The following is a 55,601-nucleotide window of genomic DNA, read 5'->3' on the forward strand; positions in this document are numbered from 1 at the left end:
CCTCTCCCGCGCGCAATCCTCGCACCAGACCAGGCCGGGCGGCTGATCGATGTCGACCGCCGCGCCCTCGGCCAGCGTATCGCGCCGGACCACGTCGAAGGCGAAACGCAGGGCGTCCGGATCGACACAGGCGAACCGTCCCACCGCCAACCGGATCCGCGTGACCCGATGGAAGGCGTGGCGGCGCGACTCCTCCTGCAGCAAGTCCAGCAGCCGTTCGCACAGTGAAAGCTCATGCATCGTCCTTCTCCGCCGCGCAAGGCCGGAAGCCCGTTCCGACAGAATGCCGGATCCGGTGGCCGTTGTCGGGAGCAGGGGTGAATCGGTCGATTCTTTGAAAAGTCGATACGTCAAGGAATAGCATTGGAAATGAGGAATGGCAATTCGTTACTTATTGGAAATCACGATATTTTATACGGAATCATATGGTTGATAAGAGATTTGCATGAGGCGATAACTCATTTTTATTTGAAAAATACCGATGAATATTCGAGGTGAGCCGGAATGTCGCATGTCGTTCCGTATCGGTGGCGTGCAGAATCCGGCCATGGGGGGCCGGGCGATCCCGTCCGTCGGGACCGATGCTCCAGGCTTGGCGTTATGGCGGTGCGCGGTGACGGACCGCTTGGCCGGCGCCCGTTCCTCACAGTTCGTCCTCCACAGCCCCAGGGTTCCGGCCACATCATGGATCACGCAACCGCCTTTACGGCCCCGGCAACCGCGGCGCTTTCCCTGGCGCATCCGCTTTCGCATCGCGGTGTCCGGCTGGTGCCGGCAACCGTCTGCGCCGGATCGGGCATCGACCGCCGGGTGGAGGCCATCGTCGACGAGATGCCGGTCGGGCTGGTCTATGCCGGCGATCTCTTCGCCGTCATGCTGGCGACGCCCACCGACCTGGAGGATTTCGCCATCGGCTTTTCCCTCAGCGAGGGGATCGCCGGCACTCCCGACGAGCTCGCCATCACCGGCGTCGACGAGTTGACGGATGGTGTCCGCATCCGCATGGAACTGCCGGTGGAGCGGCTCGCCGCCCTGCTGCGCCGCAAGCGCAACCTGATGGGTGGATCGGGCTGCGGACGCTGCGGCACCGACAGCTTCGCGGAAACCCTTCGGCCGCTCGATCCCGTCCGCTCGACCGCAAGCATCGCGCCGGAGGCGATCCGCCGTGCCATGGCGGCACTGCCGGCAGGCCAGAGCCTGAACCGGCAGACCGGCGCCGTCCACGCCGCCGGTTTCGCCCGGCCCGACGGGGATCTGGTCGCCGTCCGCGAGGATGTCGGCCGCCACAACGCGCTCGACAAGCTGATCGGCGCGCTCGCCCGCGCCGGCATCGACCCGGCCGACGGCTTCGTCGTGGTGTCGAGCCGCTGTTCCTTCGAGATGGTCCACAAGACGGCCGCCGCCGGCATCCCGCTGATCGCCGCCATCTCCGCCCCGACCTCGCTGTGCGTCGGATTCGCCGCGACGGTGGGGGTGGGGGTCGTCGCCTTCGTGCGCGAGGGCCGCTTCACTGTCTATGCCGTGCCGTCGCGCGTCGCGACGCCGGCTTGAGGCCCCGAGCCGAGCTCCCCGAAACACCAACGGGCCGGACAATGCCGGCCCGCGGAGGTCATGTCGGCACTTGCGTCAATGATTGGCCGCCGGCTGTCCCATCGCCGGCATCGCCTTGCGCGACGGAAGCGGGGTCAGGCCGCCCAGCCCCTTGCGGTAGATCAGCCAATAGATGCCGCCGACGAACACCGAGCCGCCGACGATGTTGCCCAGCGTGGCGAACAGCAGATTGTGCAGGATGCCGCCCGCCGTGATCATCGACACGTCCAGCCCGGTCGGCACATGCCCCGTCTCTTTCAGCACATAGGCCAGCGGCAGGAAATAGAGGTTGGCGATGCAGTGCTCGAAGCCGGCGGCGACGAAGGCCGCGACCGGCAGGGTCAGCGCCACGATCTTGTCGGTCACCGTGCGGCCGGCATAGGCCAGCCACACCGCCAGGCAGACCAGCAGGTTGCACAGGATGCCCTTGAAGAAGATGGTCACCGCGTCCGGTGCGATCTTGCCGATGGCGAGCTTCAGCACCGCGGCGCCGACGCCGCCGTTGTTCATCTCGGTATGGTGCGACATGACGATCAGGATGACGAGGCCGAGTGCGCCGACCGCGTTGCCGATCCAGATCGTCGCCCAGTTGCGCAGCACCTGCGCCGTCGAGATCTGGCCGTTGGCCCGTGCCATCACGATCAGGCAGTTGCCGGTGAACAGCTCCGCCCCGCCGACCATGACGATGGCGAGGCCGAGCGAGAAGACCAGCCCGCCCAGCACCCGCTGCACCGCGAAGCTGAGCGCCGGGTCGGCCAGCACGATGACGAAGAACATGCCGCCCAGCCCGATGCCGCCGCCGGCGACCACAGCCAGCATGAAGCTGGGCAGGAAGGGCATCGTCGCCTTCTTCACCCCCAGCTTTTCGACCTTGTCCTGGATCTCGGCCGGCGAATAGGCGTCCATGCCGAGTACCGGTGTGTCTTTCGATGCAGGATCCGCCATGGCGAATTTCCTCCGCTTGTCTTGAGTTGTCCCCGGATGTCGCGTCAGCCCACCGTCTCGTAAGCGTCGAAGCCCTCGCCGCGGACCAGCCGGTCGTGGACGGCCTCCACCGACAGGCGGACCGTGCTGGTGACCGGCGCGAAGAAGCTGGTGTCCTGCGGCTGGATGCCGAGGAACAGGATTTCCGGCACGGTTTCCCTCAGGCTGTCGATCAGGAAGTTCAGCGGGATGGCGTGGGTGGTCACCATGAACTGCTCGGCGACGCTGTCCTGCTCGATCAGGCGGACCTCGCCCGGCGCCAGTTCCATGTCGGCGGCGTCGACGATCAGCAGCCGCTGCGGCGCCAGCGTCCGGATGTAATGGGTGTGGTTCTCCGGAACATCCTCGCCGTCTACCACCGTCCAGCCGGGTGCCGGCAGTTCGTCGAGCAGCTGGGCCAGCAGCGGGCCGGCGCCGTCGTCGCCGCGCAGCACGTTCCCAACCGTGAATACGACATCGGTCATGTCAATCGTCTCCCCATCAGATAGATCGCGGGTTCGCGCCGGATGGCGTCCAGGGCGCTGCGCAGACGGTCGAGCCAGGCCGCCACGTCGGGCGGGGCGGTCGGCAGGACCGTCTCGATGGCCGCCATCAGCGGCCGGGCGTGGGTGATGTCCACGGTGATCTCGCCGAAGCGCAGCAGGCCGGACAGCTTGCGGTGCGCCTCCTCGTCGCCCTTCAGCGTCTCCAGCACGCGGTCGAAGACCGCGGTGGTGCAGCGGAAGGCCGGCTTAAAGCAATCGAACACGCCGATGTGATGCCCGATTGCCAGCGAATAATAGACCACCTGCCTGGCATCCTCCGGGATGTCCTCCGTCCGCTCCAGCATCTTGGCGTTCAGCTGGTAGAAGACCACCTCGGGTGCGACGCCGCCGGCCTTGCGCAGGCCGGGGACGGAGCCGGGATCGGCATGTGCAAGGGTACTCATGCCGCATCTCCCCCGATGGGCCGTCCATGCACCGCCTGTTGGACGATGTCGGCCAGCCGGCCGACGATCTCGGCGCGGCGCGGGTCGCGTTCCCCGGCGATGGCGGAGAGCAGCCGCTCGGACAGGGTGAAGGATCCCGGCATGTGGGCCTGCCCCTCCAGCAGGGCCAGGAACTCCTCGACGATGTCGCGGCCTTGGCGGTAGCCGGCCATGCGCCGCGCCTCGCGCTCCAGCCGGACGCGCAGCGCATAGGGGATGTCGGGGTGGGGCAGGGCTGCGGTCTCTCCCGCCGCCTCGACATGGGTCTCGGCCTTCAGCTTCTGGTCCAGCAGGCCGAGCGCAACGGCGAAGCCATGGATGGTCGCGGCCGGTGTCGGCGGGCAGCCGGGGATGTAGACGTCGACCGGGACGATCTCGTCGGTGCCGCCCCAGACGCAATAGAGGTCGTGGAAGATGCCGCCGGTGCAGCCGCAGGCGCCGTAGGACACCACGATCTTCGGATCGGGCGCCGCCTCGAACGCCCGCAGCGCCGGCATCCGCATGGCGCGCGTCACCGCCCCGGTGAACAGCAGGATGTCGGCATGGCGGGGCGAGGCCACCACCTTGATGCCGAAGCGCTCCGCGTCGAACACCGGAGTGATGGACGAGAAGATCTCGATCTCGCAGCCGTTGCAGCCGCCGCAATCCACCCGGTAGACGTAGGCCGAGCGCTGGATGTTCTTCAGCAGCGCCGTCTTCATCGTGGCGATCTGCTCGGAGATGGAAACCTGCGGCAATTCGGCCGTCAGGCTGCCGGGGTTCACCGGGAGGTTCATGGCGTGGTCTCCAGCTCGCGGTCCATCTGGCGATCGATCCCCATCAGGGCGATCTGGTGGACATCCTGTTTGCGCTTGCAGTCGGGGCAGGTGGAGACGGTCAGCCGCAGCCGGTCCGCCTCCTCGGTGCTGCGGGCCGACTGGCCCAGCAGCCGGGCGACATAATCGACCTCCTTGGCCGGGGCGAAGGGCTTGCCGCAGCAGGCGCATTCCTCCAGCGTGAACACGGCCTTACGCGTCAGGTCGGCCTTGCTGCCCACCGCCAGCTCGAAGTCTGGGGTCAGGCGGATGGCGCCGGTCGGGCAGGATTCCTCGCAGCGGCCGCAGAAGATGCAGCGGCCGTAATTGATCGACCATGTCCGGGTGCCGGCCGCCGTGTCCGTCTCCATCCGGATGGCGTTCGGCGGGCAGGCGACGGTGCAGGCGGCACAGGCGATGCACGCCTCCGCCCGGTGTTCCGGCTTGCCGCGGAAGTCCTTGCAGACCTCCAGCGGGGCGAAGGGGTACTTGACCGTCGCCTCGCCGGTGCGGAAGATTTCCTTGAGTAGCTTGAGCATCGGTCGCCTCCCGTCACTTCAGCGGTGAATCCGTGCGTTCGCGGCAGTAGCGCTCCATCTCCTTGTAGGCGATGGTCTTCGAGCGCTTCTTGCGAACGTCGACCACGGTCACGCGGTCGGTGCAGGAATAGCAGGGGTCGATGCTGCCGACGATCAGCGGGGCATCGGACACCGTGTTGCCGCGCAGCATGTAGCGCAGCACCGGCCAGTTGTTGTAGGTCGAGGCGCGGCAGCGCCAGCGGTAGAGCTTCTGGTTGTCGCCGGTCATCGACCAGTGGATGTCCTCGCCGCGCGGTGCCTCGGTGAAGCCCAGCGCGAACTTGTGCGGGACATAGGTGAAATCCTCGGTCAGCACAGGGCCGCCGGGTGCCTTGTCCAGCAGCTGCTCGATGATCCACAGGCTGTCGAAGAACTCGGCCACGCGGACCAGCGTGCGGGACAGAACGTCGCAGCCCTGCTCGATATGGACCGGCATGTCGAGCAGCTTGTAGCCGGCGAAGGCATGGTCGGCGCGGGTGTCGCGGCGGTGGCCGCTGCCGCGCACCACCGGCCCGACCGGGCTGTAGTCGCGGGCGATCTGCGGGTCGAGCCGGCCGACGCCCTTGACCCGGCCGCTGACGTTGGCGGTGGACAGCAGCACCTCGACCAGCCGGGTCACGTCGTCGCGCAGTTCGGCGACCAGTTCGCGGGTCCTCGCCTGCTGGTCGCCCAGGATGTCGCGGCGCACGCCGCCGATCAGGTTCAGCGCGTAGGTCTTGCGCGCGCCGGTCAGCAGTTCGGCCAGCGTCATCGCCTTCTCGCGCACGCGGAAGAACTGCATGAAGCCGGTGTCGAAGCCGATGAAATGGCAGACCAGCCCGAGGTTCAGCAGGTGGCTGTGCATCCGCTCGGTCTCCAGCAGGATGGACCGGATGGCCTGCGCCCGCGGCGGCACCGTGATGCCCAGCGCGTTCTCCACCGAACTGGCATAGGCGACGCTGTGGGCGTAGCCGCAGATGCCGCAGACGCGGTCGGCCAGGAAGGTGACCTCGTTGTAGCCCATCCGCGTCTCGGCCACCTTCTCCATGCCGCGGTGGACGTAGAACATGCGGTAATCGGCGTCGATGATGTCCTCGCCGTCGACGAACAGCCGGAAATGGCCGGGCTCGTCGGAGGTGATGTGCAGCGGCCCCAGCGGGACGACGCGGGTCTCCTGCTTGGCCTCGTTGATGAACTGGTAGGTCTCGTCGTCGGCGGTCGGTGCCGGCCGCAGCCGGTAGTCCATCGAATCCTTGCGCAGCGGATACAGCTCGTCGGGCCAGTCGTCGGGCAGGACGAGACGGCGCTCGTCGGGCAGGCCGACGGGGCGCAGGCCGAACATGTCGCGCACCTCGCGCTCGCCCCACACGCAGGCGGGAACCCGCGGCGTCACCGACGGGTATTCCAGCGTGTCGGCCGGCACCTCGCAGCGCACCACGACATGGCAGCGGGCGCCGGCCTCCATCGACAGCACATAATAGACGGCGTAGGCGCCGTTCAGCGGCCGTTCGTCGTTGCCGACGATCACCGACAGCCAGCCGCCGTGACCGTAATAGAGGCTGGCGACCACGTCGGGCAGCGAGGAGGGCTTGACCGTGATGGTCACCTGGGCCCCGGTCTGCCAGGATTCGTCGAGGATCGCATGGGGCAGGCTGTCGCGCAGGGAGGCGATGTAGCCGATCCCGACCCGTTCCGGAGTGATGAGGTTCATTTCGAAATCTCCGTCTGCGCGAGGCCGCCGGCCAGGGCGGTGCCGGCCTTATGGGCGGTGTTTATGGTTTGCCAGGGAGCCGCCACCACCGGCCGGCTGTCGCCGTTCAGGACCACGGCGGTCGCCTGCTGGACGAGGTTGGACAGCGGCTGCGGCACGGCGAAGCCCAGGCTCAGCACTAGGACGGCCAGCACCGCCAGCGGCGCCAGCGCCCGCCAGCCGACATCGCCCTTGGCCATCGTCTCCGGGCTCTTGCCCAGCACGCTGTCGGCGACGATCTTCACCAGCCCGGCGATGGTGATGCACAGGAACAGGGCGCACAGCATCATCAGCCAGACATAGCCCTCGTTCAGTCCGGCCATGAACACCATGAACTCGCTGACGAAGATGTTGAAGGGCGGGAAGCCGGCCAGCGCCAGGGCGCAGCCCATCATCAGCAGGCCGGTCGCCGGCGCCACCCGCAGCACGCCCTTGACCGCCCGCAGGTCGCGGGTGCCGTACTTCATCAGCACGTTGCCGGCGCTGCAGAAGAACAGCGCCTTGGTGACGCTGTGGTTGATGGAGTGCAGCAGCGCCGCCGCGATGCCGAGCGGCCCGCCGATGCCGAGCGCCACGACGATCAGCCCGACATTCTCGATGCTCGAATAGGCCAGCTTGCGCTTCAGATCCTGCTGCACGAAGAACAGCAGCGACGATACGCCGACCGACAGCACGCCCAGCCCCAGCAGCAGCATCTGCGGGAACTCGATCCCCACCGTGCCGACGGTGATGACGTAGAAGCGGATGACGATCAGCAGCGCGCATTTCAGCAGCACGCCCGACAGCAGCCCGGACACCGGGCTCGGCGCCTCGGAATGGGCGTCGGGCAGCCAGGCATGCATCGGGAAGATGCCGGCCTTGGTGCCGAAGCCGATCAGCGCGAAGACGAAGGCCAGCTTGACCAGCATCGGGTCCAGCTCGGCGGCATGGCCGACCAGCGCCGTCCACAGCACCGCCTGGTGCGGGTCGGCCAGCACGTCGGCGGCATTGGAGAACACCAGCACCGTGCCGTAGAGCCCGAAGGCGACGCCGACCGTGCAGATGACGACATATTTCCAGGCCGCCTCCAGCGAGGATTTCTGCCCGTACAGCCCGACCAGGAAGGCGGAGCCCAGCGTCGTCGCCTCGATCGCCGCCCACATCATGATGATGTTGTTGGCGGTGACGGCCAGCAGCATGGTGAACAGGAACAGGCTGAAGAAGCCGTAATAGATCCGCACCTTGCCGGCGTCGATCAGTCCGGCTTCCAGGTCGTGGCGGATGTAGCTGATCGAATAGAGCCCGGTCAGCAGCCCGACCACGCCGATCAGCATCATGAAGACGGCGCCCAGCGCGTCGACGAACAGCCAATCGCCGAAGGCGCCCAGCGTGCTGCCCGCCATCACCCGCACCAGCGCCGCCATGCTCAGCAGGAAGACGTAGCCGATCGAACCAAGATGGATGCGTTCCAGCAGCTTCAGGCTGCCTTGGTCGGACGCCATGGTCTCGGGCAGCGAGTCGCGGAACCAGGGCAGCGTCAGCAGGAACAGCGCGACGGCGAGCGGACCGAGCAGCAGCAGGGGGGGAAGTATGGACGGTACGATTGAGGGTACCATGGCGGTCATCCCTTCAAGGTCGTGAGCTGGCGCGCGTCGAGCGTGTGCAGCGTGTCGAAGATCCGCGACCCCAGCACCGCCATCACCACCACCGCGAAGATCGCGTCGGTGGCGATGCCGATCTCGACCAGCTCGGGCGCGTTGGGGGCCAGCAGGGCAAGGGTCAGGTGCGACCCGTTCTCCATCAGGCAGTAGCCGAACACCTGCTTCAGGATGTTGCGCTGGGCGACGATGCAGCCCAGCCCGACGAAGAACAGGGCGAGCGAGACGGCCAGCGCCGGCTTGATCGCGTCGGCCGCCGGCAGCGTCACCCGCGACACCACGCCGAAGCACAGGATGACCACGGCGGCGGCGGCGACGATGGACAGTGCCGTCGGCATCACCGCGCCCGAGCCGATGGCCGGATCGTCCAGCTTGCGGAAGGTGCGGTACATGATGGCCGGAACCAGGATCACCTTGGTCAGCAAGGCGGTGAAGGACCAGAGATACAGCTCGCCCGATCCGGTGGCGCCGGCCAGCGCCACGAACAGCATCACCAGGATGAAGCTCTGCAGCGCGTAGAAGCGGGCCGAGTTGGCCGGCTTGGCGGCCAGCGTGACCAGCAGGGAGCTGACGATCAGCAGGCCGGACAGGCCGTTGACGATGAGAAATCCGTTCATGTGCGTGTCCTCCCTCAGCCGAGCCACGAGGCGGCGATGGAGCTGGAGACGACGGTCATCGCCACCAGCGCCACCAGCACGAACTTCATGCCGGCCGGCAGCGGCGCCGCCGCGGCCATCGTGGCCGACGGCTTGCCGGGCACCGAATGGCCGAGCCATTTCAGGAACCAGGCGAAGGAGCCGACCGATTCCGCCAGCGCGATCACCACCAGAACCATCAGCGCCCAATGGTGCGCGCCGACCTCGAAACCGCCGGCGAAGATGGCGAATTTGCTGAAGAAGCCGTTGAAGGGCGGTACGCCGGTGATCGCCAGTGCGGCGCAGACGAAGGCGATGCCGAGCAGCGGCGACTTGGTGACGATGCCGCGCAGCGACGGCAGCAGGCGGGTGCCGGCGGTGTAGCTCAGTGCACCGGCGACCAGGAAGAACAGCGTCTTGGCGAAGGCATGGTTGAAGATGTGGGCGATGGCCCCCTTGAAGGCGAGGTCGGAGCCGAAGACCGACAGCGACAGCGCCAGCAGGATGTAGGCCAGCTGCGTGATCGTCGAATAGGCCAGCAGCCGCTTCAGGTCGACCTGCGGCAGATACATGAAGAAGCCGTAGACCAGCGTCAGCACCGCCATGATCGAGCCGACCCAGCCGACGATCTCCGGCGCGCCGCCGGCCGACATCAGCCCGCGGGCGAAGATGTAAACGCCGACCTTGACCATGGATGCCGCGTGCAGGTAAGCGCTGACCGGGGTCGGGGCCTCCATGGCGTCGGGCAGCCACATGTGGAAGGGCAGCTGCGCCGACTTGCCCCAGGCGGCGACCAGGATCGCCAGCAGCACCGCCGCCTTCATCCCCGGCGCCAGATCGGCGATGGCGGTCAGCGCGAAGGTGCCGGTCGACAGGAACAGCAGCGCCGCCGCGACATAGAGGCCGAGCGAGGCGACATGGGTGACCAGCAGCGCCTTGGCCGCCGAGCGCAGCGCCTTGGGCGATTCGTAATAGCCGATCAGAGCCCAGGAGCAGGCGCCCGTCAGCTCGAAGAAGGCGAGCTGGCCGATGACAGTGGAGCTGAACACCAGCCCGGTCATCGCGCCGATGAACACCAGCAGGAAGGCGTAGTAGCGCCGCCGGCCGATATCGGGATGCTCGCGGTTTCCGGCATTCAGGTATGCGGCGGAATAGATCGCGACCAGGAGGCCGATGGCGATCACCGCCAGCGCGATCAGCACGCTGACGCTGTCGACCACGAGGCCGAGGATCGAGACCGATCCCAGCGAGATCAGCTCGTAGGTGCCGCCGATCTTGCCGCCGCCGAGCAGCGACGCGGCAAGGATGCCGACCAGCGCGACGGTCGCCGCCGCGAAGCCCTGGCACAGCCATTTCGCCGATGCCCGCTCCGACGCCGCGATCAGCCCGGCGCCGGCCATGGGGACCAGGATGGTCGCCAGCGCCAGGACGCCGAGTGGTTCCGTGGGGAGTGTGATCATGATGCTGCCCCTCGCCGGCTCACAGGCCGACCAGATAGAAGACGAAGGCGAGCGAGGCGGCGCCGACCCCGATCCAGCTGTGCTGCGGGGTCAGGCAGAAGCGGACACGCGCGACGCTGTTCTCGACGATGCCGACGGCGACGAAGATCGCGGTCAGCTTGATGGCGAAGGCGACCAGCCCGAACAGCAGCCCGAAGAACGACATCTCGGGGGCGCTGCCGAAAGGCAGGAAGACGCCGATGAACCAGGCCACGACGACCGTCTGCTTCAGCGACATCGCCCATTTGATCAGGGCCAGCGACGGGCCGGAATATTCGGTCAGCGGGCCTTCCTGCAACTCCTGCTCGGCTTCCGCCATGTCGTAGGGCAGCTTGCCCAGCTCGATGTAGATGGCGTAGGCGAAGGACAGGGCGGCGATGATCGTCGCGGTGACCGACTGGACATGGCCGTCGGCGATGGCGGCGCCGATGGCGCCGAGGTTGGTCGAGCCGGCCAGCAGCGCCGCGACGAACAGCGACAGCAGCATCACCGGCTCCACCAGCACACCCATGGTCAGCTCGCGGCTGCCGCCGATGCCGGAGAAGGAGTTGCCGCTGTCGATGCCCGACAGCGAGAAGAAGAAGCGGGCGAGCGCGAACAGGTAGATGACGGTGATCAGGTCGCCGATGGGGGCCACCGGGGTGAAGCGGGTCAGCATCGGAATGCCGGTGGCGATGACCAGCACCGTCGTCAGCATCACCGCCGGCATGATCCGGAAGGCGAATCCGCTGTCCGGCGGGGTCAAATCCTGCCGGGTCAGCAGCTTGGCGATGTCGCGATAATCCTGCAGCAGCCCCGGCCCGTGCCGGGTGTGCAGCTTGGCCCGGACCATGCGCGACAGGCCGGAGACGAGCGGGGCCGCCGCCAGCAGAAGCAGCGCCTGGAACAGCCCCACCATGAGGTGTGAGAAGGTGAGCATGGCGTCCTCCCGTCAGACGGCCAGCGCCAGCAGCGCGATCAGCGCCGCGACGATGTAGAGGCAGTAGATCCGGAAATCCCCCGCCTGGATGACCTGCAGCCGCTTGCCGCCGGCATCGACCGCATCGGCGATGGGGCCGATCACGCTGCGGTCGGCGAAGGGCTCGGTCCGCCGCGCCAGCGTCACCACCCGTTCGAAGCCCAGCGCGATGCCGGTCCAGCGGCCGGAGATCGACCGGCGCATGGCATAGAGCGGAGCGAAGAACATGCGGATCGGCTGGGCGAAGCCGCCGGCCGAGGCCGGCATGTGATGGTCCGGCCGGTAGCCCGCCGCCCAGGGGGCCGCGGTCCTGCGGTCGCCGCCGCGCTTGGCCGCGAAGGCCGCCTTCAGCGCGATCGGCAGGAAGGCCATGGCGATCAGCAGGATGGCGATCAGCGGTGTCGACAGCGTGGCCTGCTGCGCGTCGCCCGGCAGCAGAGTCGTGCCGGTCGCCAGCACCACCGGCGCGCTGCCTGCGACGGCCGTGCCGATGGTGGCCGCGGCGATGCGGCCCATGACCGGCGCCACCAGCGGCGCCAGCAGGCCGAGCGCGACGCACGCGACGGCGAGCACCGCCATGCCGGCGACCATCGCGGCCGGCGCCTCGCGCGCCTCTTCCGCATGGTGGCTGCGCGGCGCCCCGGCGAACATGATGCCGTAGGCCTTGACGAAGCACATGACGGCGAGCGCACCGGTCAGCGCCAGCATCACCGCGGCGATGGGGGTGGCGAACTTGACCAGCGGCGTGCCGTCCAGCGCCGCCGCGAACAGCGCCTGGTAGGTGTACCATTCCGACACGAAGCCGTTCAGCGGCGGGATCGCCGAGATCGCCAGCGCGCCGACCAGGAAGGACAGGGCGGTCCAGGGCATGGTACGGGCCAGCCCGCCCATCTCCTCCATGTCCTTGGTGTGGGTGCGGAAGATGACCGAGCCGGCGCCCAGGAACAGCAGCCCCTTGAACACCGCATGGTTCAGCAGGTGGTACAGCCCGGCCATCAGCCCCAGCACCGCCAGCACCGGCTGGTGCAGCGCCATGCCGATCATGCCGGTGCCGACGCCCAGCAGGATGATCCCGATGTTCTCGACCGAGTGGTAGGCCAGCAGCCGCTTGATGTCGTGCTCGGCGAGCGCGTAGACCACGCCCAGCACCGACGACACCGCGCCGAAGGCCAGCACCAGCAGGCCCCAGCCCAGCATCGACGGGCCGGCGCTGGCGCCCAGCAGGTCGATGCCGACCTTGACGATGCCGAAGACGCCGATCTTGATCATCACGCCCGACATCAGGGCCGAGGCGTGCGACGGCGCCGCCGGATGGGCACGCGGCAGCCAGATGTGCAGCGGGATCATGCCGGCCTTGGCGCCGAAGCCGAGGAAGGCCAGCAGGAAGGCGACGCTGTCCAGCGGGGCCGGCAGCGGATGGGCGCGGAAGGCGGCGAAATCGAAGCTGCCGGCCTGGTTCGCCATCAGGAAGAAGGCGGCCATGATCAGCACCGAGCCGCCATGGGCGACCAGGAAATAGAGGAATCCGGCGCTGACCGCCTCGTCCTCCTGGTCGAAGATCACCAGGAAGTAGGAGGCGAGCGACATCATCTCGAAGAAGATGAGGAACCAGAAGCCGTTGTCGGCCGCCACCACCAGCATCATCGAGGCGATGAAGGCGTTCATGAAGAAGCCCATCGCCCCGACGCCGCGCCCGGCATATTCGCGCACATAGGCGAAGCCGTAGATCCAGGCGACCAGCGACAGCAGCGAGATGACCGCGATCATCAGGCCGGCCAGCGGGTCGAGCCGCAGGACGAAATGGGCGAAGGGGTAGGGGCCGGCGGCGTCGAGCACGGCCGGCTGGCCCCCCGCGATGGCGGTCAGGCCGGAGCCGAGCCCGGCCAGCGCCGCGGCGACGCCGACACCGCTGCCGGCAAGACGGACATCCCCCTCCCGGGACTTCAGGAAGAGGCAGAGGATGGCGCCGCCGCAGGACAGCAGCAGCGACATGATGAGAAGGGAGAGTGGAATCATGGGTCCAGCCCCTCCAGCGAGGCGAGCGGCATTTCAGGGCTGACCGGTGCCGCGGCGGCCAGCGTGCGCTTGACGGCGGCGGCCTGTCCGGCCGCGGCGGCGTCGACCGCATAGAGGGCGGCGGTCGGGCACACGCGCACGCAGGCCGGCCCGTCGCCGGAGAAGGCGCAGAGATCGCATTTCACCGCGACGCTCTTGACGCCGATGTCCCAGGCCAGCAGCGGATCGAGCGCTGCCGAATGGGTCGGCGTGGCGGTGCCGGTGCCGGCGACCCCGGTGACGGCGGTGCCGCTCGGGGTGATGGCGCCGAACGGGCAGGCCAGCGCGCACATCTTGCAGCCGATGCAGGCCTGTTCGTCGAGCAGGATGCTGTCGGCAGCGTGGGTGATGGCATTGACCGGGCAGACGCGGGCACAGGGCGCGTCCTCGCACTGGTGGCAGAGGACGGGACCGGTGTCGTCGGCGATCCGCATGACCGTCAGCCGGGGATGCGATTGCAGCCCCTGTTTCCTGTGTGCCTCGGTGCAGGCCGCCATGCAGGTGTTGCACCCGATGCACTTTCTCGGTTCCGCGATAACGAAGCGATTCATGTTCAGACCTCCGGCTTCCCGGGCGGGTGCGTCTAATCGGTCAAAGCAGGGCTGGTCGGTCAGGGTCTATCCCGATAAAAAAACCTGATCGGCCAATAAGAAGACAGTATTGACCCGCGCATTCCTCCAGCTTCGCCTGTCTTCACAGGCGGTTCGGCAGGATGAGAGTCATCTGTTGCGAATCATTGTCAAAATGGCGGCCTTAACCGGAAGCGCCATCGACTTCTCTACGCTATTCTCTTGAATGATATCATGTCAACTAGACACATAAAAAAAGTGGGTATAAGGTGACCGCCATAAAACGAGGAAATCATGTGGCGCTTTGATTTCGTCGCATGGACGGTGAACACCGATAAGGAACAGAGAATACTCGATAGGATCGGCTTATCGTCATCGATTACTTTTAAAGATCGGGCGATAAGCGATTTCAATCGGCCGTGAAGCCCCCGGTGCCCGGCATGGGAAGCCAATGAGGCAAACCGATGCGGCGAACCGGCGCGAAACGCCAGGGAACAGTGAAGCGACGCCGGGACGGACCCGTCACCCAAGCCCGCTCCGGTTTCAACCAAGGACGACGGAAATGAACAGATTCGTCACTGCCAACCCGAGCAAATGCATCGGTTGCCGCACATGCGAGATCGCCTGTGCGCTTGCCCATTCCGACGGCGCGGGGGTCGAGGGCCTGGCGCCCGAGACCTTCAAGCCACGCATCCGCATGGTGAAGACCGCCAGCGTCAGCACCGCCGTGATGTGCCACCATTGCGAGGACGCGCCCTGCGTCAACGCCTGTCCCAACAACGCCATCGTCTACCGCCAGCACAGCGTGCAGGTGGAGCAGGAGCGCTGCCTGGGCTGCAAGAACTGCGTGCTGGCCTGCCCCTTCGGCGTCATGGACGTGGTGACGGTGCCGGCGGTTCGGCAGTTCGCCGGAATGACGCTCAGCCTGGGCGTCAAGGCGCAGGCCCACAAATGCGACCTGTGCGTCGACCGCGACGCCGGTCCGGCCTGCGTCTCGGTCTGCCCGACCAACGCCCTCACCCTGATGGACCGGGCGTCGATGGACGAGACCCTGCGCCTGCGCCGCGAGCGCGCGGCGATGGAAGCCGCCGAGGTCGCGGCCTGATCCCCCCTGCCGCGGCTGCGCTCCGGCCACGGCGATCGAGCCAGACATACATCGAGCCAGAGACATCGAGGTCATGATGGAAAAGCATATGGCGGTCTGCCCCTACTGCGGTACGGGCTGCAAACTCAATCTGCTGGTCGAGGGGGGGAAGGTCGTCGGTGCCGAACCCCTGAACGGCGTCACCAACGAAGGAGAGCTGTGCCTGAAGGGCTATTTCGGCTTCGACTTCATCAACGACACCAAAATCCTGACGCCGCGCCTGCGCAACCCGATGCTGCGCCGCAGCCGCGACGCCGCGTTCGAGGCCGTGTCGTGGGACGAGGCCATCCAGTACGCCGCGACGAAGCTGTCGGAGATCAAGGCCAAATACGGTCCCGATTCGATCATGACCACCGGCTCGTCGCGCGGAACCGGCAACGAGACCAACTATGTGATGCAGAAATTCACCCGCGCGGTCCTCGGCACCAACAATGTCGACAACTGCGCGCGCGTCTGCCACGGCCCGTCGGTCGCCGGTCTCCAGGTCACGCTCGGCAACGGCGCGATGAGCAACTCGATCCCGGAGATCGAGCACACCAACTGCGTCCTGGTCTTCGGCTACAACGTCGCCGACAGCCATCCGGTGATCGCCAAGCGCATCATCAAGGCCAAGGAACGCGGCGCCAAGATCATCGTCTGCGACCCGCGCAAGATCGAGACGGCGCGGCTGGCCGACCTGTGGCTGCCGCTGAACAACGGCTCCAACATGGCGCTGGTCAATGCCTTCGCCAATGTCCTGATCAACGAGGGGCTCTATAACAAGGAGTATGTCGCCAACCACACGGAGGGCTTCGACGAGTACAAGAAGACCGTCGAGAAATACACCCCCGAATATGTCGAGGCGATCACCGGCCTCGCCGCCGCCGACATCCGCGAGGCGATGCGTATCTATGCCGCCGCCCCGTCGGCCACCATCCTGTGGGGCATGGGCGTCACCCAGTGGGGCCAGGGCGTCGACGTGGTGAAGGGGTTGTCGGGCCTCGCCCTGCTGACCGGCAATCTCGGCCGCCCGAATGTCGGCGTCGGCCCGGTGCGCGGCCAGAACAACGTCCAGGGGAGCTGCGACATGGGCGTGCTGCCGACCGAGTTTCCCGGCTACCAGAAGGTCACCGATCCGGAAATCCGGGCGAAGTTCGCCAAGGCCTGGGGGGTCGACTCGCTGCCCGGCGAGATCGGCTACCGCCTGACCGACGTGCCGCATCTGGCCGAGACCGGCAAGCTGAAGGCGATGTACGTCATGGGCGAGGATCCGGCCCAGACCGAGCCGGACCTGACGCAGGTGCGCCGCGGTTTCGAGGCGATGGAGTTCGTCATCGTCCAGGACATCTTCATGACGAAGACGGCGATGTTCGCCGACCTGATCCTGCCGGCGACCTCCTGGGGCGAGCATGAGGGCGTGTTCAGCGCCGCCGACCGCAGCTTCCAGCGCTTCACCAAGGCGGTGGACGCCAAGGGCGACGTCAAGCACGACTGGGAGATCATCAGCCTGCTCGCCACCGCGATGGGCTATCCCATGCACTACAACAACACCAAGGAGATCTGGGACGAGCTGCGCGGGCTGTGCCCGATCTTCTACGGCGTCACCTACGAGAAGATGGAGGGGCTGGGCGCCGTGCAGTGGCCCTGCCGCGAGCTCGACTCGGCCGGCTCCAAATATCTCTACGAGGGCAACATCTTCCAGCGGCCGGGCGGCAAGGGGCTGCTGTTCGCCACCGAATGGCGTCCGCCGCAGGACCAGCTGACCGAGGAGTTCCCGCTGATCCTCTGCACCGTGCGCGAGGTCGGGCATTACTCCTGCCGTTCGATGACCGGCAACTGCGCCGCCCTGCAGACGCTGGCCGACGAACCCGGCTATGTCACCATCAACCCGAAGGACGCCAAGGCGTTGGGCATCCGCGACCAGGAGCTGGTCTGGGTGTCGTCGCGCCGCGGCAAGGTGATCAGCCGCGCCAGCGTCACCGACCGCACCAACCAGGGGGCCGTCTACATGACCTACCAGTGGTGGATCGGCGCCTGCAACGAGCTGACCATCCACGCCGTCGATCCCATCGCCAAGACGCCGGAATACAAGTACGCCGCCGTTCGGGTGGAGGCGATCGCCGATCAGGTCTGGGCCGAGAACCACGTCCAGCAGGAATACGCGAAGCTGAAGGGCGGCCTCAGCAACGCGGTGAGCCGCGCGACGAAGAAGGCTCCGGCCTACGCCTGATCCGGGAGTGATCGCATTTGCCTCCCTCTCCCGCCCTGGGAGAGGGAAGGGGCCCATGCCGAGCATGGGAAGGGTGAGGGGTGATCCAAGAAACCATGCGGTCTGGGTTTCTCGTCTTGCCCCTCACCCTCCCCACGCCTGCTGCGCGGGTCCCCTCCCTCTCCCGGGGCGGGAGAGGGCATGCTGCCGGAGGAGCCTGTTTCATCATGCATGAGATCGCCGTTTGCCAATCCCTGCTCGAACAGGCGATGACGGCGCGCGACGCCCGGTCCTTCGGCCGGGTGGTGCGCGTCAGCCTGTCGGTCGGCCGGCTCAGCCGGGTGGAGCCGGATGCGCTGCGCCATGCCTTCGACCTGCTCAGCCGCGACACCTTCCTGGAGGGTGCCGACCTGCGGATCGACCGCCCGCCGGGCGACGGCTGGCGCCTGATCGAGATGGAGGTCAAGTGACCGCCCCAATCCCGTATCCCGCGGCCCGCATCCGCATGGCGGCAATGCTTCGCAGTCCAACGATGCGTCGCTTTGCCGCTTTGCCGCTGTGCCGGCCAGCCGGTGACGGAAAATTTCTGATCCGAATCAATGACATTGACGAGGCTGGGATCGATAACTCCCCCCGCGCGGTCCCCTGGTTTCCGCGCCGGCCGCCCTTCCGTCCGGGACGGGCGACCGAAAGTCACATCCACCCGGCGGCATCCGGTCGTCATCATCGGCTGCTGGTCGGTATCCCGGCGTGCGCTGTGTCATCGATGCGCAACGCGCCCGACGTGGTGGGAGGAGCCCCGGCATGCAGGAAAAACTGGAATTTCTGATCGCGCTGGCCACGGAAAAGCATTTCGGCCGTGCGGCCCAGGTCTGCGGGGTGTCGCAACCGAACCTGTCGGCGGCGATCAAGCAGCTGGAAACGACCCTTGGCGTGCCGCTGGTCGACCGCGGGGCGCGCTTCATCGGCTTCACCGCCGAAGGGGAGCGGGTGCTGGACTGGGCGCGGCGGATCGTCGGCGACTACAAGGCGATGCGCGCCGACGTCGAGACGATGAAGCAGGGCCTGACCGGCACGCTGCGGCTGGTGGTGGTGCCGACGGCACTGCCCATGGTCCAGCGGCTGACCTCGACCGTCTGGTCCCTGCATCCCGGCATCAAGATCACCATCGCCTCGCACAGCTCGACCGAGATCCTGTCCCGGCTGGAGAATCTGGAGGCGGAGGCCGGGATCACCTATCTCGACAACGAACCGCTCGGCAATGTCGACGAGGTGCCGCTCTACCACGAGCGCTACCACCTGATCACCGCGGCGGACGGGCCGTTCGGCGCGCGCGACAGCGTCACCTGGGAGGAGGCGGCCACCCTGCCGCTCTGCCTGCTCAACGCCAACATGCAGAACCGGCGGATCATCGACCGGGCCTTTGCCGAGGCCGGGGTGCGCGCCGAGCCGATGCTGGAATCCAACTCCATCGTCGTGCTGACCAACCATCTGCGCACCGGCATGTGGTCGACGGTCATGCCACGGATCATGGCGGATGCGCTGCAGCTTCCCCCCACCATCCGCGCCATTCCCATCGTGGCGCCGGAGCTGTCGACCCTGATCGGGCTGGTGGTCGCCCGGCGCTTTCCGCAGCCGCCCCTGACCGCGGCCCTGCTTGCCGACGCGCGTCGCCTCGCCCCGGAACTGGCCCAGGCAGCCTGATATCCGCCTGACGCCGTCCGGCATTGCGGCAGGGCTGCCCTGCCGAGTGGTCATACCACTTGACGAATTGTCGCGGACCCATGCTGCGGTGCAGCATGTTAAGAGAAGGCAAGGGAGACGCCTCGGGATCGTCCCGGACCGCCTCCCGCCAGGAGTGCCTTTCCGATGCATAGCGACAATTCTTCCCACCGCTGGTCGGTGGCTCCGGCCCAGCGCGCCCTCGACCATGAACCGCTCGGTCCCGAAATCCATGCCGGCTTCGCCGCGGTGGTCGGCAGGCTGCGGGCCGAAGCGGAGGCGCTCGGCGCCCGCATGGCCGATGCCGGCACCATCGAGATCGTCGAGCGCGAGGGCGGGGCGCAGGTCCTCTATCGCCCGCACCACGGCGAGGGGCTGCACCGTCTGGTCGGCGATTTCGATCTCCACCTCACCCACGACGGCAAGGCGGCCATCCACATGCGCATCCGCGGCGTTGTGCCGCCGGCCGAGATCCTGGACTTCGACCGGGCGACGGCGGACCATCTGCATAGCCGGCTGCGCGCATTCGAGACCGATTGCCGCCGCCCCGACGCGCTGGCGGCCTGACCGGACCCGCTCGATCCGGGCGGTCGGGCCGAAGCAGCCGGGCTTGCGCTGACTGTAGCCGCCCGGGGCGGGCCATGGCGTCGGAGCCGGGTGCCCGTCGGCGGCACGGAGGAGAGAGCAGATGTCTGAAGACGATGGACTGATCACGGCGGCGCTGCGGCATGCCGCGGCCCTGCATGAAGGCACCTACCGCCCGGACCGGGCGCGCACCCCCTTCGTCTCGCATTTGTCGGAGACGGCGGAACTGGTCAGGCGCGCCGGCGGCACGCCGGCCGAGGTGGCCGCCGCCTGGCTGCATGATGCGGTCGAGGACGGGCTGACCACCGTCGACGAACTGGCCGGATTGTTCGGCGAGGAGGTCGCCGGGCTGGTGGCGGCGGTGAGCGATGCGCCCGAGGATGTCGGCCGGGCGATCGGCGAGCGCAAGGCGCTCCAGGCGATACGCCTCGCCGCGGCACCGGACGGCGCCAAGCGCATCAAGCTGGCCGAGCAGATCTCGATCCTGCAGGCGCTGGCGGTCGAACGCCCGCTGTCCTGGAGCGTCGAGCGCGCCGACGCCTATGTCGAGGGTTCCCGCCTCGTCGCCGCCGCCTGCGCCGCAGCCAGCCCGCTGCTGGCGGAACGCTATGCGGCGGTGGCTGCGCTGGCGGGGGCGCCTGCCTGACCGCCGCCCCCTGTCCCGGCAAGCGGTACGGACCGGTGTGAGCCTGCCACGATCGGGTGGAGGCTCATCGCGGCGTCCATGGCAGCGTCCCCCCTTGCCAGAGCCAGACCAGGGCGGCCATGCCGCCACCCAGGACGAGCAGCAGCGCCAGCACGATCCCGACGGCGGCCCGGCGGTCCTTCGCCGCGCGCAGTTCCGCCTCCCGCCGCTTCTTCAGGAGAAACTGCTGCTCGGGGCTGAGGAATCGTCCGGCATTGGCGTCGGGCATGGTTGCGAAACTCCTCCTGCGCCCCTTGGCCCCGGGCGTCGAGCCCAAGCCGCGAAGCGGTGTCGTCAGGCCGCCGGGCGCCGGCCGTGCCGTGCCGGCCGTATCCACGGCCGGTCCGCGGGCTGCCGTCGCCGGCCTGCCCTTGTTGCGTTTCCGCGGAATCTTGCGCCGTCTGCCCGCCATGTCGCTCCCTCGTCTTTCGCCGGGGCAGCATAGACGCGCATTGCGCGCGGCGCAGCCGATCACAAGACGATCTGCGGAAAAACATATGCGGAAAGTCATCCGGGCTTTTTGCGGACCACCCGCGATTCCATATCGGAATCCGATGGAGTTACCGCATCCGCTTGCCGACCTGCGCCATCGGAAAGATGGACAGTCCGGGGAACTCTGCATCCGCCCTTCTGTCGAAGGAAGTCCCTTCCCCTCGGACGGAGTGACCGGGATGCGACTCCTTCTCCTTGTGCTGGCGCTTGCCGTCGTCACGGTCCCGGCCGCTGCGGGCGCGCAGGGGGCTGATTCTGGCTCCGGACCGGGCGCTGGCGCCATCCTCTGCCACCCCGGCGACGGCGGCTGCGCCGGCTTCGTCGGCGATGCGAAGCGGGCCTTGCCCAAGCGCGGCGGAGCACGCCAGCCGGTCGTCATCGGCGCCGCCGTCTTCATGCTGACCGCCTGGGAGGCCGAGCGCGAGCGCCGTTGCCTCGCCTTAACAGGCTGGGCCGAGTCGCGCGGGGAAGGGGCCGACGCGATGGCCGCCGTCATGTGGGTGGTCGCCAACCGTGCCGCCTCGGCGGCGCAACCGTCGCTGCCCTGCCGCGTCGTCGTCGCCTCCGGCCAGTTCGAGCCCTTTGCGGCCGACCCCGTGGCGCCAAAAGCGCGGCAGAAGCAGGCGAAGGCAGTGAAGGCGCGGGAGACGGCACGCGAGCCGCGGGACGACGCGGCCAGCCGCCGTGCCGAGGCGCGCCGGCTGCTGGCCGAGGTGCGCCGGCAGGGGCGGGTCATCCGGGCGGGCGGCATGCCGTCCTGGCCGAAGCCGCGCCTTGCCCCCGACCGGGAGGCGCTGCGGGTCGCGCGCGGCCTCGCCTGGAACCTGAACGACGACGAGATGCCCGACCCGACGGCGCGCGCCTCGCTGTTCTACAGCCCGTCGGCGCAGGCCCGGCTCGGGAGGAAGAAGCCCGACTGGGCGGAGGCGCGGCTGCGCACGGCGTCCATCGGCGATCATGCCTTCTACCGCCACCCGCCGGCCAGGACGGTGGAGAGCGAGACGCAGGTGGCGCAGGCCGGCGATTGACCCGGTGATTGACATCACGACCACGAAGTCCCGACTTTGCAGGCACAAAAGAAATCCTGCCGGTATTTTCCACGATGCGAAAAGCCGGGCGCCGAATTGCTCCAGATCAATCGTCTTCATTTGCCGCTCTCCCAATATTCCAGCGGTGAACGACAATGAAGGGAGCGAAACCATGAAGGCTATCGATCTGATGACGCCGCGGGTCATCACCATCGGCGTCGACGAGACTGTGGCCGATGCGGCCAGGAAGATGCTGGAGAACCATATCAGCGGCATGCCGGTGGTGAACGCGGCGGGCGATGTGGTCGGCATCATCAGCGAGGGCGACCTGCTGCGCCGGGTAGAACTGGGGACGCAGCGCCATCGCTCCTGGTGGCTCGGCATGATGTCCGGCGGCACCCTCCCGGCGGAGGATTTCATCAAGTCCCACGCCCGGAAGGTGGCGGACGTGATGACCAGCCATGTCACCAGCGTCGACGGGAACGCATCGCCGGAGGAGGTGGTGCGCCTGATGGAGACCCACCGGATCAAGCGCGTGCCGGTGGTCGAGCGGGGCGCCCTGGTCGGCATCATCAGCCGGGCGAACCTGCTGCGCGCGCTGGCCAGCGTCCTGCCGGAAACGACGGCTGCCGCACCGGACGACCGGGCGCTGAAGGAGCGCGTGACCGCGGCCGTGAAGGAACTGGACTGGGAAGCGCGGTCGCACGACGCCATCGTCGTCCGCAACGGCGTGGTCCATCTCTGGGGCTTCGTCAGCAGCGGGTCCCAGCGTGACGCGGTGCGGGTCGCCGCCGAGGGTGTTCCCGGCGTGAAGGGGGTGGAAAACAACCTCCAGGTCGTCGACGCCGCCGAAAGCGGTGCCTGGGGTCTCTGATCCGGCGACCGCCTGAGTCCTGAATGATCTCTGAAACCGGCCGGCATGGCCGAACCGATCATGGTTCGGCCATGCCGGCCGTCATTTTTGACGGCCCCGCGCAGGGGCGCGCGTCATTTGCCCTGCACGGCCGGCGATGCGGGGGCCAGCGTATCGTCGAAGCGGCGGATGCCGCGCCGGATGATGTCGGCGATCTGCGACCGGCGGCCGAGGCAGCGCGACACCGGACCGGCGACCACGATGGAAAGCCGGCGGGGGCCGACCGGCAACGGCAGCGACACGCCTGCCAGATCCGGCTGGAATTCGGCGTTGCTCTGATGGTAGCCGCGTTCCTCCGCACGGCGAAGCTCCGCCTCCAGCGCGTCGATGCTGGTGAGCGTCGTTTCTGAGAAGCGCTCGAACTGCATCCGGCGGTAGAGCGCCTGCCGTTCCTCCGCATCATACTGGGCAAGGATGGCGCGGCCGACCGAACTGGCATAGAGCGGGATGCGGTCCCCGACCTGGGTGAAGTAGCGGATCGCGTGCTTGGACACCTCGACATGGATGAAGATCGCGTAGGTCCCCGCCGGCGCGGCGACCACGGTCGTTTCCCCGCTTTCCTCGGCGATCTCGGAGGCCAGGAGCAGGACCGCTTCCGGCAGCGGTTCCGCATCGGCGACCGCTTGCGCCAGCGTCAGCCAGCGCGGCGTCGGATAATAGCCGCCGCGGATGCGCGGTTCGTAGAGGAACCCCTTGTCGGCGAGCGTCCCGACCAGATTGAAGGTGCTCGACCGCGGCCAGCCGAGATCGTCGGAAATCTCGGCAAGCGTCGCCGGCCGTTTGCGCCGGGAAAAATACTCCAGGAGTTCCAAGACGTTGGCGGCCTGTTTGACGTGCATTCTATCCTGCGATGCCTGCGGATGGGGTCCGGTCGGGGCAGTGCCGCCCATGGCCGTCGAAAGGCCCGGAGCCGCTTTCTCGCCATCCCCGATCCGCCGCATCCATGATGAACCTCTGATTCCTATACGTGAATTGCTCTCCGCTTGCCATGGATTTCCGGCGGGCCAGCCGACGATGCCGGAACCCCGTTTCCGGGCGGGGATGCTTGGCAGGGAACGGCCATTGCCGGCCGACCCCCGTGAACGGGATTGCTGCCAGAGCGCTCTGTAGGCCCACCAAGCAATCAGGCAAAATTCCTTTACAGGGATAAAAAATTCACATACAAGAATTTTATCGCCATCGGACAGCCTGAACCGCCGGCAGAAAGCGCCGGCCCCAACCGGCCAAAAGACCGGAAGCGTCCGAAGCCAACGAAGCGAATGGCCAACAGCCGAAATGGGAGGAAAACCGATGTCGTCATCACGGCGCGGAGCCGCGCTGGCTCTTGCACTCTCCGCACTCCTCGGTGCCGGTTCCACGGCCGCCGCGCAGGTTCCCGTCAAGCTCGGCGTCCTTGCCGACATGTCCGGGATTTTCTCCGACATCGGCGGCAAGGGCGCGCTCGAAGCGACCCTGATGGCGGTGGAGGATTTCAGGAAGCTGCCGGGCAGCGACGCCCTCAAGATCGACGTCGTCTCGGCCGACGCGCAGAACAAGCCGGACATCTCCAGCGGCATCGCCCGCAAATGGTTCGATTCCGAAGGCGTCGACGTGCTGGTCGATCTGCCGACCAGCGCCATCTCGCTGGCGGTGGCGCCGCTGGTGAAGGAAAAGAACAAGGTCGCGCTGTTCACCGCCTCCGGCACCTCGGAGCTCACCGGCAAGGCCTGCACGCCCAATTCCGTGCATTGGACCTACGACACCTGGGCGCTCGCCCACGGCACCGCCGACGCCATCGCCAAGGCGGGCGGCAAGTCCTGGTTCTTCCTGACGGTCGATTTCGCGCTCGGCCATTCGCTGGAACGCGACGCCACCGCGGTCATCAATGCCGAAGGCGGCAAGGTCGTCGGCGCGGTCCGCCACCCGACCGACACCAAGGATTTCTCCTCCTACCTCCTGCAGGCGCAGGGATCGGGCGCCAAGGTGGTCGCGCTCGCCAATGCGGGCGGCGACACCATCACCGCGATCAAGCAGGCCGCCGAATTCGGTCTGGTCGACGGCGGCCAGTCGCTGGCGGGCATGCTGTTGTTCATTTCGGACATCCACTCGCTGGGCCTGCAGACCGCGCAGGGGCTCCAGCTCACCACCGGCTTCTACTGGGACCAGAACGAGCAGACCCGCGCCTTCGGCAAGCGTTTCGCCGAGCGCAACGGCGGCCGTTACCCCACCATGAACCAGGCCGGCGCCTATTCGGCCTCGCTGGCCTATCTGAAGGCGGTGGCGAAGGTCGGATCGGCCAAGGACGGTGCGGCGGTCGTCAAGGCGATGCGGGAGGCCGGCAGCTTCGACGATCCCCTGTTCGGCAAGACCTCCCTGCGCGAGGATGGCCGGGTCATCCACCCGATGATGCTGGTCCAGGTCAAGAAGCCGGCCGAGTCCAAGGGGCCGTATGACTATTACAAGATCCTGGCGACCATCCCGGCCGAGAATGCCTTCCGGCCGCTGAAGGGCAGCGAGTGCCCCCTGGTGAAGTGAGCCGGGGCCAGTGATCCGGGGATGACGCGAGCCCGGCCCGCGTCATCCATCCCAAAACCATCCATCGACATCACCATGAAGGAGGCGGAACCATGAGTTCCTCCGCCCACGGCACGGCTTTGCCGCAAGCCGGCACCCCCGCCGGCAGCATGGCCCGCTACGAACGTCTCTTCATCGGCGGTGCCTGGGTCGCGCCGGAGGATGGCGGGCTGATGGAGAGCATCGACCCGTCCGTCGGCCGTCCCTGGGCCGTGGTCGCCTATGGCGGCAGGTGCGACATCGACAAGGCGGTCGCCGCCGCGCGCGATGCCCTCGACGGTCCCTGGGGCCGCATGCCGGGCCATGAGCGCGCCGCCCTGATGCGCCGTTTCGCCGATCTCTACAAGGAACGGGCGCGGACGCTCGCCATGCTGGAGACCCGCGATTCCGGCCGGGCGCTGCGGGAATCGCTGCTCGACGTCGGCGGCCATTCCAACGGCTACCATTGGTGGGCCTCGCTGGCCGACAAGGCGTCCGGCCGCACCATTCCCTTCGACGACAGCGTGCATGCCTTCACCAGCCGCGTCCCGGTCGGGGTGGTGGGCGCCATCACGCCCTGGAACGTGCCGCTGATGGCCGCCGCCTGGAAGCTCGGCCCGGCGCTGGCCGCCGGCTGCACCGTGGTGCTGAAGCCGGCCGAACACACCCCGGTCACTTCGCTGGAGCTTGGCCGGCTGTTCGAGGAGGCCGGCTTCCCGCCCGGCGTCGTCAACATCGTTCCCGGCTACGGCAAGGACGGGGCCGGCGAGTATCTCGTCGCCCATCCCGGCGTCGACAAGATCGCCTTCACCGGCGAAGGGGCGACCGCTAAGGCGATCCTGCGCACCGGCGCCGAGACGATGAAGCGCTTCACCTTCGAGCTCGGCGGCAAATCCCCGCACATCCTGTTCGCCGACGCCGACCTGGAGCAGGCGTTGAACGCCGCCACCAATTCGGCCTGGACGCTGTGCGGCCAGAGCTGCGCGCTGGGCTCCCGGGTGCTGGTGCAGCGGCCGGTCTATGACCGGGTGGTGGAGGAGTTCGCCCGGCGGGCGGCGCGGGTGCGGGTCGGGCAGCCGATGGACGAGGCGACCCACATGGGGCCGCAGGCCCATGCCGAACAGCTCGCCAAGACCCTGTCCTACATCGACATCGGCCGCAACGAGGGGGCTGAGCTGGTGGCAGGCGGCAACCGCCTGGGCGGTGCGGGGCTGGACGGCGGCTATTTCGTCGAGCCGACCGTCTTCGCCGGGGTATCGAATGCCATGCGCATCGCCCGCGAGGAGATCTTCGGCCCGGTGGCGGCGCTGATCCCCTTCGACGACGAGGACGAGGCAGTGGCGATCGCCAACGACACCAGCTACGGCCTGACCGCCGGGCTGTGGACCGGCGACGTCGGCCGCGCCCATCGCGTGGCGAACCGCATCCGGGCCGGCATGGTCTGGGTGAACACCTACCGATTCATCCGCTGGTCCACCCCCTATGGCGGTTTCAAGGCGAGCGGCTGGGGCCGCGAGAACGGGATCGAGGCGCTCGAGTCCTACCTGGAGACGCGGACCACGGTGATCAGCACCACCGGCCGCTTCGCCGACGCCTACGCCGTCTGATCCTTTATCGCCCGACAAGAGAGAACCGAACATGCGTCTTGCCAACAAGCTCGCCGTGGTGACGGCTGCCGCCTCCGGCATGGGCCGCGCCGGCGTGGAGCTGTTCCTGCGCGAAGGCGCGCGGGTCGCCGCCATCGACATCGATGCCGACGCGCTGGCCGCGCTGGCCGCCGAGATGCGGGCCAAGGGCCACGAGATCGAAACCGTCCGGGCCGACCTGTCCCGCGGCGACGAGGTCCGCCGCTCCATCGCCGAGGCGGTGGACCGGCTGGGCGGCGTCGACATCCTGTGGGCCCATGCCGGAACGCCCGGCCCGGCCGGGGTCGAGAATCTGGACATGGCGGCCTACGACCATGCGATCTCCCTCAACATCACCTCCGCCACCCTGGCCGCCGGCGAGATCATCGGCCACATGCGCAAGCGCGGCGGCGGCTCGGTCGTGTTCACCGCGTCGGTGTCGGGCCTCGTCGGCTCGATGTTCAGCCCGGTCTATTCGGCGGCGAAATTCGCCGTGGTCGGGCTGACCAAGTCGCTGGCCCAGCGCTTCGCCGCCGACAATGTGCGCGTCAACGTGGTCTGTCCGGGTCTCGCCGACACGCCGATGAAGCTCGGCTTCACCGGCCGGTCCGGCGACCCGCGCGAGGCTGCCGCCAACCAGGAACGGATGCTCGCCGCCGTGCCGATGGGGCGGCTGTGCAAGGCGGAGGAAGCCGCCCATGCGGTGCTCTGGCTCGCGTCGGACGACGCCTCCTTCGTGACCGGCGTGGCGCTGCCGGTCGACGGCGGCTTCACCGCGCGCTGACGGCGACAATCGACGGGAGAGGAAGGCGCAGCATGGCAGGGCCGCTCGACGGCATCACGGTGATCGACCTCAGCACCGTGATCGCCGGACCATATGCAAGCCAGATGCTGGGGGATTTCGGGGCGCGGGTCGTCAAGGTCGAGCCGCCGGCCGGCGACATCATGCGCGCCCCCGGACCCGCCCGGTCGCCGGGAATGGGGGCCGCCTTCCTCAACTGCAACCGCAACAAGGAAAGCCTCGTCCTCGATTTGAAGGACCAGCGGCAGCGCGGCGAACTCCTCGCCCTGCTCGACGGGGCGGACGTGCTGCTGCACAACATGCGGCCGGCCGCCATCGGGCGCCTCGGGCTCGATTACGAAGCCGTCCGGGTGCGCAACCCGCGGCTGGTCCATTGCTCAATCGTCGGCTACGGGCAGAATGGCCCCTACCGCGATAGGCCGGCCTACGACGACGTCATCCAGGCGGAAGCGGGATGGGTGGAACTCGCCGCCAGGACGGGAGGCGAACCCAACTATGCGCCGACCATCGTGGCCGACAAGGTCACCGGCCTGCATGCGGCGGCGGCGATCAACGCGGCGCTGCTGGCCCGCGCGGCATCGGGCATCGGGCAGGCCGTCGAGGTGCCGATGTTCGAGGTGATGGTGTCCTTCCTGGCGGTGGAGCATCTGGGCGGCCGGACCTTCCGTCCCCCGCTGGGGCCCAGCGGATACAGCCGCGTCCTGGCGGAGCACCGGCGGCCCTACCGGACCCAGGACGGCCACGTCTGCGCCATGCCCTACACCGCCGCCCACTGGCGCGCCGTCTTCACGGCGGTCGGCCGGCAGGACTGGGCGTCCGACCCGGCGCTCGGGTCCGACGCCGCCCGCGCGGCGATGATCGGCACGCTCTACGAGCGTCTCGCCGAAATCCTGCCGGCCGACAGCAGCGCCAACTGGCTGGCGCTGCTGCGTCGCCTCGACGTTCCCTGCGCGCCGGTCAATTCCATCGACGACCTGATGAAGGACGAGCACCTGACGGCGGTCGGCTTCTTCCAGGCGATGCACCACCCGAGCGAGGGGGAGATCATCAGCGTCCGCCCGCCGGTCGGCTTCTCGGGCACGCCCTGCGACACGCCCACCCCCGCCCCGCGGCTTGGAACCCAACCTTCGGGGCGGTGACGGCCGGTGCGTGAAACCGCGCGTGCCCTCAGTGGAAGACGCGGGTCAGCGCACCGTCGATGGCCAGGACGATGCGGTCGATGTCGTCGGCGGTGGCGATCAGCGCCGGGCTGAGGCACAGCGTGTTGTTCAGCCCCGGCAGCGAGCGGTTGGTGGCGCCGATGATGACGCCGTTTGCCATGCAGTCGGCGACCACCGCCTGCACCAGCTTCTCGTCGGCGGCCTCCTTGCTGGCGCGGTCCTGCACCAGTTCCACGCCGCAGAACAGCCCCTTGCCGCGGACGTCGCCGACGGCGCGGTGACGCTCCGCCAGTACCCACAGGCCGGAGAGCAGCCGCTCGCCCATCGCCCTGGTATTGGCGAGCAACCCCTCGTCCTCGATGATGCGGATGTTCTCCAGCCCGGCGGCCGGGCCGGCGGTGCAGCCGCCGAAGGTCGAGATGTCGCGGAAGAACGACATCGGGTCGGCCGGATCGTCCTTGAACAGCTCGAAGATCCGCTCGGTCGTCGCGGTGCAGGAGATGGCGGCATAGCCCGACGCCACCCCCTTCGCCATGGTGACGAAGTCGGGCTGCACGCCGTAATGCTGGTAGCCGAACCACTCGCCGGTGCGCCCGACGCCGCAGACCACCTCGTCGATGTGCAGCAGCACCTCGTGGCGCCGGCAGATGTCCTGCACCCGCTCCCAATAGCCCTTGGGCGGGGTGATGACGCCGCCGCCAGCGGTGATCGGCTCCAGGCACAGCGCGCCGACGGTGTCCGGCCCCTCGCGCAGGATGACCGCCTCGATGGCGTCGGCGGCCAGCTCGCCGTAATTCTCCACCGCGCCGTACTGGCTGCGGTATTCCAGGCAGTGCGGCACCTCGACGAAGCCGTCGGGGAAGGGGCCGAACTGGGCGCGGCGCTGCGCCTGCCCGGCCGCCGCCAGCGTGCCCAGCGTGGTGCCGTGATAGTCGCGCTCGCGGTAGAGGATCTTGGACTTGGCGCCGCCATGGTGCCGGTGCGCGATCTGGCGCACCATCTTGAACACCTTCTCGTTCGCCTCCGACCCGGAGTTGGAATAATAGATGCGGCTCATCCCCGGCATCTTGGAGATCAGCTTCTCGGCGAAGCGGGCACCCGCGACGGAGCCGGCGGAGTTGGCGAAATAATTCAGCTTGACCAGCTGGTCGCGCACCGCGTCGGCGATGCTGGTCCGGCCATAGCCGACATTGACCGTCCACACCCCGCCCGACACCGCGTCCAGATACTCCCGCCCGGCGGCGTCCCACACCCGCATCCCCTTGCCTTCGACGAAGATGCGGGGATCGCTGGTCTCGAAGCCCTTGTGCTGGGTCAGATGGTGCCAGACATGGGCGCGGTCGGCCTCGATGACGTGGCGGATGTCGTTGACGCGTGACAGGTCGTTCCGAAGGACGTCATCCATCGGTCATCTCCTCGGGTGGGGCCCGGGGCGGGGCCCCGGGTGGGAAGGGGGCCTGCCGGCGGGGGTCAGGCAGGCGTTTCGCGGTGGATCCTGAACGGCGCCCAGGATTGGCTGACCGGCATGATCTCGACGCTGTTGATGTTGACGTGCGGCGGCAGCGACACCACCCAGCGCACCGTCTCGGCGATGTCCTCGGGCTGGAGCGGGTTGGCGCCGGCATAGAGCGCGTCGTAGGCGGCCTTGTCGCCGCCGGTGCGGACCAGGGTGAATTCGCTTTCCGACAGGCCCGGCTCGATCGAGGTCACGCGCACGCCGTGGGCCGACAGGTCGCAGCGCAGCCCGAGCGAGAACTGCTGCACGAAGGCCTTGGTGCCGCCATAGACGTTGCCGCCCGGATAGGGCCAGTTGGAGGCGACCGAGGCGAGGTTGACGATCAGCCCGCGCTGCGCGATCAGCCGGTCCAGCAGCAGCCGGGTGATCGTCACCAGCCCGGTGACGTTGGTGTCGATCATCGCCCGCCACTGCTCCAGGTCGCAGTCCTGAGCCGGCCCGGTGCCCAGCGCCAGCCCGGCATTGTTGACCAGGACGGAGATGCCGCTGAACTCCTCCGGCAGCGAGGCCAGCGCGTCGCGCGTCGCCGCCTCGTCGCGGATGTCGAAGCAGAGCGGGTGGGCCATCGACGGCCCGCCCAGCGATTCGACCAGGGCGTCGAGCCGGTCGCGGCGCCGGCCGGTGGCGACGATGCGCCAGCCCTCCGCGGCCAGCCGCCGGGCGATGGCGTCGCCGAAGCCGGAGGTGGCGCCGGTGACGATAGCCGTCTTGGCGGCCGTCTTGGGGGCGATGTTCGACATGGTGTTCTCTTTCCTCACGACGGATTGAAGCTGCGGCCCAGCGTGTAGACGGTCTGGACGAGGCCCGCCACCGCGACGGCGAGCAGGCCCCCGGACGCCAGCCGCCGCCAGCCGTCGAAGCTGAGCCTTGCGGCCAGCAGGCGGCCGGCAAGGAAGCCGGCGAGGGTGGGGACCGTGAAGGCCGCCAGCAGGCCGACGACGCCGGGGTCGATGGCTCCGACCATAGCACGGCCGGCGAGGCTCAGCGCGTCGACCGCGCCGAAGAACACCGCCAGCGTGCCCTTGATGGTCCGCCGGTCGCGGCCACCGGCCAGCAGCCATGCGGCGATCAGCGGCCCGCCGACGGCGAAGGCGGCCAGCAGGACGCCGACGACCAGGGCGATGCCCGCCCCGATGGCCCGGTGCCGCAGCCAGGGCGGCGGCTCCCGCACCAGGGCGACGCAGGCGGCGCCGAAGACCGTGACCGCGACCAGCACCCGCGAGGTGCCGTCGTCGAGGCTGGCGGCGATCAGGCTGCCGCACAGCGCCCCGGCGAAGCCCAGCGCGAGCAGGAGCCGCGCCACCGCCCAGTCCACCGCCGCCTGCTCGCGGTCCAGCAGCAGGAAACAGGTCAGCAGCAGGTCGCTGACCAGGATGAAGGGGACACCGGCGGCGGGGGAGGGCAGGAACAGCAGCCCCAGCGCCGCGATCAGGGCGTAGCCGAACCCCGTCACCCCGCGGAAGGCCGCGGCGAGGAAGGTCACGCCCCCGAAGAGGAGCATCGACATGGCGGACATGACCTTCCCGGAGAAACCCTCAGACCTTGCCCTTCCAGGGCGACGATTTCAGACCTTGCCCTTCCAGGGCACCAGGCGGCGTTCCAGCCAGCGCATGCCGAACTCGAACAGCGTGGCGAAGAAGCCGATCACGAAGATTCCCATCAGCACGATGTCGGTGCGCAGGAAGTTGGAGGCGTTCAGCACCATCTGGCCGATGCCGGTGGAGGCGGCGACCATCTCGGCGGCGACCAGCGTCGTCCAGCCCACCCCCATGCCGATGCGCAGGCCGACGAGGATGTCGGGCAGGGCCGCCGGCAGCACCACATGCACCACCACCTGCCAGCGGCTGGCGCCGAGCGCGCGGGCGGCGTTGACCTGATCGGCCGCCGCCGCCGACACGCCGGCCCGGGCGGCCAGCGCCACCGGTGCGAAGCAGGCGAAGAAGATCAGCAGCACCTTCGACGTCTCGCCGATGCCGAACCAGATGATGACCAGCGGCAGATAGGCCAGCGGCGGCAGCGGCCGGTAGAATTCGATGAAGGGATCCAGCGCCGCCCGCAGGCTGGTGCTGAGCCCGGTGGCGAGCCCCACCGGGATGCCGATCAATGCCGCGAGCAGGAAGGCGCCGACGACGCGCAGCAGGCTCACGGCGATATGCTCGGCCAGCGGGGCACCGTCGATCCGCCCGTCGACAGCGTCGAGAAAGGCCTGGAACACCGTGTCGATCTTGGGCAGGAACAGCGGCTTCACCACCCCTTGGCCGGTCAGCGCCGCCCACAGCGCCAGCGCCGCCAGGATGGCCGCGAGGCTGATCAGCGCCGGCTGCGACCGGAAACCCTGCATCCGGCGGCGCAGCCGGCCGAGCGGCACCAGCCCGGTCGGAATTCCGGTCAGGCTGTCGGCCGTCTTGGCCCGTTCGGTGGCGGTCGGCTTCATGCGGCCTCTCCTGTAACGGCGTCGTTGCGGTCGTGGATGAAGCCCAGCACCCGTTCGCGCATGGCGATGAAGTCGGGGGAGGATTTGACCGACCGCGAATCCTGCCCGGCCAGGAAGCGCCGGCTGAAGTCCAGCGGGATCTCCTGGGCGATCCGGCCGGGGCGCGGGGTCATGATGATCAGCTTGGTGGCGAGGAAGATCGCCTCCTCGACCTCGTGGGTGATGAAGAAGGCCATCTTCCGCGTCTCCGCCCACACCCGTAGGATCAGCTCCTGGATCTGTTCGCGGGTGAAGGCGTCGAGCGCGCCCAGCGGTTCGTCCATCAGCAGCATGCGCGGGTCGGCGGCCAGCGCGCGGGCGATGCCGACGCGCTGCTGCATGCCGCCCGACAGCTCGTAGATCCTCTTGTCGGCGAAGGCGTCCAGCCCGACCAGCTCCAGCATGCTGCGGGCGCGCCGCGTCCGCTCGGCCTTGGCCATGCCCTGCATCTTCAGGCCGAAGGCGACATTGTCGACCACGCTCAGCCAGGGCATCAGGGCGTGGCGCTGGAACACCACGCCGCGGTCCGCCCCCGGCCCGGCGACCGGCTTGCCGTCGAGCAGGATGTCCCCGTCCGTCGGCGGCAGGAATCCGGCGATGCAGGACAGCAGGGTTGTCTTGCCGCAGCCCGACGCGCCGAGCGCCACCACGAATTCTCCCGGTTCGATGGTCAGGTTGACCCAGGAGAGGGCGACGGTACCGCTTTCGCCGCCGCCATACTGGACGCTGACATTGCGGACTTCGAGCATGCCGGGCTTCCCGATGTGAGAGGATCCGAAGGATGGGCCTGAAGGGGCGGCCCCTTTACCTGACCGCCTTTACTTGGCCGCCGCCTTGACCACGTCGGCGGTCACGAACTGGCTGTAGTCGGGGGCCAGTTCGGTGACGCGGCCCTGGCTCTTCAGGAACTCGGCGGTCGACTTCAGCGCCTCGGCGGCGCCGCCGCCCAGCCACTCCTTGGACGCCTGCTCCTCCAGCGTCGGGAAGCGGTAGGCGGCCAGCCCCTCCGGCACGTCGGCCGGGGCGGCGCCGGTCCATTTGGCGACGGCGGCCACCTGCGGCGAGGCCGCGGTCCAGGAGGTGCCGGTCTTGGCATAGTCGGCGTCGGCGGCGGCCAGCAGCTTGACGAAGCCGGTCATGAAGTCCGGGTTGGCGGCCATGAAGGCCTTGGTCGCGACGATGCCGTCGAAGGTCGCCTTGCCCTTCTTGGCGAAATCGCCGGCGCTGGCGATGACGGTGCCGTTCTTCTTGGCGGCGGTCAGCACCGGCGCCCAGATGAAGGTCGCGTCGATGTCGCCGCGTTCCCAGGCGGCGGCGATCTCCGGCGGGCGCATGTTCAGCAGCTTGACGTCCTTGCCCGACAGCCCGGCCTCCTGCAGCGCGTACATCAGCTGGTAGTGCGAGGTCGAGACGAAGGGCACGGCGACCGTCTTGCCCTTCAGGTCGGCGATGGACTTGATGCCGCTGCCGTTGCGCACGACCAGCTGCTCGGCGTTGGCGATGTCGTCGAGGATCCAGAACAGCGAGATCGGCAGCCCCTGCGACGCGGCGGCGGCGATGGGGGAGGAACCGGCCTCGCCCACATCCACGTTGCCCGACGACATGGCGCGGATGACGTCGCCGCCACCGCCGAACTTGACCCACTTCACCGTGTAGCCGGTCTTCTTCTCCAACTCCCCGCTTTCCATCAGCACGCGGATCGGGGTCATCATGTCCTGATAGGCGAAGGTGACGGTCTTCTCCGCGGCCATGGCCGGGGCGGATGCCCCGATCAGCGCGCCGAAAGCGATGAAAGCGGTGGCGAGCAAGCTTTTGCTGAAGGTCATGGCGGGGGGCTCCGTCGAGGCCGTTCGTTCCGATGCGCCCATTAGGACCCAAGCGATCCCCCTGCCGAAAGGTCCAGATCCTCCCGCTTTGCGGAGCCGGCTGGTCCTGCGCCATTCCGGCGCCCAATCCGCTGCCATATCCTGCGCCATGTGCCATCCGATTGGGCAAAAGCCCGTCGGATGGACGCCGCAGCCGGGACGGCGGCCCGGATCCGGCCCGGATCCAGCCCTGCTCCGGCCGGCACCCTTCTTGCTTCCGCATACTCGGGCAGGAAGCCCGGAAGGAAGGACGGCTGGCTCCATGCAGATCGACACCGCCTGGCGGCTCCTCTTCGGCGGCATGGAGCGCGACCACCAGGGGCTCAGCCTGCGCGTCCGCGGCATCATCGCCGAGGCCATCGAGACCGGCATGCTGGTCCCCGACACGCGGGTGCCGTCCAGCCGCAGCCTTTCCGAGGCGCTGGGCATCTCACGCAACACCGTCAACGCGGCCTATCAGCTGCTGATCGACGACGGCTTCCTCGTCTCGCGCGAGCGCAGCGGCGTCTTTGTGGCGTCGGCCCAGGACAGACCGGCGGAAAAGGCCAGGGAGGACAAGGCTTGCGGCTGGGCGGCGCGCTTCGCCATCCGGCCGTCGCTGATGCCGCAGATCACCAAGCCGCGCGACTGGATGGACTATCCTTATCCCTTCCTGTTCGGGCAGTTCGACCCCAGCCTGTTCCCGACCAACCCGTGGCGGGAGAGCGTGAAGGCCGCCTCCAGCGTGCAGGAGATCACCCGCTGGGCGCGCGACATGATCGACGACGACGATCCCGACCTGCTGGAGCAGCTGCGCCACAAGGTCCTGCCCCGGCGTGGCATCTTCGCCGGTCCGGGGGAGATCATCGTCACCATCGGCTCGCAGCATGCGCTGTCGATGCTGGTCCAGCTGCTGGTCGGCCGGGACACCCCTGTCGGCATCGAGAATCCCGGCTATCCCGACATGCGCCATATGGTCGGCATGGCGACGGCGGACATGCGGGCGCTGACCTGCGACCGTCATGGCGTGGTGCCGGATGCGGTGTTCGCCGGCCGGCGGGTCGCCTTCGTGACGGTCGGCCACCAGTGCCCGACCACCGCCGTCATGCCGATCGGCCGGCGGCGTGAGCTGCTGGAGGCCGCGTCCCGCCACGGCGTCGTGCTGGTCGAGGACGATTACGAATCCGACCTGTCGGTGGAGGGCGACGCCGATCTGCCCTGCCTGAAGAGCCTCGACCGGGCGGATTGCGTGATCTACACCGGCAGCTTCTCCAAGATCCTGGCGCCCGGCCTGCGCATCGGCTACGTCGTGGCGCCCAAGCCGGTGATCGACGAGCTGCGAGTCCTGCGCCGCCTGATGCTGCGCCACCCGCCGACCAACAACCAGCGCAGCCTCGCCACCTTCATCCAGCTCGGCCATTACCGCCAGCATCTCCGCCGCACCGCCACCGTCCTGCAGGAGCGGGCCGGGCTGATCGCCGACCTGCTGCCGGAGCTGCTGCCCGGCTGCCGGTTCCGCCGCGATTTCGGTGCCAAGAGCTTCTGGATCGAGGGACCGCCCGGCCTCGACAGCCGCGATCTCGTCCGCGCCGCGCGCGGGCAGGGCGTTCTGATCGAGGCCGGCGACATCTTCTTCCTCGACCCGACCGAGGGGCGGCGCCACTTCCGTCTCGGCTTCACCTCGATCGCGACGCACCGGATCGAGCCGGGGCTGCGGCGCCTGGGGGCGCTGGTGCAGGACGGCCGGGCCTGCTGAGACGGCCCCCGCTTCGGGTCAATCGGAGGGCGGCGGCGGCACCTCGTCGCTGCCCTCGGTGCGGTCGCGGTAGAGCGCGGCCCGCGCCAGCAGCATCAGGGTGATGGGCGTGGTGACGACCATCAGGGCGGTGATCAGCACCTCGTGCAGGATCGCCCGCGTCTCCAGGACCGAGAAGAACAGCATCGAGGCGAGCAGGACGCAGCCGATGCCCAGCGTCGAGCCCAAGGTCGGGGCGTGGACCCGCTGGTAGAAGCTGTCGAACCGCAGCAGCCCGACCGTTCCGATCAAGGTCAGGACTGCGCCGGTCAGCAGCAGCAGGGCGGTCAGGACCGCGGCCCATGCCGGGATTTCGGCCAGATGGGTCATTCGATCACTTCTCCACGCATGAGGAACTTCGCCAGCGCCGCCGTCGAGACGAAACCGAGCAGCGCGATGATCAGCGCCGCCTCGAAATACAGCAGGCTGCCGGTGCGGATGCCGAAGGTCAGCAGCAGCATGGTCGCCGTGACATAGAGGGTGTCCAGCCCCAGCACCCGGTCCTGCGCGCGCGGGCCGCGCAGCACGCGCACCGCCGAGAAGGCCATGGCGAGCACCAGCAGGATCTGGGTCAGCAGGATCGTCCAGACCAGCAGCTTCACGATCATTCGAACAGCTCCATCAGCCGTTTTTCGTACCTGCCCTTGATGGTGTCGATCCACACCCGCTCGTCGACGAGGTCGAGGATGTGCAGCAGGATGGTGTTGCGGGTCCGGTCATAGGCGACCCACACCGTGCCGGGAGTGGCGGTGATGATGCAGGCCAGTGTCGCCAGCCCGTAGGGCGCCCTGAGGTCGAGCGGGATGCGCACGAATCCCGAGACCCGCCCGCCCTGGCCCGGCCGCAGGATGATTTTGGTGACCGCGATGTTCGAGCGCACGATGTCGGCCAGCACCACCACCAGCAGCGACACCGCCGCCTGCGGCCGCCGGAACCGGCCACCCGGCAGCTCGAGCGTGCCCAGCGTCATCGCCGTGCCCAGCGACAGCACGCCGCCCAGGATGATCGTACCGGGAGCCACGCTCTCGTTCAGCAGCAGCCAGACGCCCAGCAGGGTCGCCGTCACCATCGGATAGGCCAGCCACCGCCTCATCGGACACCTCCCGCCGTTCCCGGCGCCCTGGATGTGGACAGAACGGCCCCGACATAGTCGCGCGGCGCATGCAGCGCATTCGCTGTGTCGGTCATGTAGCGCATCGCCGGGCCGGCCTGGATGGTGAGCGCGACGCCGAGGGCGAGCAGCAGCATGACCGGCGCGATCTCGGCCACCCGCACGCGCGGCACCTCGCCGGCCGGCGAGGCCCAGAAGGCGTCGATGCCGGCGCGCGTCATCGCCACGACCGTCGCCAGCCCGGACAGCACCAGCGCCGCCAGCAGCACCCAGGTGGTGACCGGGACGTCCTGTCCGGTCGCCAGCAGGGGCGATAGGATGGCGAACTTGCCGAGGAAGCCGGACAGCGGCGGCAGGCCCGCCAGCAGCAGCGCGCTGGCCATGAAGCCCATGCCGAGGATCGCCATCGTCGCCGGGATGGCGACGCCGACCTCGCCGTCGTCGGTGTCCTCGTCGTCGCCTTCGCCGAACGCCTCGCGGGTTACCGCCAGCACGTCGGCGCCGACGCCGCGGCCGCGCTCCACCAACTCGATCAGCAGGAAGAAGCCGGCGATCGCCAGGACCGAGCTGGTCAGGTAGAACAGGGCGCCGCCTGTCACCGCCGCCTGTCCCGCCCCGACGGCGGCCAGCAGCGTGCCCGACGACACCAGGACGCTCGCCCCAGCCAGCCGTGGCAGGCTCTGCGTCGCCAGCACGGCGATGGAGCCGAAACCGATGGTCAGCAGCCCGCCGACCAGCAGCAGGGTGCCGCCGAAGCCGGCCGACGCCCCGGCGGCATCGCCGAACACCAGCAGCCACAGCCGCAGCACGGCGTAGATGCCGACCTTGCTGAGGATCGAGACGATGGCGGCCGACGCGGCGCCGACGGTGGAATAGGTGTTGGGCAGCCAGAAGCCCAGCGGCCACATCCCCGCCTTGATCAGGAAGGCGAGGCCGAGGATCGCCGCCCCCGCCTCCAGCAGCGCCCGGTCCTCGGCGGCCACCCCGGCGACCCGCCCGGCCAGATCGGCCATGTTGAGGGTACCGGAGATGCCGTAGATCATGCTGACGCCGATCAGGAACAGCAGGGACGCCGACAGGTTGATGGCGATGTAGTGCAGCCCGGCGCGCACGCGGGCGAGGCCCGAGCCGTGCAGCGCCAGCCCGTAGGAGGCGGCGAGCATGATCTCGAAGAAGACGAACAGGTTGAACAGGTCGCCGGTCAGGAAGGCGCCGTTCAGCCCCATCAGCTGGAACTGGAACAGCGAATGGAAATGCGCCCCCGCCCCCTGCCAGCGCGGCAGCGCGAACAGCAGGGCCGCCACCCCCAGGATGCCGGTCAGCACCAGCATCAGCGCGGCGAAGCGGTCCAGCACCAGCACGATGCCGAAATTTGCCGGCCAGTCGCCCAGCCGGTAGACCCTGACCTCGGCCGGGCCGGCGTCGGCGACCGTCAGCGCCACCACCGCGAGCCCGAGCAGCGTCACCGCCGACGCCATGCCGAGCGCCGCCTTCAGCGTGCGCCGCCGCTCGTCGATCAGCATCATCACCGCGCCCGCCAGCAACGGCAGGACGATGGGCGCGATCGTCAGATGGTCCATCCAGCCGCTCACCGCTGCTTCTCCTTGCCGTCGACATGGTCGGTCCCGGTCAGGCCGCGGGCGGCCAGCAGCAGGACGAGGAACAGCGCCGTGGTGGCGAAGCCGATGACGATGGCGGTCAGCACCAGCGCCTGCGGCACCGGGTCGGCATACATTGCGAGGTTGCCGGCCCGGCCGCCCTCCAGGACCGGCGCGGCGCCGGTGCGCAGTCCGCCGGTCGAGAAGATGAACAGGTTGACGGCGTAGGACAGCAGCGAGAGGCCGACGATCACCTGGAAGGTGCGGGGCCGCAGCAGCAGCCAGACGCCGGATCCCGTCAGCACGCCGATTCCGAGCGAGAGAATCAGTTCCATCAATCGTCTCCTACGGCGGTCGGCACCGGATCGGGGATGGCCGGCATCTCGGCCGGGCGGGGAGCGGCGGCGCGGTGGCCGCGGACCGACTGGCGGGCAAGCGCGATCAGGATCAGGATCGTGGCGCCGACCACCAGCGCGAACACGCCGATGTCGAACAGCAGGGCGCTCGCGACCGGGAACTTGCCCAGCACCGGCAGCTCCGCATAGGCGAAATAGCTGGTCAGGAACGGGCGGCCGAACAGCCAGGCGCCCAGCCCGGTGCCGGCGGCCAGCAGCAGCCCGATCCCCATCCAGCGCATCGGCAGCACGCGCAGCCGCGTCTCAACCCATTGGGTGCCGCCGAACATGTATTGCAGGATCATGGCGATCGCCACGGTCAGCCCGGCGGCGAAGCCGCCGCCCGGAAGGTCGTGGCCGCGCAGCAGCAGGAACAGCGCCACCATCAGGATCACCGGGAACAGCAGCCGCGCGATCAGCGACGGGATGAACAGCCAGTCGGCCACCGTGTCGCCGTCCTTGCGGTCGGGCCGGGAGGCGTCGAAGGCGCTCTGGTCGCGCTGCTGTTCGGTCACGTCGACGCTGTCGGTCGCCGGGCGGAAGCGGCGCAGCAGCGCATAGGCGGTCAGCGCCACCGCGCCCAGCACGGCGATCTCGCCCATCGTGTCGAAGCCGCGGAAATCCACCAGGATCACGTTCACGACATTGGTGCCGCCGCCCTCGCTGTAGGCCAGCTCCAGGAAATGCTGCGCCAGTAGTTCGGGCGGGAAGCGCGTCATCACCCCGAAGGCAAGCCCGGCCATGCCGGCCCCGGCGGCGATCGAGATGCCGAGGTCGCGCAGGCGGCGGCCCAGCGTGACCGCCTCCGACCCGCGGGTGCCGGGGATGTCCAGCCGCTTGGGAAGCCAGCGCAGGCCCAGCAGCAGCAGGATGGTGGTGACGACCTCGACCAGCAGCTGGGTCAGCGCGAGGTCGGGCGCGGAGAACCAGACGAAGGTCACGCAGACGACCAGCCCGGTGGCGCCGAGCAGGATCAGCGCCGCCAGCCGGTGGAACTTGGCCTGCCAGGCGGCACCCAGCGCGCAGGCGGCGCCCAGCACCCAGACCATCGCCAGCACCGGGTCGATGCCGGAGGGGACGAGGTTGCCCGGCCCCAGCCCGCGCAGCCACACCGCCCAGCCGGCCGCCAGCACCGCCGCGCACACCACCAGCCGCAGTTGCGGCTGCAGCCGGCGGGTGCCGAGCAGCCCCTCGGCCGTGCGGGCGAGGCGCCAGGACAGGAAGACCATGGTGCGCTCGAACATGCGGCGGCCTTCGAAGCTGCGGATCAGCGGCGGCCCCTCGATCCCCTTGACCAGATGGCGCTGGAGCAGCAGGTAGAGGGCGACCCCGGCGGCGAGCGCGGTCATGCTCATCACCAGCGGGCGGTTAACTCCATGCCACACCGCGAGGCTGTATTCCGGCGGCGCCGTCCCCAGGGCGGCCCGGGCCGCCATGTCCAGGAAGGGGCCGACGGTGGCCGCCGGCAGGACGCCGATGATGATGCAGGCCAGCACCAGGATCTCGACCGGGAAGCGCATCCAGGCCGGCGGCTCGTGCGGCTTGTGCGGCAGGTCGACCGGGTCCGGCCCGAAGAAGGCGCCATGGATGAAGCGCAACGAATAGGCGACGCTGAAGGCGCTCGCCACCGTCGCGGCGATCGGCAGGATGTCGAAGAAGACCGGCAGCGGACCCTTGGCCGACAGCGCCTCGGCGAAGAACATCTCCTTCGACAGGAAGCCGTTGAGCAGCGGCACGCCGGCCATCGCCGCGGCGGCGACCAGGGCGAGCCTGGCGGTGAAGGGCATGAAGCGGTTGAGGCCCGACAGGCGCCGGATGTCGCGGGTGCCGGTCTCGTGGTCGATGATGCCGGCGGCCATGAACAGCGAGGCCTTGAAGGTCGCGTGGTTGATGATGTGGAAGATCGCCGCGACCATCGCCAGCTCGCTGTTCAGCCCGAGCAGCAGGGTGATCAGCCCGAGATGGCTGATGGTCGAATAGGCCAGCAGTCCCTTCAGGTCGTGCTGGAAGATGGCGATGTAGGCGCCGAGCAACAGGGTGGCGAGCCCGGCCGAGCCGACGATCCAGAACCACGCCTCGGTCCCCGCCAGCACCGGCCAGAGCCGCGCCATCAGGAAGACGCCGGCCTTCACCAGCGTCGCCGAATGCAGGTAGGCGGAGACCGGGGTCGGCGCCGCCATCGCGTGCGGCAGCCAGAAATGGAACGGGAACTGCGCGCTCTTGGTCAGGGCGCCCAGCAGGATCAGCACCAGCGCCGGCAGGTAGAGCGGATGCGCCCGGATCAGGTCGCCCGATGCCAGCACGACGTCGAGGTCGTAGCTGCCGGCGATGTGCCCCAGCACCAGCATGCCGGCGAACAGGCAGAGTCCGCCCGTCGCCGTGACGGTCAGGGCCATGCGGGCGCCGTCGCGCGCCGCCGCGGTGTGGTGCCAGTAGCCGATCAGCAGGAAGGAGAAGAGGCTGGTCAGCTCCCAGAAGAAGGCGAGCTGGATCAGGTTGCCGGAAAGCACGACCCCGGTCATCGACCCCATGAAGGCGAGCAGGAAGGCGAAGAAGCGCGGCACTGGGTCTTCCGCCGCCATGTAATAGCGCGCATAGACCACCACCAGCGTTCCGACCCCCGACACCAGCCCGGCGAACAGCCAGGCGAAGCCGTCCATCCGCAACGCGAAATCCAGGCCCAGCGACGGCATCCAGGCGACGCTGTGGCGGACCACGCCGCCCGCCGACACTGTCGGGTAGGCGGCCCAGACCATCGCCAGCCCGATGACGGCGATGCCGCCGGCCAGCCAGGCCGCCGCGTTGCGCGCATGCGTCGGCAGCAACCCGGCGACGATCGCGCCGGCGAACGGGAGACCAACGGCGGTCAGGAGCAGGAGGGCGTCGGGCATGAAGTCCTACGGTTGATTTTCTGGGCCGAACGTCCGGGCCGGGCATCCCGGTTTTGCCGGGCGGGGCCGTCCAAAGGGCGGCCGTCCATCGGGGAGCCGTCTAGAGCGGGCCGTCGCACGGTCCGGTTTCGGAGGCCACCGCCTGGAGCAGGATCTGGACCGCATCCTCGGCCGTCTTGGCGGCGCGCAGCTTGCGGGGGGCCTGCGGGTCGCGCAGCGCCCGGCAGATCTCCGACATGGCGGACAACAGCCCCTTGCGGTTCGATGCCGGCCACAGGGCCAGGAAGACGAGATCGACCGGTTCGTCGTCCCGGGCGTCGAAATCGATGGGGCGCTGCAGCCGGGCGAACAGCACCAGCGGCGTGTTCACGGCTTGGAGCTCCGTGTGGGGAAGCGCCACGCCCTTGCCCAGCGCCGTGGAACCGATCTGTTCGCGTGCCCGGAGCGCGTCCAGGATCTCCTGCCTGGACTGGCCGTTGCGAGCGGCCGCCTCCGACGCCAGCAGGTCGAGCAGGGTCGCCTTGTTGCCCGGGCCGGCGTCGAGGATGACGTCGGCCGCGGAGAAGAACTCAGAAATGGCCATGCCCGTCTCCATTGTGGCCAATGATCAATGCCGGCACCGGATACCGGCCGCCGTCCCCGCCGTTCGGGGCGCCGGAGCGCTCACGATGGTACAGGAGGTTTCCGCTGGCCATTGCTACTTTCCCGGACAACGGAACGGATCGAGTCCGGACGGTGTTCCGCCGATCAGCACGTCGCAGGGCAGGATGTCGATCACCTCCGACGCCGTGCTGCCCAGCAGGGCGCGGGAGAGGCCGCTGCGCCGGGCCGAGCCCATGGCGACCAGATCGTAACGCCCCTCCCGCGCCAGCTCGACGATCCGCAGGCCGGGCGGGCCGGCGCGTAGGATCGTCTCGACGGCCGGTCCGGCAACGGCGGGATCCGCGCCGCCCGTCCCGGCGAGCAGTTCGCCGAAGTCGCCGGCGAAGTCCGCCGGGTCCAGCTCCACCCCGGCCCGGACGGCGGCGGCGGGCAGGTCGAGGACATGCAGGAGATGGATGTCGCCCTTCGGCACCAGCATCCGCAAGCCGGCCAGCGACAGCCGCGACCGGTCGGAGAAATCCACCGGCACCAGCGCGCGAAGATAGGGTTGCAGCGGCTTGTCGCGCACGATCAGCATCGGCGTGCCGTCGGCGACGGCGATCCGTTCGACGGTGGAGGACAGGAACAGGTCGGCCACCCGGTCGCGCTGGTGCAGTCCGACCACCAGCAGGTCGGGCCGCCACAGGCCGGCAAAGCCGGCGACGCGGTGTTCGACCGCCTCGCCGCGCACCGCGACGGCATGGGCGCGGATTCCGGCCCCGCCGGGCACGGCGAGGATGTGGCGGTGCAGCTCCGCCTCGACATGGTGCAGCGGCAGGTGGCCGTAGGGACCGCCCGCGGCACCGCTGCCGTCGACGACATGCAGCGCCGTCAGCTCGGCCCCGAACCGCATGGCGAGCTGCACGGCGCGTTCCAGGGCGCGATCCGATTTCGGTTGAAGGTCGGTCGCCAGCAGAATGCGTCGAAGGCTCGCCATTTCCCCTTTCCCGTCCCTTGTCCCTGCCTGGGTTCGCCCCGTCGGTGATCCCCGCCAATGATCTGAAGACGGGAGGCCCGCTGTCCATGCCGGGTAATACGGACCCTGAAAGCCGGGCGGGGAAGGTGGAGCAGGTGACGCCATGGCCGATCCGTAGTAATACGGGGCTGCGTATTTCCCCTGATGCGTCCGGGACCGGCCGGCGCTACGATCCGTCCATGCCACAGACCGTCAGCCGCCGGTGGATGTTCGTTCCGGCCTATCTCGCCGCGCATGTATCCCTCGACTGGATCAGCTTCATCCATACGGTCGCGCCGATCAACCTCACGCCGTGGAACCCGCCGGCCGGGCTGATGATGGGCTTGTCGGTCCTGCTCGGCCTCCGCGCGGTGCCGCTGGTCTGGCTTGGGCTGCTCGTCGCCGACATCGTCGTCCGCGACCTGCCGGTCGCCCTGTGGACCACGGTCCTGGCGAACGGCGTCGTCGCCTGCGGCTACGGGCTGGCCGGCCGCCTGCTGCGCCGGGGGCCGGTTCCGGGGCTCGATCCCGGCCTTGCCCGGCTGCGCGACATCGTCCTGCTGCTGGCCGGCGGCGCCTTCGCGGCCCTGGCCGTCGGGCTGGGCTATGTCGCCATCCACACCGCGGCCGGGCTGTTCGACTGGGTGCGCTTCCCCGAGATGCTGCTGCGCTATTGGACCGGCGAGATCATCGGCATCGCCGTCCTGACGCCGATGGTGCTGCTCGGCCTGCGGATGCCGGCGGTGCGCTGGTCCTGGACCGGCGCCGCCGAAGTGGGGGCGCAGGGGGCGCTGATCGGCCTCGCCCTGTGGCTGGATTTCGGCCCGCTGGCCTCGGCCGAGTACGACTACTTCTATCTGCTCTTCCTGCCCGCCATCGGGATCGCCGTCCGGCACGGTCTGGCGGGGGCGGTGCTGGCCTCGGCCGCCACGCAGGCCGGCCTGATCGCCGCCATCCAGGCGGCCGGCGTCGACACGGCGCGCATGGCGCATTTCCAGCTCCTGATGCTGACGCTCGCCGTCACCATCCTGCTGCTGGGCGCCGTGGTCACCGAGCGCCGCCGGGTGGAGGCGTGGCTGCGGGTGCGCCAGTCCGACCTCGCCCACGCCTCCCGCCTGATCGAGGCGGGGGAGATGGCGGCGGCGCTGGCCCATGAGCTGAACCAGCCGCTGGCGGCGGCGATGAGCTACGCCCGCGCCGCCCGCAAGATCGCGCGGATCGAGGATGCCTCGCCGCGCCTGACGGAGATCCTCGACAAGACGGTCAGCCAGGCCGAGCGGGCCGACCGGGTCATCCGCAGCCTGCGCGACTTCGTGCGGAAGGGCGCGCGCGACCGGACGCCGCTGTCGGTCGCCACCCTGGTCGCCGACTGCCTGACGCTGGCCGGTCCGCTCGCCAGCCGGCATTCGGTCGAGATCGCCGCCGAGGTCGCTCCGGCGCTGCCCGCCATCGGCGGCGATGCGGTCCAGCTGCAGCAGGCGATCCTCAATCTGGTGCGCAACGCCGCCGAGGCGATGGCGGAGGCGATGGCCGATGCCGATCCGGCCGGGCGCCGCATCGTGGTCTTCGCGCGTGCCGCGCCCGAGCCTGGATTCGTCGCCATCGGCGTGCGCGACACCGGTCCCGGGCTGGCCGAGGTGGTCGAGCGGAACCTGTTCGCCCCCTTCGTCACCACCAAGCCGACCGGCATGGGGCTCGGGTTGTCCATCGTCCGCACCATCGTCGAGACCCACGGCGGCACGCTGTCCGTGCAGCGCGGTGGGGGTGGGGGAACGACATTCTGCTTCACCATTCCTGTGCATGGGATGCCAGAACATGGGATGCCCGGGCGTGGTACGGACGCCGAAGGAGGATCCGCATGACGACCGATACCCCCGCCGCGCCGGTCGCCCCGGTCGCTTTCGTGGTGGACGACGACGAGGCCGTCCGCGACGCCCTGGCCCTCCATCTGGAGCTTGCCGGGCTGGCGGTCCGCTGCTGCGGCTCGGCCGCCGAGTTCCTGGCGGCGGCGTCGCCCGTGCAGCCGGGCTGCGCCATCCTCGACATCCGCATGCCGGGCATGGACGGTCTCGACCTCCAGCAGGAGATGATCCGGCGCGGGCTGACCCTCCCGGTGATCGTCATCACCGGCCATGGCGACGTCACAGCCGCCGTGCGGGCCTTCCGGGCCGGGGCGGTGGATTTCCTGCAGAAGCCCTTCGACGAGGATTTGCTGATCGAACGGGTGCAGGAGGCCTTCGGCCGCGACCTCGCGGCCCGCCGCGCCGATGTCGAGACCGCCGAGATCCGCAGTCGCCTGACCCTGCTCAGCCCCCGAGAGCTGGAAGTGATGGATCTGGTCGCCCAGGGGCTTCCCAACAAGACCATCGCCCACCGGCTCGCCATCGGCATCCGCACGGTGGAGACCCACCGCGCCCGCGTGCTGGAGAAGATGGAGGCGCGCAACGCCCCCGAACTCGCGCGCATGCGGATGCTGCTGGGCGACCGCGGCGACTGATGCCAGAGCGGGAAATTCTGACTCGCTGGAGATGGGAACCGGCTTGCTGCGCCGGACCAGGACCGTTCACACTCTTGCTTGCCAGTGCTGACGCGACAGCGAGGAGGAGTACGCCCGTCCAGTGAGGTGGTTTCGCGCCGGTGCGGCCGTGGCACGGCATGGCAGCGGCACTGTGAACCGCAATGCTGGAGGCCTCGGTCTCCTCTGGACCGGATCACGGCACCGATGGACTTGCCCTGACCTTGTTCCGTGCACCGCTGGTCCCACCGCACGGATATCCCTTTATGTCGTGCCGGCCGACATGAACGAAGCGGGGCGGGCTTGAAACGGCCGCCCCACCGTTCTATCTGTTGCAGAGTTCGCGGTGTCGAAGCCAAATTTGGAAGCTTGAAATACGGTGCCAGGAAAATTCGCCTGGGCGCCCCTTTAATCCGTTGTGAAAATTCCCATATAGAGTCTGTTGCGCTGTTGGAAGCGCCGTCCACCTCCTCCAGGATGATATCTGCGCGTGTGAATTCCCTTTCGTTTCCGGCTCGGTTGCGCTGACTGGCGTTGCCCACCGGTTCCTCCCCGGTCCTGTGGCGTGTCGGCTGCCGCGACCTTTCCCCGGTCGTGGCGCCGCCCGCGGAGCCGGGGAGGATCCTTCCTCCGATCCAGCACCGTCCCGCGGTGCACGCCTCCCGGCAGCGTCGAATGCCGGCCACGCATCGAACGACCGACCGAGCATCAACAGGCCCGATCCGGACAACGCCGAGGGGACATCTCCTGCGGCGCCATTCCCGTCGGCGGGGAGAAACCGAGACACCATGCAGCGAAATGCTGAAACCCATACCACCGCCCAATCCCGCTCCACCGAGCCCCGGTCCGCCGAACCGATGCAGCTCTACCTGCAGGATGCCCGCAAGTACCAGTACCTGACGGCGGAACAGGAACTCGACCTTGCGGTGCGCTGGCATGAGCGGCAGGATCCGTCCGCGCTCGACAAGCTGGTGGGCAGCCATCTCCGCCTCGTGGTCAAGCTGGCGCGCGGCTATCTCGGCTATGGTCTGCCGCTGTCGGATCTGGTGGCGGAGGGCAATGTCGGCGTGATGCAGGCGGCGCAGAAGTTCGACCCCGGCAGGGGCTTCCGTTTCGCCACCTACGCCTCCTGGTGGGTGCGCGCGGCAATCCAGGAATATGTGCTGCACAACTGGTCGTTGGTGAAGATCGGCACCACCGCCGGGCAGAAGAAGCTGTTCTTCAGCCTGCGCCGCCTGAAGGCGCGGATGCAGGAGCTGGAGAGCGGCGACCTGTCGCCCGAGGCGGTGGAGGCCATCGCGACCGAACTGAACGTGTCGAAGGCCGAGGTGGTGGAGATGAACCGCCGCCTGGGTAATGACCGCTCGCTCAATGTCGGCCTGTCGGAAGACGGCGACGGCGAATGGCTGGACCTGCTTGCCGACGAGGGGCCGAACCAGGAGACCACGCTCGCCGATGCCGAGGAACGCCGGCGGCGCCAGCAGTTCCTGAAGCTGGGGCTGGGGGTTCTGGACGACCGCGAGCGCCGAATCCTGGTCGCCCGCCGCCTGCGTGACGAACCGCTGACGCTCGAGGAGTTGAGCCAGCAGTTCCACGTCTCGCGCGAGCGGGTCCGCCAGCTGGAGGTCCGTGCCTTCGAAAAGCTCCAGAAGGCGGTCATCGCCAATGCCCGGACGGCGCAGCTGCCGGCGCAGGGAAGCCTGGTCAGCCGGGGCTGACGCTTCCCTCCCGTCCGGCACGCAGGATCATGCCGAACAGGTCGCGCGGTTCGTCGGGGTCTGCCAGCATGTCGAGATCCTGGTAGAGCCCGGTGCCGGCCAGCACGTCGCGGACATAGCGCAGGGCTGAGAAATCCTCGGTCGCGAAGCCGACGCTGTCGAACAGGGTGATTCTCCGGGCGTCGGCCCGGCCGGGTGCCGCACCGGTCATCACCTGCCACAGCTCGGTCACCGGGTGGTCGGCGGCCAGCTGCTGGATCTCGCCTTCGATGCGGGTCTGAGGCGTGTATTCGACGAAGATGTCGGAGCGCAGCAGGATGTCGCGGTGCAGTTCCGTCTTGCCGGGGCAGTCGCCGCCGACAGCGTTGATGTGGATGCCGGCCCCGACCATGTTGTCGGTCAGGATGGTGGCATACTGCTTGTCGGCGGTCACCGTGGTGATGATGTCGGCGCCCTCCACCGCCTCCTCGGTCGAGCGGCAGGCGGCGATTTCGAAACCCCGGTCCTGCAGGTTGCGCACGCATTTTTGCGTGGCGGCGGGGTCGATGTCGTAGAGCCGGAGCCGGTCGACGCCCAGCAGGGCCTTGAAGGCGAGCGCCTGGAATTCGGCCTGGGCGCCGTTGCCGATGATCGCCATGCAGGAGGCGTCGCGCGGCGCCAGATGCTTCGCCGCGACGGCGGAGGTCGCGGCGGTGCGCAGAGCGGTCAGGATGGTCATCTCCGACATCAGCACGGGATAGCCGTTGGCGACGTCGGACAGCACGCCGAAGGCGGTGACGGTCTGGCGCCCCTCGCGCGTGTTCTTGGGGTGGCCGTTGACGTATTTGAAGCCATAGATGCGGCCGTCGCTGGTCGGCATCAGCTCGATCACGCCGTCGGCGCTGTGGGAGGCGACACGCGGGGTCTTGTCGAAGCTCTCCCAGCGGCGGAAATCCTCCTCGACATAGGCGGCCAGCTCCGACAGGAAGCGCTCCACGCCGATGCGCAGCACCAGCTTCATCATGTGGTCGACACTGACGAAGGGGACGAGGTTCAGGTTCGGGATCATGTGGGTGGCTCCGCTTCAGAAGCTGCGGGTGGGGTAGTCGAGGACGCGGCGGCCGAGCAGGCTGGCCAGCAGGTCCACCATCAGGATGGCGGTGCGCCCGCGCTCGTCCAGGAAGGGGTTCAGCTCGACCAGGTCGACGCTGCTGACCAGCCCGGTGTCGTGCAGCATCTCCATCACCAGATGGGCCTCCCGGAAGGTGGCGCCGCCGGGAACCGTCGTGCCGACGCCGGGGGCGATGCCGGGATCGAGGAAATCGACGTCCAGGCTGACATGGAGCAGGCCCTGCGCATCCTGGACCTTGCGCAGGAAGCCGCGCAGCAGCGGGGCGATACCGTATTCGTCGATGGTCCGCATGTCGTGGATGGCGATGCCGGAGGATTCCAGCGCCAGCCTTTCGGCCGGATCGACGCTGCGGATGCCCATCATGCAGACGTTTTCCGGCTTGATGCGGCCGGCTGCGGGCGGGAAATAGCCGTCGAAGCCGCCGCGGCCGGTGGCATAGGCCATCGGCACGCCATGCAGGTTGCCGCTTTCCGAGCTGTCCAGGGTGTGGAAATCCGGGTGGGCATCCAGCCACAGCACGAACAGTTCCCGTCCGCTCTCCTCCGCCCGCCGGGCGAGGCCGGTCAGCGTCCCGGCGGCGAGGCTGTGGTCGCCGCCCATGAAGACCGGCAGGGCGTCCGGCCCGGCGCTGGCCTCATAGGCCGCCGCTGCCAGGGCTGCGGTCCAGCCCGCCACCTCCGGCAGGAATTTCAGCGTGGCGTTGCCATGCGCCGGCGGCCGCAGCGCGACCGGCGCCACATTGCCGAGATCGGTGACGCCGTGGCCGAGTCCGGCGATCGCGCTCGCGATGTCGGCGGTGCGGAAGGCGCTCGGCCCCATCTCGCAGCCGCGCCGCCCGGCGCCGTCCTGCACCGGCACCCCGATCAGGCGGCACTGCTTCGGCTTCATCATACCCTGCCCCTGTCCTTGCCCCATGTCCGGGCTTATCCGTCGCCCGCCCCGCAATCAGACCATGGAGCGGTGGCGGATCGGACAGGGCAAATTGACAGAACTGCCGCGATGGCTTAGCAAAATGGCCAGTTCAACTTAGCAGAACGGCAGGCGCCGGCCATGTCCACGCTCGACCCGCTCGACGAGAGGCTGATCACCCTGCTGCGCCATGACGGCCGCCGCAGCATTTCCGACCTCGCGCTGGAATTGGGGGTGTCGCGCGCCACGGTGCGGGCGCGGATGGAGCGGCTTGAGCGCGCCGGCATCATCATCGGCTACACCGTGATCCTGCGCGCCGATACGGTGGAGGCGCCCGTCCGCGGCATCATGCTGATCGATGTGGAAGGGCATGCGGCCGACCGGGTGGTGCGGGCGCTGAGCGGCTTTCCCGAGGTGCTGGAAATCCACACCACCAACGGCCGTTGGGACCTGATCGTGGAGCTGTCGGCGCCAAGCCTGCCCGACCTGGACGCGATCCTGCGGCGCATCCGCCTGATCCCCGGCATCACCGGCAGCGAGACGAACCTGCTGCTGAACACCCCGCGCAGCACCCGGGCGCGGTTGTGACCGGCGCAGACCGGCTTGGCGTCATGCGTGCCCTCGCCCGACGGAAGGAGGCCCGGCACCGCATCGAAACGCCGGGCCTGCGAGGAGGTCGGTAGGGGTCACGCCTTCGACGGCCTGAGATCGACGGTGGTCGGCAGCCGATCCGACAGGAGGTGACGCTGCACCTTCTGGGTCGCGGTCTTCGGTATCTCGGGGCGCGTTTCGACGAAACGGGGAATCATGAAGGCCGGAATGCGGCCTTGAAGGAAGCTCTCGACGTCCCGTGCGGCGAAGCCGGGCCTTGGGACGACGACCGCCTTGATCTCCTCGCCCATGATGGCGTCCGGCACGCCGACCACGGCGCAGTCCTGGATGGCGGGATGATTCAACAGGGCGAGTTCGATTTCCGCCGGGGCGATCATCTCGCCGCCCCGCCGGATCAGCTCCTTCATGCGGCCGTCGAAATGCAGGAATCCGTCCTCGTCGAAGGAGCCGCGGTCGCCGGTGTGCAGCCAGAGGTTCCGGGTCGCCGCGACGGTCGCCTCGGGCTTCCTCCAGTAGCCGTCGAACATCAGGCCGGGGCGGCCCGGCCGCACGACGATCTCGCCCTTCTTGCCGGGTGGGAGCGGGGTGTCGCCCCCGTCCACCACCCGCACCTCCATGTCGGGGCGCGGTGCGCCGACCGAACCGAAGCGCGAGGTGGCGGCGGTGTTCATCGTCACCCAGCCGCCGGTCTCGGTCATGCCGTACAGCTCGCGCACGGCGATGCCCAACCGATCCTCAATCTCCCGCCAGACGCCCGGCGGGGCGCCGCCGCCGACCGCCCAGCGCAGGGCGTGGCCGCGGTCCGCTTCGGTCAGCCGCTTGGCCAGGATGCTCAGCACCGTGCCGACATAGGTGAAGCCGGTGGCACCGAAGCGCCGGGCATCGTCGAGCAGCCGCGAGGCCGAGAAGCGTGGCAGCAGGGCCAGCGTGGCCCCGGCGTGCAGGCAAGACATCACGGCGTACATCTGCGGGTTGGCGTGGAACAGCGGCAGGAAGACCAGAATGCGGTCGGCCTCGGTCAGTCCCAGCGCTTCCGTCATATGTGCGCCGGCCAGCTCGTAGCAGGCATTCGGAATGACCGCCCCCTTGGGCAGCCCCGTGGTTCCCGAGGTGTAGAGGATGGCGTTCGCGGTCCCGCCGGGCAGGGCCAGCCGCGGGCGTGGTGAACGCCCCCCGCCGTCCGCCGTCTCGAAGCCCGCCGTCTCGAAGTCCTCATGCATCGCGAGCAGCTGCGGGGTGGAGGCGGGCAGGTTCGGCCGGAACTCCTCCTCCACGATCAACAACGAGGCTTCGCTCTGTTCCAGCAGATAATGCAGTCCGTCGCCGACCAGGGCGGTGTTGAGCGGCACGGCGATGGCACCCAGTTCCGACAGGGCGAACCAGGCGACCAGGAAGCCGGGGCGGTTGCCGACCAGCATCGCTACCGTCTGCCCGGCGGTCACGCCATGTCCGGCGAGCCGCTCGACCGCACACTCCACCAGGGCGACCATCGTGCCGTAGGTGAAGGTCCGGTCGCCGAACAGCAGGAAGGGGCGGTCGGGCGCGGCGGCGGCGCGGGCATAGAGGGCGTCGGCGATCACCGGCCTGCCTCCCCGCCCAGGGCGATCCCTTCGGCCACATGATGTTGCAGGCGCTTGGCGATGGTGTTCTTGAGGATCTCCGACGAGCCTCCGGCGATCTCGTAAGCCTTGGCATCGCGCAGGTATCGGCCGAAGCGCGCCGATTCCATGACGCCGTAGGCGCCGCAGATCTGCACCGCGCGGGCGGCGGTGTCGGTGGCGACCCGGCTGGCCAGCAGCTTGGCCTCGCTGCCGAAGCGGGCGATGTCGGTATGGCTGTCGAGCGCCCGGGCGGCGGCGTAGGTCAGCAGCCGGGCGGCGTCGATCTCCGCCAGCATGTCGGCGAAATACCATTGGATTCCCTGGAAATCCAGGATCCTGCGGTCGAAGGCGCTGCGCCCGGCGGCGAAGGACAGGGCGCCGTCGAAGGCGGCCCGCGCGATGCCCAGGCTGATGGCGGCGGCCATGGTGCGCGAATAGTCCAGCGTCGTCACCGCCTGCCGGACGCCCTTGCCCTCCACCCCGATCAGATGGTCGGCCGGCAGCGCTACGCGATCCAGCACCAGATCGACATGCGGCCCGTTGCGCAGCCCGAAGGTCGCGGCATTCGGGCCCTCCTCGGTCGAGACGCCGTCCATGCCGCGGCGCACGAAGAAGGCGGACACGCCGACCTGCGTCTCCGCCAGGATCACATAGGCTTCCGCCGCCGACCCGGAGGTGATGAAGGATTTCCGCCCGGTCAGGATCCAGCTGTCGCCGTCGCGCACCGCCTTGGTGTCCAGGCTGCGGATGTCGCTGCCGTGGTTGGCCTCGGTCAGGGCGTAGGAGGTGACGAGGCCGCGGCCGAACTCCGGCAGGACCGCGCGCTTCAGGCTGTCGGAGCCGAACAGCCGTATGATGGTCTGGGCCTGGAGGATGGTGATCAGGCTGATGCCGACCGCTGCGCTGGCATAGGACGCCTCCTCGAACAGGGCGGCGCAATGGGCGAAGCCCAGGCCGGCGCCGCCCTGGTCCGGCGACAGGGTCAGGCTGTTGTAGCCGTGGCCGGCCAGCGCCTTGATCGCCGCGACGGGATAGACGTCGTCGCGGTCGATGGCGTCCGCCTGCGGTTCAACATGCTCGGCGACGACGCGCCGCAGCGGTTCGAGAAATTCCGGTTCGACCAGATCGGTCCACAAAGCCATAGCCCCGCTTCCTCCCTTATCGACAGAGCCCGCGCCGGCTGCGCCGGGCTCGGACCGCATCGTTATCGTCCGTGATGCTGATCATTGAGATTCTGATTGAACCCGTTCGCATACGATAATATAGTACCGATATATCGGCTGTGCATCAACAATATCTTAAACTTGCTGCGAGGAGGAAGCCATGAGACTGACGGACGCCCAGATTGCCGAGTATGAGGAGCGCGGGTTCCTGGTGTTCCCCGGGCTGGTGTCGCATGAGGAGGTCGAGATCCTGCGCCGCGACCTGCAGCGGGTGGCGGGATTCGAGGACGAGGGCGTGATCCGCGAAAAAAGCGGCACGGTCCGTTCGGTGTTCCGTGTCCATGACGGGCGCAGCCCGACCGCTTCACCGCCCTTCCAGGCGCTGGCGGAGTTGCCCCGCGTGCTGGATCCGGCCCGTCAGGTGCTGGGCGACGAGCCGGTCTATGTCTACCACACCAAATGCAACCTGAAGGACGCGATCGACGGCGCCATCTGGCAATGGCACCAGGATTACGGCTATTGGAAGACCGACGGCGTCGCCCGCCCGGACATGACGACCTCGCTGCTGATGCTGGACGAGGCGACGGAGATCGGCGGCTGCCTCTATTTCATCCCCGGCAGCCACAAGCTGGGCCGTCTCGACCCGGAAATGGACGAGACGACGACCTCCTACAAGCTGTGGACGGTGCCCAAGCAGCAGGTCATCGACCTGATGACGCAATTCGGCGACCCGGTGGCGATCACCGGCAAGCCCGGCACTGTCGTGTTGTTCCACCCGAACCTCGTCCACGGTTCGGGCCACAACATGTCGCGCCATTCGCGCTGGCACATCTACACCGTCTACAATCAGGCTTCCAACCGGCCGCAGGGGGTCGAGAAGCCGCGCCCCGAATGGGTGGTCGCCCGCCGTTGCGAACCGCTGGACACCGGCAGCGACGACGCCATTCTGCGGCTGGGCGCCGCGGCACAGGCGGCGGAGTAGGGGGGATGGCGGGAATGCCGTTCCGGGCGGCGGTGCTTCGCGAGATCGGAGCGCCGCTGTCCATCGAACCTTTGACCCTGGCTCCGCTCGAGCCGAACGACGTGCTGATCCGCATGCATGCCGCCGGCCTCTGCCATACCGACCGCGAGGCGATGACCGGTGCCTTCGCCGTCCCGGTGCCGGTGGTGCTCGGCCATGAGGGCGCCGGTGTGGTCGAGGCGGTCGGATCGGCGGTCCAGCGGGTGAAGCCCGGTCAGCGCGTCGTCTGCACCATCTACGCCGCCTGCGGCCAGTGCTACTACTGCCGCCACGACCAGCCGATGCTGTGCGAGATGGTGGCGCCCAACCACCGGGCGGCCACGCTGTCGGCCGGGCGCAAGCTGCTGCGCGACGGCGACGGGCGGGAGGTCGGGCATTTCCTCAGCGTCTCTTCCTTCGCCGAATATGCGGTGGTGCCGGAGTCGGCGGCCATCCCGGTTCCGGACGAAATGCCGTTCGACCGGGCCTGCCTGCTGGGTTGCAGCGTCATCACCGGCGTCGGGGCGGCGCTTCGCGTGGCGAAGGTGGGGCTGGGCGACAGCGTTGTCGTGGTCGGCTGCGGGCCGGTCGGGCTGAACGTGGTGCAGGGCGCACGGCTTGCCGGGGCCGGCTCGATCGTTGCCGTGGACCGCCGCCCGGACAAGCTGGAGCGCGCAAGCGCCTTCGGCGCCACCCACACCATGCTCGTGGAAAAAGGGGAGAGCGTGGCGGAGCAGGTCCGCGCCATCACCGGCGGGCGCGGTGCCGACCATGCCTTCGAGGCGGCCGGGGTCGTCGGCTCGTTGCAGGAGGCGGTGGACTGCACCCGGCCGGGCGGCAGCGTCACCATCCTCGGCAAGACCGATCCCAACCGGCTGGTC

At 68.7% G+C, this 55,601-nt stretch carries 53 protein-coding genes (2 of these 53 running past the window's edge); 20 read left to right on the forward strand and 33 right to left on the reverse strand.

The genetic code is table 11. The features are described from left to right. Positions 1-240: the 5' portion of a hydrogenase maturation nickel metallochaperone HypA gene (hypA, locus tag AL072_RS26535; RefSeq protein WP_045585791.1), read on the reverse strand. It extends 102 nt beyond the left edge of the window; the window shows 240 of its 342 coding nt (coding positions 1-240); the start codon lies at positions 238-240; the stop codon falls past the left edge of the window. Between the two features lie 444 nt (positions 241-684). On the opposite strand from hypA, the gene fdhD reads away from it, so the two are divergent. After that, positions 685-1,551: a formate dehydrogenase accessory sulfurtransferase FdhD gene (gene fdhD / locus AL072_RS26540; RefSeq protein ID WP_082109388.1), complete on the forward strand. Its 867-nt coding sequence runs from the start codon at positions 685-687 to the stop codon at positions 1,549-1,551. A 75-nt stretch (positions 1,552-1,626) separates the two neighbouring features. Here fdhD and AL072_RS26545 read toward each other — a convergent pair whose 3' ends face one another. Genes AL072_RS26545 through AL072_RS26600 form a run of 12 tightly spaced genes read right to left on the reverse strand, consistent with a single transcriptional unit; the run spans position 1,627 to position 13,923 of the window. Continuing rightward, positions 1,627-2,535: a formate/nitrite transporter family protein gene (locus AL072_RS26545; RefSeq protein ID WP_045585792.1), complete on the reverse strand. Its 909-nt coding sequence runs from the start codon at positions 2,533-2,535 to the stop codon at positions 1,627-1,629. 44 nt (positions 2,536-2,579) lie between these two features. Next, positions 2,580-3,038, reverse strand: a complete 459-nt coding sequence (gene hycI, locus AL072_RS26550) for a hydrogenase maturation peptidase HycI (protein WP_045585793.1) — start codon at positions 3,036-3,038, stop codon at positions 2,580-2,582. Next, positions 3,035-3,502 (reverse strand): formate hydrogenlyase maturation HycH family protein, encoded by a 468-nt coding sequence (locus AL072_RS26555; protein WP_052710456.1) that lies wholly within the window; start codon positions 3,500-3,502, stop codon positions 3,035-3,037. The genes hycI and AL072_RS26555 overlap by 4 nt, the downstream gene beginning before the upstream one ends. Beyond that, positions 3,499-4,317 carry an NADH-quinone oxidoreductase subunit B family protein gene (locus AL072_RS26560; protein WP_045585794.1) on the reverse strand — a complete coding sequence of 273 codons (819 nt, stop codon included), beginning with the start codon at positions 4,315-4,317 and terminating at the stop codon, positions 3,499-3,501. The genes AL072_RS26555 and AL072_RS26560 overlap by 4 nt, the downstream gene beginning before the upstream one ends. Continuing rightward, on the reverse strand, positions 4,314-4,874 hold the full coding sequence (locus tag AL072_RS26565) for a formate hydrogenlyase complex iron-sulfur subunit (RefSeq protein ID WP_045585795.1): 561 nt from the start codon (positions 4,872-4,874) through the stop codon (positions 4,314-4,316). Before AL072_RS26565 ends, AL072_RS26560 begins: the two co-directional genes overlap by 4 nt. 13 nt (positions 4,875-4,887) lie before the next feature. Further along, positions 4,888-6,603, reverse strand: coding sequence for a hydrogenase large subunit (locus AL072_RS26570; RefSeq protein WP_045585796.1), 1,716 nt, complete (start codon positions 6,601-6,603; stop codon positions 4,888-4,890). Continuing rightward, positions 6,600-8,237 (reverse strand): hydrogenase 4 subunit F, encoded by a 1,638-nt coding sequence (locus tag AL072_RS26575; protein ID WP_245637038.1) that lies wholly within the window; start codon positions 8,235-8,237, stop codon positions 6,600-6,602. The genes AL072_RS26570 and AL072_RS26575 overlap by 4 nt, the downstream gene beginning before the upstream one ends. Positions 8,238-8,242: 5 nt before the next feature. After that, a complete protein-coding gene (hyfE, locus tag AL072_RS26580) occupies positions 8,243-8,896 on the reverse strand; it encodes a hydrogenase 4 membrane subunit (protein ID WP_045585798.1) in 654 nt (217 codons plus the stop codon). 14 nt (positions 8,897-8,910) lie between these two features. Then, positions 8,911-10,374, reverse strand: a complete 1,464-nt coding sequence (locus AL072_RS26585; RefSeq protein WP_045585799.1) for a hydrogenase 4 subunit D — start codon at positions 10,372-10,374, stop codon at positions 8,911-8,913. 19 nt (positions 10,375-10,393) lie between these two features. Beyond that, positions 10,394-11,332, reverse strand: a complete 939-nt coding sequence (locus tag AL072_RS26590; RefSeq protein WP_045585800.1) for a respiratory chain complex I subunit 1 family protein — start codon at positions 11,330-11,332, stop codon at positions 10,394-10,396. Between the two features lie 12 nt (positions 11,333-11,344). Then, positions 11,345-13,387: a hydrogenase 4 subunit B gene (gene hyfB / locus AL072_RS26595; RefSeq protein ID WP_045585801.1), complete on the reverse strand. Its 2,043-nt coding sequence runs from the start codon at positions 13,385-13,387 to the stop codon at positions 11,345-11,347. Further along, a complete protein-coding gene (locus tag AL072_RS26600; RefSeq protein WP_245637039.1) occupies positions 13,384-13,923 on the reverse strand; it encodes a 4Fe-4S dicluster domain-containing protein in 540 nt (179 codons plus the stop codon). Before AL072_RS26600 ends, hyfB begins: the two co-directional genes overlap by 4 nt. Before the next feature lie 634 nt (positions 13,924-14,557). Between AL072_RS26600 and AL072_RS26605 the strand changes: the two genes are divergently transcribed. The 6 genes from AL072_RS26605 to AL072_RS26630 all read left to right on the forward strand — a co-directional run bounded on the left by AL072_RS26605 (position 14,558) and on the right by AL072_RS26630 (position 20,280). After that, complete coding sequence (locus tag AL072_RS26605) at positions 14,558-15,100, forward strand: 4Fe-4S dicluster domain-containing protein (RefSeq protein ID WP_045585803.1); 543 nt, start codon at positions 14,558-14,560, stop codon at positions 15,098-15,100. Between the two features lie 73 nt (positions 15,101-15,173). Beyond that, on the forward strand, positions 15,174-17,348 hold the full coding sequence (gene fdhF, locus AL072_RS26610) for a formate dehydrogenase subunit alpha (RefSeq protein WP_245637040.1): 2,175 nt from the start codon (positions 15,174-15,176) through the stop codon (positions 17,346-17,348). A gap of 206 nt (positions 17,349-17,554) precedes the next feature. After that, positions 17,555-17,797 (forward strand): hydrogenase maturation nickel metallochaperone HypA/HybF, encoded by a 243-nt coding sequence (locus AL072_RS26615; RefSeq protein WP_052710457.1) that lies wholly within the window; start codon positions 17,555-17,557, stop codon positions 17,795-17,797. A gap of 334 nt (positions 17,798-18,131) precedes the next feature. Next, entirely contained in the window at positions 18,132-19,031 is a 900-nt protein-coding gene (locus AL072_RS26620) for a LysR family transcriptional regulator (RefSeq protein WP_045585804.1), read from the forward strand. A gap of 165 nt (positions 19,032-19,196) precedes the next feature. Next, a complete protein-coding gene (locus tag AL072_RS26625) occupies positions 19,197-19,616 on the forward strand; it encodes a hypothetical protein (RefSeq protein ID WP_045585805.1) in 420 nt (139 codons plus the stop codon). A 121-nt stretch (positions 19,617-19,737) separates the two neighbouring features. Continuing rightward, on the forward strand, positions 19,738-20,280 hold the full coding sequence (locus tag AL072_RS26630; RefSeq protein WP_045585806.1) for an HD domain-containing protein: 543 nt from the start codon (positions 19,738-19,740) through the stop codon (positions 20,278-20,280). A gap of 64 nt (positions 20,281-20,344) precedes the next feature. Here the strand turns inward: AL072_RS26630 and AL072_RS35795 are convergent, their stop codons facing one another. Beyond that, positions 20,345-20,548, reverse strand: coding sequence for a hypothetical protein (locus tag AL072_RS35795; RefSeq protein ID WP_245637041.1), 204 nt, complete (start codon positions 20,546-20,548; stop codon positions 20,345-20,347). 442 nt (positions 20,549-20,990) lie between these two features. Here AL072_RS35795 and AL072_RS26640 point away from each other — a divergent pair, with 442 nt between their 5' ends. Then, complete coding sequence (locus AL072_RS26640) at positions 20,991-21,839, forward strand: cell wall hydrolase (protein ID WP_082109389.1); 849 nt, start codon at positions 20,991-20,993, stop codon at positions 21,837-21,839. A 172-nt stretch (positions 21,840-22,011) separates the two neighbouring features. Beyond that, positions 22,012-22,713, forward strand: a complete 702-nt coding sequence (locus tag AL072_RS26645) for a CBS domain-containing protein (RefSeq protein ID WP_045585809.1) — start codon at positions 22,012-22,014, stop codon at positions 22,711-22,713. A 113-nt stretch (positions 22,714-22,826) separates the two neighbouring features. Here the strand turns inward: AL072_RS26645 and AL072_RS26650 are convergent, their stop codons facing one another. Beyond that, positions 22,827-23,591, reverse strand: coding sequence for an IclR family transcriptional regulator (locus AL072_RS26650; RefSeq protein WP_045585810.1), 765 nt, complete (start codon positions 23,589-23,591; stop codon positions 22,827-22,829). Positions 23,592-24,042: 451 nt separating this feature from the next. Between AL072_RS26650 and AL072_RS26655 the strand changes: the two genes are divergently transcribed. The 4 genes from AL072_RS26655 to AL072_RS26670 all read left to right on the forward strand — a co-directional run bounded on the left by AL072_RS26655 (position 24,043) and on the right by AL072_RS26670 (position 28,850). Further along, positions 24,043-25,266 (forward strand): ABC transporter substrate-binding protein, encoded by a 1,224-nt coding sequence (locus AL072_RS26655; RefSeq protein WP_045585811.1) that lies wholly within the window; start codon positions 24,043-24,045, stop codon positions 25,264-25,266. Between the two features lie 92 nt (positions 25,267-25,358). Next, the gene (locus AL072_RS26660) at positions 25,359-26,891 is read left to right on the forward strand and encodes an aldehyde dehydrogenase (RefSeq protein WP_200909944.1); all 1,533 of its coding nucleotides are present in this window, start codon (positions 25,359-25,361) and stop codon (positions 26,889-26,891) included. 31 nt (positions 26,892-26,922) lie between these two features. Further along, entirely contained in the window at positions 26,923-27,693 is a 771-nt protein-coding gene (locus AL072_RS26665) for an SDR family NAD(P)-dependent oxidoreductase (RefSeq protein ID WP_045585813.1), read from the forward strand. A gap of 32 nt (positions 27,694-27,725) precedes the next feature. Next, on the forward strand, positions 27,726-28,850 hold the full coding sequence (locus AL072_RS26670; protein WP_045585814.1) for a CaiB/BaiF CoA transferase family protein: 1,125 nt from the start codon (positions 27,726-27,728) through the stop codon (positions 28,848-28,850). A 28-nt stretch (positions 28,851-28,878) separates the two neighbouring features. On the opposite strand, the gene AL072_RS26675 is transcribed toward AL072_RS26670, so the two are convergent. From AL072_RS26675 to tauA, 6 genes are all read right to left on the reverse strand, one after another. After that, a complete protein-coding gene (locus tag AL072_RS26675; protein WP_045585815.1) occupies positions 28,879-30,276 on the reverse strand; it encodes an aminotransferase family protein in 1,398 nt (465 codons plus the stop codon). 65 nt (positions 30,277-30,341) lie between these two features. Then, positions 30,342-31,127, reverse strand: a complete 786-nt coding sequence (locus AL072_RS26680; RefSeq protein ID WP_045585816.1) for an SDR family NAD(P)-dependent oxidoreductase — start codon at positions 31,125-31,127, stop codon at positions 30,342-30,344. Between the two features lie 14 nt (positions 31,128-31,141). Then, on the reverse strand, positions 31,142-31,894 hold the full coding sequence (locus AL072_RS26685; protein ID WP_158511102.1) for a sulfite exporter TauE/SafE family protein: 753 nt from the start codon (positions 31,892-31,894) through the stop codon (positions 31,142-31,144). A 57-nt stretch (positions 31,895-31,951) separates the two neighbouring features. Beyond that, positions 31,952-32,821: an ABC transporter permease subunit gene (locus AL072_RS26690; RefSeq protein ID WP_144428389.1), complete on the reverse strand. Its 870-nt coding sequence runs from the start codon at positions 32,819-32,821 to the stop codon at positions 31,952-31,954. Further along, the gene (gene tauB, locus AL072_RS26695; RefSeq protein WP_045585818.1) at positions 32,818-33,609 is read right to left on the reverse strand and encodes a taurine ABC transporter ATP-binding subunit; all 792 of its coding nucleotides are present in this window, start codon (positions 33,607-33,609) and stop codon (positions 32,818-32,820) included. The genes AL072_RS26690 and tauB overlap by 4 nt, the downstream gene beginning before the upstream one ends. Before the next feature lie 69 nt (positions 33,610-33,678). Beyond that, a complete protein-coding gene (gene tauA, locus AL072_RS26700) occupies positions 33,679-34,686 on the reverse strand; it encodes a taurine ABC transporter substrate-binding protein (protein WP_045585819.1) in 1,008 nt (335 codons plus the stop codon). Between the two features lie 301 nt (positions 34,687-34,987). On the opposite strand from tauA, the gene pdxR reads away from it, so the two are divergent. Further along, on the forward strand, positions 34,988-36,460 hold the full coding sequence (pdxR, locus tag AL072_RS26705; RefSeq protein ID WP_045585820.1) for a MocR-like pyridoxine biosynthesis transcription factor PdxR: 1,473 nt from the start codon (positions 34,988-34,990) through the stop codon (positions 36,458-36,460). Positions 36,461-36,478: 18 nt separating this feature from the next. On the opposite strand, the gene mnhG is transcribed toward pdxR, so the two are convergent. The 8 genes from mnhG to AL072_RS26745 form a co-directional block, all read right to left on the reverse strand. Further along, on the reverse strand, positions 36,479-36,829 hold the full coding sequence (mnhG, locus tag AL072_RS26710) for a monovalent cation/H(+) antiporter subunit G (RefSeq protein WP_045585821.1): 351 nt from the start codon (positions 36,827-36,829) through the stop codon (positions 36,479-36,481). After that, on the reverse strand, positions 36,826-37,107 hold the full coding sequence (locus tag AL072_RS26715; RefSeq protein ID WP_045585822.1) for a K+/H+ antiporter subunit F: 282 nt from the start codon (positions 37,105-37,107) through the stop codon (positions 36,826-36,828). The genes mnhG and AL072_RS26715 overlap by 4 nt, the downstream gene beginning before the upstream one ends. Next, a complete protein-coding gene (locus AL072_RS26720; protein WP_045585823.1) occupies positions 37,104-37,592 on the reverse strand; it encodes a Na+/H+ antiporter subunit E in 489 nt (162 codons plus the stop codon). The genes AL072_RS26715 and AL072_RS26720 overlap by 4 nt, the downstream gene beginning before the upstream one ends. Then, a complete protein-coding gene (locus AL072_RS26725) occupies positions 37,589-39,202 on the reverse strand; it encodes a monovalent cation/H+ antiporter subunit D (RefSeq protein WP_245637042.1) in 1,614 nt (537 codons plus the stop codon). The genes AL072_RS26720 and AL072_RS26725 overlap by 4 nt, the downstream gene beginning before the upstream one ends. Next, a complete protein-coding gene (locus AL072_RS26730; RefSeq protein WP_045585824.1) occupies positions 39,199-39,543 on the reverse strand; it encodes a Na+/H+ antiporter subunit C in 345 nt (114 codons plus the stop codon). Before AL072_RS26730 ends, AL072_RS26725 begins: the two co-directional genes overlap by 4 nt. Beyond that, a complete protein-coding gene (locus tag AL072_RS26735; protein WP_045585825.1) occupies positions 39,543-42,494 on the reverse strand; it encodes a monovalent cation/H+ antiporter subunit A in 2,952 nt (983 codons plus the stop codon). Before AL072_RS26735 ends, AL072_RS26730 begins: the two co-directional genes overlap by 1 nt. A gap of 100 nt (positions 42,495-42,594) precedes the next feature. After that, positions 42,595-43,077, reverse strand: a complete 483-nt coding sequence (locus AL072_RS26740) for a PTS sugar transporter subunit IIA (protein ID WP_045585826.1) — start codon at positions 43,075-43,077, stop codon at positions 42,595-42,597. A 114-nt stretch (positions 43,078-43,191) separates the two neighbouring features. Next, complete coding sequence (locus AL072_RS26745; protein WP_045585827.1) at positions 43,192-44,073, reverse strand: universal stress protein; 882 nt, start codon at positions 44,071-44,073, stop codon at positions 43,192-43,194. A gap of 218 nt (positions 44,074-44,291) precedes the next feature. On the opposite strand from AL072_RS26745, the gene AL072_RS26750 reads away from it, so the two are divergent. The 3 genes from AL072_RS26750 (at position 44,292) to rpoH (ending at position 48,324) form a co-directional block, all read left to right on the forward strand. Then, positions 44,292-45,953 carry an ATP-binding protein gene (locus tag AL072_RS26750; protein WP_245637043.1) on the forward strand — a complete coding sequence of 554 codons (1,662 nt, stop codon included), beginning with the start codon at positions 44,292-44,294 and terminating at the stop codon, positions 45,951-45,953. Next, entirely contained in the window at positions 45,950-46,588 is a 639-nt protein-coding gene (locus AL072_RS26755; protein ID WP_045585828.1) for a response regulator transcription factor, read from the forward strand. The genes AL072_RS26750 and AL072_RS26755 overlap by 4 nt, the downstream gene beginning before the upstream one ends. 806 nt (positions 46,589-47,394) lie before the next feature. Beyond that, positions 47,395-48,324, forward strand: coding sequence for an RNA polymerase sigma factor RpoH (gene rpoH, locus AL072_RS26760; RefSeq protein ID WP_082109390.1), 930 nt, complete (start codon positions 47,395-47,397; stop codon positions 48,322-48,324). Here rpoH and AL072_RS26765 read toward each other — a convergent pair. Next, entirely contained in the window at positions 48,311-49,372 is a 1,062-nt protein-coding gene (locus tag AL072_RS26765; protein WP_045585829.1) for an ornithine cyclodeaminase, read from the reverse strand. The genes rpoH and AL072_RS26765 overlap by 14 nt on opposite strands. Before the next feature lie 15 nt (positions 49,373-49,387). Then, a complete protein-coding gene (gene rocF, locus AL072_RS26770; protein ID WP_245637044.1) occupies positions 49,388-50,326 on the reverse strand; it encodes an arginase in 939 nt (312 codons plus the stop codon). 159 nt (positions 50,327-50,485) lie between these two features. Here rocF and AL072_RS26775 point away from each other — a divergent pair, with 159 nt between their 5' ends. Then, positions 50,486-50,932, forward strand: coding sequence for an Lrp/AsnC family transcriptional regulator (locus tag AL072_RS26775; protein WP_045585831.1), 447 nt, complete (start codon positions 50,486-50,488; stop codon positions 50,930-50,932). A 98-nt stretch (positions 50,933-51,030) separates the two neighbouring features. Here the strand turns inward: AL072_RS26775 and AL072_RS26780 are convergent, their stop codons facing one another. Next, entirely contained in the window at positions 51,031-52,536 is a 1,506-nt protein-coding gene (locus AL072_RS26780) for an AMP-binding protein (protein WP_045585832.1), read from the reverse strand. Further along, entirely contained in the window at positions 52,533-53,699 is a 1,167-nt protein-coding gene (locus tag AL072_RS26785) for an acyl-CoA dehydrogenase family protein (protein ID WP_045585833.1), read from the reverse strand. The genes AL072_RS26780 and AL072_RS26785 overlap by 4 nt, the downstream gene beginning before the upstream one ends. Before the next feature lie 181 nt (positions 53,700-53,880). Between AL072_RS26785 and AL072_RS26790 the strand changes: the two genes are divergently transcribed. Beyond that, entirely contained in the window at positions 53,881-54,702 is an 822-nt protein-coding gene (locus tag AL072_RS26790; RefSeq protein WP_045585834.1) for a phytanoyl-CoA dioxygenase family protein, read from the forward strand. 5 nt (positions 54,703-54,707) lie between these two features. After that, positions 54,708-55,601, forward strand: partial view of an alcohol dehydrogenase catalytic domain-containing protein gene (locus AL072_RS26795; protein WP_200909945.1) — the 5' portion only. Its footprint extends 228 nt past the window's final position; the window shows 894 of its 1,122 coding nt (coding positions 1-894); the start codon lies at positions 54,708-54,710; its stop codon lies beyond the right edge, outside the window.

Source organism: Azospirillum thiophilum, assembly GCF_001305595.1.
Classification (GTDB): Bacteria; Pseudomonadota; Alphaproteobacteria; order Azospirillales; family Azospirillaceae; genus Azospirillum; species Azospirillum thiophilum.

Excerpts from the sequence above, each read along its gene's own strand:
- AL072_RS26615 (WP_052710457.1), top strand. The coding sequence starts at position 17,555 with ATGCATGAGATCGCCGTTTGCCAATCCCTGCTCGAACAGGCGATGACG.
- AL072_RS26745 (WP_045585827.1), bottom strand. The coding sequence starts at position 44,073 with ATGGCGAGCCTTCGACGCATTCTGCTGGCGACCGACCTTCAACCGAAA.
- AL072_RS26680 (WP_045585816.1), bottom strand. The coding sequence starts at position 31,127 with ATGTCGAACATCGCCCCCAAGACGGCCGCCAAGACGGCTATCGTCACC.
- fdhF (WP_245637040.1), top strand. The coding sequence starts at position 15,174 with ATGATGGAAAAGCATATGGCGGTCTGCCCCTACTGCGGTACGGGCTGC.
- AL072_RS26555 (WP_052710456.1), bottom strand. The coding sequence starts at position 3,502 with ATGAGTACCCTTGCACATGCCGATCCCGGCTCCGTCCCCGGCCTGCGC.
- AL072_RS26625 (WP_045585805.1), top strand. The coding sequence starts at position 19,197 with ATGCATAGCGACAATTCTTCCCACCGCTGGTCGGTGGCTCCGGCCCAG.
- AL072_RS26570 (WP_045585796.1), bottom strand. The coding sequence starts at position 6,603 with ATGAACCTCATCACTCCGGAACGGGTCGGGATCGGCTACATCGCCTCC.
- AL072_RS26650 (WP_045585810.1), bottom strand. The coding sequence starts at position 23,591 with ATGCACGTCAAACAGGCCGCCAACGTCTTGGAACTCCTGGAGTATTTT.
- AL072_RS26545 (WP_045585792.1), bottom strand. The coding sequence starts at position 2,535 with ATGGCGGATCCTGCATCGAAAGACACACCGGTACTCGGCATGGACGCC.
- rpoH (WP_082109390.1), top strand. The coding sequence starts at position 47,395 with ATGCAGCGAAATGCTGAAACCCATACCACCGCCCAATCCCGCTCCACC.
- AL072_RS26730 (WP_045585824.1), bottom strand. The coding sequence starts at position 39,543 with ATGGAACTGATTCTCTCGCTCGGAATCGGCGTGCTGACGGGATCCGGC.
- AL072_RS26755 (WP_045585828.1), top strand. The coding sequence starts at position 45,950 with ATGACGACCGATACCCCCGCCGCGCCGGTCGCCCCGGTCGCTTTCGTG.
- AL072_RS26785 (WP_045585833.1), bottom strand. The coding sequence starts at position 53,699 with ATGGCTTTGTGGACCGATCTGGTCGAACCGGAATTTCTCGAACCGCTG.
- rocF (WP_245637044.1), bottom strand. The coding sequence starts at position 50,326 with ATGATGAAGCCGAAGCAGTGCCGCCTGATCGGGGTGCCGGTGCAGGAC.
- AL072_RS26630 (WP_045585806.1), top strand. The coding sequence starts at position 19,738 with ATGTCTGAAGACGATGGACTGATCACGGCGGCGCTGCGGCATGCCGCG.
- AL072_RS26605 (WP_045585803.1), top strand. The coding sequence starts at position 14,558 with ATGAACAGATTCGTCACTGCCAACCCGAGCAAATGCATCGGTTGCCGC.
- pdxR (WP_045585820.1), top strand. The coding sequence starts at position 34,988 with ATGCAGATCGACACCGCCTGGCGGCTCCTCTTCGGCGGCATGGAGCGC.
- AL072_RS26765 (WP_045585829.1), bottom strand. The coding sequence starts at position 49,372 with ATGATCCCGAACCTGAACCTCGTCCCCTTCGTCAGTGTCGACCACATG.
- AL072_RS26685 (WP_158511102.1), bottom strand. The coding sequence starts at position 31,894 with ATGTCGATGCTCCTCTTCGGGGGCGTGACCTTCCTCGCCGCGGCCTTC.
- AL072_RS26790 (WP_045585834.1), top strand. The coding sequence starts at position 53,881 with ATGAGACTGACGGACGCCCAGATTGCCGAGTATGAGGAGCGCGGGTTC.
- AL072_RS26735 (WP_045585825.1), bottom strand. The coding sequence starts at position 42,494 with ATGCCCGACGCCCTCCTGCTCCTGACCGCCGTTGGTCTCCCGTTCGCC.
- AL072_RS26750 (WP_245637043.1), top strand. The coding sequence starts at position 44,292 with ATGCCACAGACCGTCAGCCGCCGGTGGATGTTCGTTCCGGCCTATCTC.
- hyfB (WP_045585801.1), bottom strand. The coding sequence starts at position 13,387 with ATGATTCCACTCTCCCTTCTCATCATGTCGCTGCTGCTGTCCTGCGGC.
- AL072_RS26720 (WP_045585823.1), bottom strand. The coding sequence starts at position 37,592 with ATGAGGCGGTGGCTGGCCTATCCGATGGTGACGGCGACCCTGCTGGGC.
- AL072_RS26675 (WP_045585815.1), bottom strand. The coding sequence starts at position 30,276 with ATGGATGACGTCCTTCGGAACGACCTGTCACGCGTCAACGACATCCGC.
- mnhG (WP_045585821.1), bottom strand. The coding sequence starts at position 36,829 with ATGACCCATCTGGCCGAAATCCCGGCATGGGCCGCGGTCCTGACCGCC.
- AL072_RS26565 (WP_045585795.1), bottom strand. The coding sequence starts at position 4,874 with ATGCTCAAGCTACTCAAGGAAATCTTCCGCACCGGCGAGGCGACGGTC.
- hycI (WP_045585793.1), bottom strand. The coding sequence starts at position 3,038 with ATGACCGATGTCGTATTCACGGTTGGGAACGTGCTGCGCGGCGACGAC.
- AL072_RS26575 (WP_245637038.1), bottom strand. The coding sequence starts at position 8,237 with ATGGTACCCTCAATCGTACCGTCCATACTTCCCCCCCTGCTGCTGCTC.
- AL072_RS26740 (WP_045585826.1), bottom strand. The coding sequence starts at position 43,077 with ATGGCCATTTCTGAGTTCTTCTCCGCGGCCGACGTCATCCTCGACGCC.
- AL072_RS26620 (WP_045585804.1), top strand. The coding sequence starts at position 18,132 with ATGCAGGAAAAACTGGAATTTCTGATCGCGCTGGCCACGGAAAAGCAT.
- AL072_RS26715 (WP_045585822.1), bottom strand. The coding sequence starts at position 37,107 with ATGATCGTGAAGCTGCTGGTCTGGACGATCCTGCTGACCCAGATCCTG.
- tauA (WP_045585819.1), bottom strand. The coding sequence starts at position 34,686 with ATGACCTTCAGCAAAAGCTTGCTCGCCACCGCTTTCATCGCTTTCGGC.
- AL072_RS26775 (WP_045585831.1), top strand. The coding sequence starts at position 50,486 with ATGTCCACGCTCGACCCGCTCGACGAGAGGCTGATCACCCTGCTGCGC.
- AL072_RS26670 (WP_045585814.1), top strand. The coding sequence starts at position 27,726 with ATGGCAGGGCCGCTCGACGGCATCACGGTGATCGACCTCAGCACCGTG.
- AL072_RS26590 (WP_045585800.1), bottom strand. The coding sequence starts at position 11,332 with ATGCTCACCTTCTCACACCTCATGGTGGGGCTGTTCCAGGCGCTGCTT.
- AL072_RS26665 (WP_045585813.1), top strand. The coding sequence starts at position 26,923 with ATGCGTCTTGCCAACAAGCTCGCCGTGGTGACGGCTGCCGCCTCCGGC.
- AL072_RS26600 (WP_245637039.1), bottom strand. The coding sequence starts at position 13,923 with ATGGCGGCCTGCACCGAGGCACACAGGAAACAGGGGCTGCAATCGCAT.
- AL072_RS26690 (WP_144428389.1), bottom strand. The coding sequence starts at position 32,821 with ATGAAGCCGACCGCCACCGAACGGGCCAAGACGGCCGACAGCCTGACC.
- AL072_RS26585 (WP_045585799.1), bottom strand. The coding sequence starts at position 10,374 with ATGATCACACTCCCCACGGAACCACTCGGCGTCCTGGCGCTGGCGACC.
- AL072_RS35795 (WP_245637041.1), bottom strand. The coding sequence starts at position 20,548 with ATGCCCGACGCCAATGCCGGACGATTCCTCAGCCCCGAGCAGCAGTTT.
- hyfE (WP_045585798.1), bottom strand. The coding sequence starts at position 8,896 with ATGAACGGATTTCTCATCGTCAACGGCCTGTCCGGCCTGCTGATCGTC.
- AL072_RS26660 (WP_200909944.1), top strand. The coding sequence starts at position 25,359 with ATGAGTTCCTCCGCCCACGGCACGGCTTTGCCGCAAGCCGGCACCCCC.
- fdhD (WP_082109388.1), top strand. The coding sequence starts at position 685 with ATGGATCACGCAACCGCCTTTACGGCCCCGGCAACCGCGGCGCTTTCC.
- AL072_RS26640 (WP_082109389.1), top strand. The coding sequence starts at position 20,991 with ATGCGACTCCTTCTCCTTGTGCTGGCGCTTGCCGTCGTCACGGTCCCG.
- tauB (WP_045585818.1), bottom strand. The coding sequence starts at position 33,609 with ATGCTCGAAGTCCGCAATGTCAGCGTCCAGTATGGCGGCGGCGAAAGC.
- AL072_RS26560 (WP_045585794.1), bottom strand. The coding sequence starts at position 4,317 with ATGAACCTCCCGGTGAACCCCGGCAGCCTGACGGCCGAATTGCCGCAG.
- AL072_RS26655 (WP_045585811.1), top strand. The coding sequence starts at position 24,043 with ATGTCGTCATCACGGCGCGGAGCCGCGCTGGCTCTTGCACTCTCCGCA.
- AL072_RS26645 (WP_045585809.1), top strand. The coding sequence starts at position 22,012 with ATGAAGGCTATCGATCTGATGACGCCGCGGGTCATCACCATCGGCGTC.